Origin of the sequence: Pseudomonas sp. HMSC063H08 (assembly GCF_001813645.1) — a bacterium.
Classification (GTDB): domain Bacteria; phylum Pseudomonadota; class Gammaproteobacteria; order Pseudomonadales; family Pseudomonadaceae; genus Pseudomonas; species Pseudomonas aeruginosa.
In genome coordinates, this window is sequence record NZ_KV813339.1 from 1 (window position 1) to 55,832 (window position 55,832).

52 protein-coding genes and 1 tRNA gene (1 of these 53 running past the window's edge) are annotated in these 55,832 nt (G+C 65.3%); 35 read left to right on the forward strand and 18 right to left on the reverse strand.

Translation table 11 applies throughout. From position 1 onward, the window contains the following. Positions 1-136 precede the first annotated feature (136 nt). The gene (locus HMPREF2924_RS02510; protein ID WP_003111143.1) at positions 137-1,492 is read right to left on the reverse strand and encodes a TAXI family TRAP transporter solute-binding subunit; all 1,356 of its coding nucleotides are present in this window, start codon (positions 1,490-1,492) and stop codon (positions 137-139) included. Positions 1,493-1,565: 73 nt separating this feature from the next. Beyond that, positions 1,566-2,036, reverse strand: a complete 471-nt coding sequence (locus tag HMPREF2924_RS02515; RefSeq protein ID WP_003129584.1) for an SRPBCC family protein — start codon at positions 2,034-2,036, stop codon at positions 1,566-1,568. A 103-nt stretch (positions 2,037-2,139) separates the two neighbouring features. Between HMPREF2924_RS02515 and HMPREF2924_RS02520 the strand changes: the two genes are divergently transcribed. Further along, entirely contained in the window at positions 2,140-2,682 is a 543-nt protein-coding gene (locus HMPREF2924_RS02520; protein WP_003100571.1) for a hydrolase, read from the forward strand. Here the strand turns inward: HMPREF2924_RS02520 and HMPREF2924_RS02525 are convergent. Further along, positions 2,672-3,568 carry a LysR substrate-binding domain-containing protein gene (locus tag HMPREF2924_RS02525; protein ID WP_003100573.1) on the reverse strand — a complete coding sequence of 299 codons (897 nt, stop codon included), beginning with the start codon at positions 3,566-3,568 and terminating at the stop codon, positions 2,672-2,674. The two genes, HMPREF2924_RS02520 and HMPREF2924_RS02525, sit on opposite strands and share 11 nt — an antisense overlap. 123 nt (positions 3,569-3,691) lie before the next feature. Here HMPREF2924_RS02525 and HMPREF2924_RS02530 point away from each other — a divergent pair, with 123 nt between their 5' ends. Then, positions 3,692-4,303 (forward strand): glutathione S-transferase, encoded by a 612-nt coding sequence (locus HMPREF2924_RS02530; protein WP_003118301.1) that lies wholly within the window; start codon positions 3,692-3,694, stop codon positions 4,301-4,303. Positions 4,304-4,459: 156 nt separating this feature from the next. On the opposite strand, the gene HMPREF2924_RS02535 is transcribed toward HMPREF2924_RS02530, so the two are convergent. Both HMPREF2924_RS02535 and HMPREF2924_RS02540 read right to left on the reverse strand, forming a co-directional pair. Beyond that, positions 4,460-5,452: a zinc-dependent alcohol dehydrogenase family protein gene (locus HMPREF2924_RS02535; protein ID WP_015502417.1), complete on the reverse strand. Its 993-nt coding sequence runs from the start codon at positions 5,450-5,452 to the stop codon at positions 4,460-4,462. A gap of 65 nt (positions 5,453-5,517) precedes the next feature. Continuing rightward, positions 5,518-5,820, reverse strand: coding sequence for an ArsR/SmtB family transcription factor (locus tag HMPREF2924_RS02540; protein WP_003092893.1), 303 nt, complete (start codon positions 5,818-5,820; stop codon positions 5,518-5,520). Positions 5,821-6,021: 201 nt separating this feature from the next. Here HMPREF2924_RS02540 and HMPREF2924_RS02545 point away from each other — a divergent pair, with 201 nt between their 5' ends. Then, positions 6,022-6,507: a DUF2165 family protein gene (locus tag HMPREF2924_RS02545; RefSeq protein WP_023094528.1), complete on the forward strand. Its 486-nt coding sequence runs from the start codon at positions 6,022-6,024 to the stop codon at positions 6,505-6,507. Positions 6,508-6,798: 291 nt separating this feature from the next. On the opposite strand, the gene HMPREF2924_RS02555 is transcribed toward HMPREF2924_RS02545, so the two are convergent. The 6 genes from HMPREF2924_RS02555 to HMPREF2924_RS02580 all read right to left on the reverse strand — a co-directional run bounded on the left by HMPREF2924_RS02555 (position 6,799) and on the right by HMPREF2924_RS02580 (position 13,138). Then, on the reverse strand, positions 6,799-7,149 hold the full coding sequence (locus HMPREF2924_RS02555; protein WP_003092889.1) for a CesT family type III secretion system chaperone: 351 nt from the start codon (positions 7,147-7,149) through the stop codon (positions 6,799-6,801). A gap of 187 nt (positions 7,150-7,336) precedes the next feature. Beyond that, positions 7,337-8,347, reverse strand: a complete 1,011-nt coding sequence (gene rlmF / locus HMPREF2924_RS02560) for a 23S rRNA (adenine(1618)-N(6))-methyltransferase RlmF (RefSeq protein WP_003092887.1) — start codon at positions 8,345-8,347, stop codon at positions 7,337-7,339. A 91-nt stretch (positions 8,348-8,438) separates the two neighbouring features. Continuing rightward, positions 8,439-10,271: an SLC13 family permease gene (locus tag HMPREF2924_RS02565; RefSeq protein WP_003092885.1), complete on the reverse strand. Its 1,833-nt coding sequence runs from the start codon at positions 10,269-10,271 to the stop codon at positions 8,439-8,441. A 118-nt stretch (positions 10,272-10,389) separates the two neighbouring features. After that, positions 10,390-11,184: an ABC transporter ATP-binding protein gene (locus HMPREF2924_RS02570; RefSeq protein ID WP_003092883.1), complete on the reverse strand. Its 795-nt coding sequence runs from the start codon at positions 11,182-11,184 to the stop codon at positions 10,390-10,392. 2 nt (positions 11,185-11,186) lie between these two features. Next, positions 11,187-12,077: an ABC transporter permease gene (locus tag HMPREF2924_RS02575; protein WP_003092881.1), complete on the reverse strand. Its 891-nt coding sequence runs from the start codon at positions 12,075-12,077 to the stop codon at positions 11,187-11,189. A gap of 83 nt (positions 12,078-12,160) precedes the next feature. Next, entirely contained in the window at positions 12,161-13,138 is a 978-nt protein-coding gene (locus HMPREF2924_RS02580) for an ABC transporter substrate-binding protein (protein WP_003100588.1), read from the reverse strand. Positions 13,139-14,173: 1,035 nt separating this feature from the next. Between HMPREF2924_RS02580 and HMPREF2924_RS02585 the strand changes: the two genes are divergently transcribed. Genes HMPREF2924_RS02585 through HMPREF2924_RS02590 form a run of 3 tightly spaced genes read left to right on the forward strand, consistent with a single transcriptional unit; the run spans position 14,174 to position 20,853 of the window. Next, entirely contained in the window at positions 14,174-20,161 is a 5,988-nt protein-coding gene (locus HMPREF2924_RS02585; protein ID WP_256567939.1) for an RHS repeat-associated core domain-containing protein, read from the forward strand. Between the two features lie 7 nt (positions 20,162-20,168). Further along, positions 20,169-20,468, forward strand: coding sequence for a hypothetical protein (locus HMPREF2924_RS35365; RefSeq protein WP_123794452.1), 300 nt, complete (start codon positions 20,169-20,171; stop codon positions 20,466-20,468). A 34-nt stretch (positions 20,469-20,502) separates the two neighbouring features. Next, positions 20,503-20,853: a hypothetical protein gene (locus HMPREF2924_RS02590; protein WP_003129589.1), complete on the forward strand. Its 351-nt coding sequence runs from the start codon at positions 20,503-20,505 to the stop codon at positions 20,851-20,853. A gap of 46 nt (positions 20,854-20,899) precedes the next feature. On the opposite strand, the gene HMPREF2924_RS02595 is transcribed toward HMPREF2924_RS02590, so the two are convergent. The 4 genes from HMPREF2924_RS02595 to HMPREF2924_RS02610 form a co-directional block, all read right to left on the reverse strand. Continuing rightward, positions 20,900-23,752 carry a valine--tRNA ligase gene (locus HMPREF2924_RS02595; protein ID WP_003092872.1) on the reverse strand — a complete coding sequence of 951 codons (2,853 nt, stop codon included), beginning with the start codon at positions 23,750-23,752 and terminating at the stop codon, positions 20,900-20,902. 120 nt (positions 23,753-23,872) lie between these two features. Next, positions 23,873-24,241 carry a hypothetical protein gene (locus HMPREF2924_RS02600; RefSeq protein ID WP_003112023.1) on the reverse strand — a complete coding sequence of 123 codons (369 nt, stop codon included), beginning with the start codon at positions 24,239-24,241 and terminating at the stop codon, positions 23,873-23,875. Positions 24,242-24,252: 11 nt separating this feature from the next. Further along, a complete protein-coding gene (holC, locus tag HMPREF2924_RS02605) occupies positions 24,253-24,681 on the reverse strand; it encodes a DNA polymerase III subunit chi (RefSeq protein ID WP_003129595.1) in 429 nt (142 codons plus the stop codon). Then, entirely contained in the window at positions 24,678-26,165 is a 1,488-nt protein-coding gene (locus tag HMPREF2924_RS02610) for a leucyl aminopeptidase (protein WP_003092867.1), read from the reverse strand. Before HMPREF2924_RS02610 ends, holC begins: the two co-directional genes overlap by 4 nt. 336 nt (positions 26,166-26,501) lie before the next feature. Here HMPREF2924_RS02610 and HMPREF2924_RS02615 point away from each other — a divergent pair, with 336 nt between their 5' ends. The 4 genes from HMPREF2924_RS02615 (at position 26,502) to lptG (ending at position 30,691) form a co-directional block, all read left to right on the forward strand. Continuing rightward, positions 26,502-27,314: an AraC family transcriptional regulator gene (locus tag HMPREF2924_RS02615; protein WP_003129596.1), complete on the forward strand. Its 813-nt coding sequence runs from the start codon at positions 26,502-26,504 to the stop codon at positions 27,312-27,314. Positions 27,315-27,397: 83 nt separating this feature from the next. Continuing rightward, on the forward strand, positions 27,398-28,321 hold the full coding sequence (locus HMPREF2924_RS02620; RefSeq protein WP_003129598.1) for an alpha/beta hydrolase: 924 nt from the start codon (positions 27,398-27,400) through the stop codon (positions 28,319-28,321). A gap of 191 nt (positions 28,322-28,512) precedes the next feature. Beyond that, positions 28,513-29,631, forward strand: coding sequence for an LPS export ABC transporter permease LptF (gene lptF / locus HMPREF2924_RS02625; RefSeq protein ID WP_003092864.1), 1,119 nt, complete (start codon positions 28,513-28,515; stop codon positions 29,629-29,631). Further along, positions 29,624-30,691 (forward strand): LPS export ABC transporter permease LptG, encoded by a 1,068-nt coding sequence (lptG, locus tag HMPREF2924_RS02630; protein ID WP_003092863.1) that lies wholly within the window; start codon positions 29,624-29,626, stop codon positions 30,689-30,691. Before lptF ends, lptG begins: the two co-directional genes overlap by 8 nt. 131 nt (positions 30,692-30,822) lie before the next feature. On the opposite strand, the gene HMPREF2924_RS02635 is transcribed toward lptG, so the two are convergent. Then, entirely contained in the window at positions 30,823-31,320 is a 498-nt protein-coding gene (locus tag HMPREF2924_RS02635; protein ID WP_003092862.1) for an RDD family protein, read from the reverse strand. Positions 31,321-31,449: 129 nt separating this feature from the next. Here HMPREF2924_RS02635 and HMPREF2924_RS02640 point away from each other — a divergent pair, with 129 nt between their 5' ends. After that, positions 31,450-33,030 carry an EAL domain-containing protein gene (locus HMPREF2924_RS02640; protein WP_003092861.1) on the forward strand — a complete coding sequence of 527 codons (1,581 nt, stop codon included), beginning with the start codon at positions 31,450-31,452 and terminating at the stop codon, positions 33,028-33,030. 325 nt (positions 33,031-33,355) lie between these two features. Here the strand turns inward: HMPREF2924_RS02640 and HMPREF2924_RS02645 are convergent. Further along, a tRNA-Leu gene (locus HMPREF2924_RS02645) sits at positions 33,356-33,442 on the reverse strand. A gap of 102 nt (positions 33,443-33,544) precedes the next feature. Here HMPREF2924_RS02645 and queA point away from each other — a divergent pair. The 6 genes from queA to HMPREF2924_RS02675 all read left to right on the forward strand — a co-directional run bounded on the left by queA (position 33,545) and on the right by HMPREF2924_RS02675 (position 39,686). After that, a complete protein-coding gene (gene queA / locus HMPREF2924_RS02650; RefSeq protein WP_003129773.1) occupies positions 33,545-34,588 on the forward strand; it encodes a tRNA preQ1(34) S-adenosylmethionine ribosyltransferase-isomerase QueA in 1,044 nt (347 codons plus the stop codon). 12 nt (positions 34,589-34,600) lie between these two features. Beyond that, complete coding sequence (gene tgt / locus HMPREF2924_RS02655; protein ID WP_003100607.1) at positions 34,601-35,719, forward strand: tRNA guanosine(34) transglycosylase Tgt; 1,119 nt, start codon at positions 34,601-34,603, stop codon at positions 35,717-35,719. A gap of 43 nt (positions 35,720-35,762) precedes the next feature. Next, a complete protein-coding gene (gene yajC, locus HMPREF2924_RS02660) occupies positions 35,763-36,101 on the forward strand; it encodes a preprotein translocase subunit YajC (protein ID WP_003092856.1) in 339 nt (112 codons plus the stop codon). A 59-nt stretch (positions 36,102-36,160) separates the two neighbouring features. Beyond that, on the forward strand, positions 36,161-38,023 hold the full coding sequence (gene secD, locus HMPREF2924_RS02665; protein WP_003092854.1) for a protein translocase subunit SecD: 1,863 nt from the start codon (positions 36,161-36,163) through the stop codon (positions 38,021-38,023). Positions 38,024-38,033: 10 nt separating this feature from the next. Continuing rightward, a complete protein-coding gene (gene secF / locus HMPREF2924_RS02670; protein ID WP_003092852.1) occupies positions 38,034-38,954 on the forward strand; it encodes a protein translocase subunit SecF in 921 nt (306 codons plus the stop codon). Between the two features lie 183 nt (positions 38,955-39,137). Then, on the forward strand, positions 39,138-39,686 hold the full coding sequence (locus HMPREF2924_RS02675; RefSeq protein WP_003092848.1) for a glycine zipper 2TM domain-containing protein: 549 nt from the start codon (positions 39,138-39,140) through the stop codon (positions 39,684-39,686). A gap of 104 nt (positions 39,687-39,790) precedes the next feature. On the opposite strand, the gene suhB is transcribed toward HMPREF2924_RS02675, so the two are convergent. Continuing rightward, positions 39,791-40,606, reverse strand: a complete 816-nt coding sequence (suhB, locus tag HMPREF2924_RS02680; protein ID WP_003092845.1) for a type III secretion system regulator SuhB — start codon at positions 40,604-40,606, stop codon at positions 39,791-39,793. 151 nt (positions 40,607-40,757) lie between these two features. Here suhB and trmJ point away from each other — a divergent pair, with 151 nt between their 5' ends. From trmJ to bamB, 18 genes are all read left to right on the forward strand, one after another. After that, positions 40,758-41,531: a tRNA (cytosine(32)/uridine(32)-2'-O)-methyltransferase TrmJ gene (trmJ, locus tag HMPREF2924_RS02685; protein WP_003092842.1), complete on the forward strand. Its 774-nt coding sequence runs from the start codon at positions 40,758-40,760 to the stop codon at positions 41,529-41,531. Next, the gene (gene cysE, locus HMPREF2924_RS02690; RefSeq protein ID WP_003092839.1) at positions 41,531-42,307 is read left to right on the forward strand and encodes a serine O-acetyltransferase; all 777 of its coding nucleotides are present in this window, start codon (positions 41,531-41,533) and stop codon (positions 42,305-42,307) included. The genes trmJ and cysE overlap by 1 nt, the downstream gene beginning before the upstream one ends. Positions 42,308-42,451: 144 nt before the next feature. Next, on the forward strand, positions 42,452-42,943 hold the full coding sequence (gene iscR / locus HMPREF2924_RS02695; protein ID WP_003092836.1) for a Fe-S cluster assembly transcriptional regulator IscR: 492 nt from the start codon (positions 42,452-42,454) through the stop codon (positions 42,941-42,943). A gap of 29 nt (positions 42,944-42,972) precedes the next feature. After that, complete coding sequence (locus tag HMPREF2924_RS02700; RefSeq protein WP_003092832.1) at positions 42,973-44,187, forward strand: IscS subfamily cysteine desulfurase; 1,215 nt, start codon at positions 42,973-42,975, stop codon at positions 44,185-44,187. Positions 44,188-44,222: 35 nt separating this feature from the next. Beyond that, complete coding sequence (gene iscU / locus HMPREF2924_RS02705; RefSeq protein ID WP_003092829.1) at positions 44,223-44,609, forward strand: Fe-S cluster assembly scaffold IscU; 387 nt, start codon at positions 44,223-44,225, stop codon at positions 44,607-44,609. Positions 44,610-44,636: 27 nt separating this feature from the next. Further along, positions 44,637-44,960: an iron-sulfur cluster assembly protein IscA gene (gene iscA / locus HMPREF2924_RS02710; RefSeq protein ID WP_003092826.1), complete on the forward strand. Its 324-nt coding sequence runs from the start codon at positions 44,637-44,639 to the stop codon at positions 44,958-44,960. A gap of 7 nt (positions 44,961-44,967) precedes the next feature. Further along, positions 44,968-45,489 carry a co-chaperone HscB gene (gene hscB / locus HMPREF2924_RS02715; protein ID WP_003092824.1) on the forward strand — a complete coding sequence of 174 codons (522 nt, stop codon included), beginning with the start codon at positions 44,968-44,970 and terminating at the stop codon, positions 45,487-45,489. 42 nt (positions 45,490-45,531) lie between these two features. Beyond that, positions 45,532-47,391 carry a Fe-S protein assembly chaperone HscA gene (gene hscA, locus HMPREF2924_RS02720; protein WP_003092822.1) on the forward strand — a complete coding sequence of 620 codons (1,860 nt, stop codon included), beginning with the start codon at positions 45,532-45,534 and terminating at the stop codon, positions 47,389-47,391. A 6-nt stretch (positions 47,392-47,397) separates the two neighbouring features. After that, positions 47,398-47,736, forward strand: coding sequence for an ISC system 2Fe-2S type ferredoxin (gene fdx / locus HMPREF2924_RS02725; protein ID WP_003092818.1), 339 nt, complete (start codon positions 47,398-47,400; stop codon positions 47,734-47,736). A 25-nt stretch (positions 47,737-47,761) separates the two neighbouring features. Next, a complete protein-coding gene (gene iscX / locus HMPREF2924_RS02730; RefSeq protein WP_003092814.1) occupies positions 47,762-47,962 on the forward strand; it encodes a Fe-S cluster assembly protein IscX in 201 nt (66 codons plus the stop codon). Between the two features lie 243 nt (positions 47,963-48,205). Beyond that, on the forward strand, positions 48,206-48,637 hold the full coding sequence (gene ndk / locus HMPREF2924_RS02735; RefSeq protein ID WP_003092811.1) for a nucleoside-diphosphate kinase: 432 nt from the start codon (positions 48,206-48,208) through the stop codon (positions 48,635-48,637). A gap of 24 nt (positions 48,638-48,661) precedes the next feature. Then, entirely contained in the window at positions 48,662-49,801 is a 1,140-nt protein-coding gene (gene rlmN, locus HMPREF2924_RS02740; RefSeq protein WP_003092809.1) for a dual-specificity RNA methyltransferase RlmN, read from the forward strand. Positions 49,802-49,818: 17 nt separating this feature from the next. Further along, positions 49,819-50,577 (forward strand): type 4a pilus biogenesis protein PilF, encoded by a 759-nt coding sequence (gene pilF, locus HMPREF2924_RS02745; protein WP_003092804.1) that lies wholly within the window; start codon positions 49,819-49,821, stop codon positions 50,575-50,577. Beyond that, positions 50,574-51,617, forward strand: coding sequence for a RodZ domain-containing protein (locus HMPREF2924_RS02750; RefSeq protein WP_003129774.1), 1,044 nt, complete (start codon positions 50,574-50,576; stop codon positions 51,615-51,617). The genes pilF and HMPREF2924_RS02750 overlap by 4 nt, the downstream gene beginning before the upstream one ends. Then, positions 51,614-52,729 (forward strand): flavodoxin-dependent (E)-4-hydroxy-3-methylbut-2-enyl-diphosphate synthase, encoded by a 1,116-nt coding sequence (gene ispG / locus HMPREF2924_RS02755; protein WP_003092800.1) that lies wholly within the window; start codon positions 51,614-51,616, stop codon positions 52,727-52,729. Before HMPREF2924_RS02750 ends, ispG begins: the two co-directional genes overlap by 4 nt. An 18-nt stretch (positions 52,730-52,747) precedes the next feature. Continuing rightward, complete coding sequence (gene hisS / locus HMPREF2924_RS02760; RefSeq protein WP_003092797.1) at positions 52,748-54,037, forward strand: histidine--tRNA ligase; 1,290 nt, start codon at positions 52,748-52,750, stop codon at positions 54,035-54,037. 26 nt (positions 54,038-54,063) lie between these two features. Beyond that, entirely contained in the window at positions 54,064-54,708 is a 645-nt protein-coding gene (locus HMPREF2924_RS02765) for a YfgM family protein (protein ID WP_003137855.1), read from the forward strand. A gap of 1 nt (position 54,709) precedes the next feature. Further along, positions 54,710-55,832, forward strand: the 5' portion of a protein-coding gene (gene bamB, locus HMPREF2924_RS02770) for an outer membrane protein assembly factor BamB (RefSeq protein ID WP_003129775.1). It continues 20 nt past the right edge of the window; only the first 1,123 of its 1,143 coding nucleotides appear in the window; it begins with the start codon at positions 54,710-54,712; its stop codon lies beyond the right edge, outside the window.

The window sequence follows — 55,832 nt, forward strand, 5'->3', positions numbered from 1 at the left end:
GGCTTCTTCTCGATCAGGTGGACGATGGCGTGATGGATCGGCATGTCAGGTTCGACCTTTCAGGTAATCGGCGGCGCCGCGCAGGTTTCCGCGATGCTGCGGGACACGCCGCTGGCGCGCCCGCGGATCGGCCAGTTTACCCGAGGTTGCCGGCTTCTGCCTGCGTCGCCTGGCGTTCCTGCAGACCGTGCAGGCGCTTGATCACGAAGTTCAGGTGCAGGTGCAGCTCGTACAGCTCGTGGTAGTAGGAGAGCGGCACCTCCACGGTGTTCAGCTCGCTCTCCAGTTTCTCCAGCCGCTCGATCTCGCTTCTCAGTTGCTCGGCGTCGGTGCCGCTGTCGAGCTTGCGGTCGATGTCGCGGATGTAGCGGTACCAGCGGTAGATGCGCGCGCGGATGCGCCAGCGATACAGCGGGCCGATGGACTTCATCAGCGGGATGAGGATGGCGATGAACGGGATCAGCAGGATGATGTAGCGGTCCGCCAGGGAGGCGATGCGGAACGGCAGGTAGCGCTGCAGCAGCGGCAGGCCGCTCTTGTAGTAGCGCTCGGCGTCCTCGTGCAGGCGCAGGGTGCGCGGCTCGGCGCTGGGGAAGGCGCCGGGCTTGTCGAGCAGGCTGCCGTCCTTCATCACCTCGCGCGCGGCTTCCAGTACCAGCGGGATCAACGCCGGGTGGAAGCGCTCGTTGATCACCAGGGTGGCCACCGGCGACAGGGTGCTGATGTTTCGTTCCGGCACGTTGCGCGGCAGGTTGAGCAGGCCTTCGCCGACCTCGACCCGCTTGAGGAACGGCAGGCGCGCCTCGTAGGCGGCGCTGCGGCGGAAGTTGACCAGGCGAAGCTGGTCGTTGTCGGCCAATTTCTGGATCGCCGGGTTCTCCGCCGGCCCGACGATGAACGCCGCGTCCAGCTTGCCGGCCAGCAGGTCGTCGACCACCGCGTTGCCGCCGCGGGCTTCCCAGGTGATCGGATAGTGTCCCGGGGCGATGTCGTTGGCCTGCAGGATCGCCTCGGTGGCGGCGCGGGTGCCGCTGCCGTCGCTGCCGATGGCCAGGCGCAGGTGCAGCAGGTCGCTGAGCTGGTCGATGTGCACGTTGCTGCGGTGGAACAGCCAGAGCGGCTCCTGGTAGACCGCGCCGAGGGTCTGCAACTGGCGCGCCTGCCCGGCTTCGAGCTGGCGCTCCTGGCCGCTCTGGACCAGGGCGATGTCGACCTCGCCGGTGCCGAGCAGGCGCTCCAGGTTGTCGCGCGAGCCGGCGCTGGGCACCAGCTTCAGTTCGAAGCCCTGCTCCTTGAGCTTTTCCCGGAGCTTGCCGGCGAACACGGCGTAGCCGCCGCCCTCGGCGCCGGTGGCCATGGTCGCGCTCATCGGCGGCGGCGGGGCGACGAAATAGAACACCGCGGCGACCAGGGCGGCGATCACCGGGATCAGCCAGAGGTTGGCGCGGATCAGGATGGCGAGGTCCTTGAGCAGGTGCTTGATGCGATTCATGAGCGGTCCTTGTGCTGCTCTCCAGAAGGGTATGGCGGATGCGGGCGGGCGTACTCCTCAGCGTAGCCGAGGGTCACCGGCGGTCCGCGCGGAACTGCCGGCAGAGCACCCGATGGCGATGGCGGAAGATGCGGGTGAGGAACCAGCGTACCAGCCCGGCGGCGAATAGCGGGCGCACGGTCAACTGGTCGACCAGCAGGCATTCCCCGGCCTCGCCCGGTGCCGGCAGGATGCGTCGCTCGTGGCGCCAGAGGCGCATGCCGGTCATCGGCGACTGTTCGATGAAGCCGCGGCCGGGCGTCAGCTCCAGCAGGGTCAGTTGCGAAGTGCCCAGCGGCAGCAAGCCGAACAGGCGCATGTGGCTGCGGAACAGCGGGCGCCGGGGCACCACCTCCAGGTCTTCGAGGCTGTGGATACCGGGCGGTACGCTCATGCTCAGCAACGGGCGTATCTCGCGGAGTATCCCGTCCACCGAGGTGATCCACCGCCAGAGCTGTTCGGGGCTGGCCTGCAGGCGCGATTCGAAATGCAGGCTGATATTCATCGCAGGCTCCTGCTAGGGTTGTGGGAGGACGCGCTGTCCATGGCGCCCGTGCCGTGCAAGCCTAAGCCAGACGAACCGAGACGTCGAACCGAAGGAGGACGCCATGCTGATCCGCGCCGCAACCTCGACCCTGCTGGTGGTCGATATCCAGGAACGCCTGCTGCCGGCCATCGACGACGGCCCGGCGCTGGTCGAGTACAGCCAGTGGTTGTTGCGCGTGGCCCGCGCACTGGACGTGCCGGTGCTGGCCAGCGAGCAGTACAGCAAGGGCCTGGGGCCGACGGTGGCGGCCCTGCGCGATGAGCTGGAGCCCACGCAGATCCTCGAGAAGCTGGACTTCTCGGCCGCCGCCGACGGCGCCCTGCTGCGCGCGCCCGGCGGCGACCGCCGGCAGTTCGTGGTTTGCGGCAGCGAGGCGCATGTCTGCGTGCTGCAGACCGTGCTCGACCTGCTTGGCCGTGGTCGCGAAGTGTTCGTCGTGGAGGAGGCGATCGGCTCGCGGCGGCCGAGCGACAAGGCGCTGGCCGTGGAGCGGATGCGCCAGGCCGGGGCGATGATCGTGTCGCGGGAGATGGTCGCCTTCGAATGGATGGAACGCGCCGGCAGCGACCGCTTCCGCGAGATCAGCCGCAACTTCATTCGCTGAGCGGCGGTTGCTCGGCCTGGTAGCGCCGGGCCTCCTCGCGCAGCCAGTCGGCGAAGGCCTGGTGGCGGTCGCTCGGCGGCTCGCGCTGCGGCCAGACCAGCCAGTAGGGATAGGGGTAGGGCACGCGGATGTCGCCCAGTTGCACCAGGCGGCCCTCGGCGAGGGCGCCGGCGACCAGGCTGCGACGCTCCAGGGCGATGCCCTGGCCCAGGCGCACGGCTTCCAGCAGCAGGTTCGAGTCGTTGATCAGCAGTCCGTGCTGCGGTTCCGCCACGCCGGCACGCTGGCACCAGAGCGCCCAGGATTCGGTGGAGCGCAGGGTAGGGCAGGCGACGATCTCGCTCGGCGTGCGCGGCAGGCGGCCGCCGTTGAAGTCGGGCGCGGCGACCATCAGCAACTCGTCGTCGAACAGGCGTTCCCGACCGACCCCTTCCCAGTCGCCCTTGCCGATGCGTACGCCGAGGTCGGCCAGGCCCTGGCGCAGGTTCTGCACGTCGAGACTGGCCACCAGCCGCACGCGACAGTGCGGATGGCGCTCGCGAAAGCGCGGCAGGCGCGGCAGCAGCCAGTTCAGGCCGAAGGACGGCATCACCGTGACCACCAGCTCGCCCTCCCGCGGACGCGCCCGCACCACCCGCGTGGCGTCGGCGATCTCGCCCAGAGAGGCGCGTACCTGCAGGGCGTAGAACCGGCCGTTCTCGCTCAGGCGCAGGCCGCGCCCCTCGCGGACGAACAGGGCCAGGCCGAGGAGGTTTTCCAGCAGCTTGATCTGCTGGCTGATCGCCGAGTGGGTGACGTGCAGCTCGCTGGCGGCCTGGCTGATGCTGCCGAGCCGGGCGACCGCTTCGAAGCTGCGCAGCGCGGTGAGGGGAGGGAGGTCGCTCATGTAAGTTTTTCTAAAGGGTTCGCTGAATTTATCTCGATATTTTTCGCGTTGTGCAACGACTAGAGTGATTTTCCCAGGCGTCGCCCTCTTAGCGGCGCTTAATCATCGACAAAGGATGCCGCGATGCAACTGATCGGTATGCTGGATTCGCCTTTTGTGCGCCGGGTCGCCATCGCCCTGCGCCTGCTGGACCTGCCCTACGAGCACCGGCCGCTGTCGGTGTTCCGCAATTTCGAGGCGTTCAGCCTGTTCAACCCGATGGTCAAGGCGCCCACGCTGGTGCTGGACGATGGCACCGTGCTGATGGACTCCAGCCTGATCCTCGATTACCTGGAGTGCCTGGCCGGCCGCGAACGCAGTCTGCTGCCGCAACGGCCGCAGGCCCGTGCACGGGCGCTGAGTCTGATCGGCGCGGCGCTGGTGGCCTGCGAGAAATCCGTGCAGATCTACTACGAACTGAACCTGCGTCCCGAGGAACGCCGCCATGGCCCCTGGCTGGAGCGGGTGGAGGGGCAGTTGCTGGCGGCCTACGACTGGCTGGAGGCAGCGCTGCGCCAGGAGCCGCTGGCACGCGACGGCGGCATCGAGCTGGTCGGGGTGACTGTTGCAGTGGCCTGGCGCTTCAGCCAACTGGTGGTCGCGGAGCGGGTCGCCGCCAGCGAATACCCGGAACTGGCAAGCTATTCGGATTATGCGGAAGGGTTGCCGGTGTTCCTCGAGACGCCGCCGGTCTGAGCCCGCGAGGGGCCAGGCTGGCGCCCCTCGAACGGCTCGATTCCGCCTGCGCCCGGCCTCGGTTCGTCGGCTGGCCGCCCCGACCTGGGTGCTGCGGGTCGGTACCGGGCACATGCCGGGGCGGGCCGCGATCGGGGCCCGTTCCGCGCCGTGGCGTCAGCGGGCGAACGCCTGTGCGGGATCGACCGACGGCTCGACCGCGATCGCGATTTTTCCCCGGATGCCATTGTCGCGACTCTCCAGGCGGGCGTGGGCGAGGGGGATGTCGGCAAGCGAATAGACGGCGCCGACATGCGGGCGCAACCGGCCGCGCTCGACCAGGGCGCTCAACTCGTCGAGCTTGCCGCGGTTCTGCCGGGTGAAGACGAAGTGATAGCTCGCGTTCCGGCCCCAGGCCTGGAGGAGGTTCTGCGGCTGGGCGAGGTCGACGATGCTGACCACGCGGCCGAGCTGCGCGAGTACCTCGGGGCTGCGCGACAGGGTGTCGCCGCCGATGCTGTCGAACACCACGTCGACGCCGTGGCCTCCGGTTTCCCGCAGGATGGCCTCGACGTAGTCCTGCTTCTGGTAGTCGATGAGCACATCGGCGCCCATCTGGCGGGTGAACTCGAAGTTGACCTCGCGCACTGTGGTGAAGACCCGGGCTCCCATGGCCTTCGCCAACTGGATCGCGACATGCCCGACGCCGCCGGCGCCGCCATGCACCAGGATGCTTTCGCCGACCCTCAGCGCCGCGCGTGTGACCAGCGCTTCCCAGGCCGTGCCGCCGACCAGGCTGAGGCTCGCCGCCTCCAGGTGGCTCAGCGCGGCGGGCTTCCTGCCGATGATGCTTTCCGCTGCCAGGTGGTACTCGGCATAGCTGCCCTGGCCTTCGAAGATCTGCGGGGTGTACCAGACCTCGTCTCCCGGTGCGACGGCGGTCACTCCCGGCCCTACCGCTTCGACGACGCCGGACACGTCATGCCCGGTGATGGCCGGAAGCGCTACCAGGTCGGGGTAGTCGCCGCGACGGACCTGGTAGTCCAGCGGATTGATCGAGGTCGCATGGACCCGCACCAATACCTGTCCCGCCTGCGGCACCGGTTTGGGCACCTCGCGCAGCTCGAAGGATTCCGGACCGCCAAACGCCTTGAGTATCAACGCTTTCATTGCATATCCTCGTTTCGTTAAAAAGGGATATCGGGAATTTTCGATATATTGTGGCGTAGAAAGAACTACAGTTCCGCGCCGATCAGCTCGACGAGGGCACGGATATTCGCTTCGTTGCGCTTGTAGTAGGTCCATTGACCGATCCGCCTGACTTCGACCAGGCCCGCCCGTTGCAGAATCGCCAGGTAATCGGACACGGTCGACTGCGACAGGCCGACGCCCTCCTGGATACTGCTGACGCAGACGCCCACGGTGTCGACGTCGCCCTCGTCCTGCGGAGGAAAGTTCTTCGCCGGGTCCTTCAGGCCTTTCAGGATTTCCAGGCGTGTCCGGTTCGACAGGGCTTTGAATGTTTCGAGCAGGTCCATGGCGGCGAGGATATCGGGAATTTCCGATTTGTCAATCCGGGACGACGGAGACCTGCCGTCGCTGTTGACCTCAAGTTGGGTTCAGGTCCTAGAGTGCCATCCGGCGTTCCCGCCGTTCCTCCCGATCAGCGCAGGCCCTGCGCTCGTTGGCGCCGGAAGGGCGCCGAGCGACGACCGCCCGTACTCTGCAAAGGACCCGGAATGGACACCCAGACTTCATTGATGATCTTCCAGCTCACCTGCTGCCTCGGCTTCGCCCTGTGGCTGAGCCTCGCCCTGATCAACAACCTGCAGGCCTTCGCCAGCTCGGTGGGGGCGATCGGCGTGACCATGTCGATGGCTCCCCTGGCCCAGCCGCCCGCGATCGACATGCCCTTGCTGGCGCGGGCGGTGCGCTCGCCGCTCATGCACCGCCTGGCCTTGTCGATCATCGTCGCGCTGCAGGTCGCTGCCGTCGTCACGGCCTGGACCGGCTGTTACGAACTGCTGTTCGGCGCCGGCCTGGAGACGGCCCGGCCCTGGCTCAACCTGGCCCTGAGCGCGGCCCTCGGCTTCCTCTTCGGCATGCTGCTGGGCGGGCTCTGGTTCGGCTACTGGATCCGCCAGGATGGATTGCAACTGACCCACCTGCTGCTGGTGGTCTGGGTGCTGGCGAACTTCTTCGTGCTCAACGTCCGCTGGAGCTGACGGGGACTGCCGGTACGAGGGAGCAGGGCGCGAGGACGGCGACGGTGGAGCGAGCCGGACGCCCGTCGATGGCGCGAAGTCGCATCTCGCTCCTGCCACCCGCTCCCTCGGCTCCCCTCTGTTCGCACGCGCTGCATGGGCTGACGCAGCTGGAACTGCCCCCAGGCAGTGGCAGCCGGCTGCCTCGAGGGCAGGTGCTCCGGCTGGCTCGGCATGGTCACTGGAGTTCAGCCCCGAGGTTCTTCGAGGAAAGCAGAACCTGCGGCATCGGCTCCTTTCGCCCGACTGGGCTCAGCGCAGCTCTTCGGCGGCGGCGACCAGTTGTTCGAGTTGATGGTGGATCTGGGCCCTGTCCAGCAACTGCAAGGGCTGGCGGTTCCAGAGCAGCCGTTCGCCGCTTTCGGGGTCGCGGCCCAGGATCGGCTTGCAAGGGTCCTGGCTGAACAGGTTCTGCTCGCTGGCCGTAGCGTCTCCTTGTCCTTCCAGGCGGGTGAACATCAACAGGTGATCGGTCGGATGTTCTGCCAGATGGCAGAGATGCGGGCCCACCTGCAGGCTGAGTACGCTCTCCTCGTCATTGGGCGTCGGGAGATCGAGAGCGAGAAAAAGCTGGTGGATGGTGGCGCGGTAGAGTGGATTCATGGCGTGTTCCGAGTCACTGGAGGCAGCCATTAGAGCAGTGCCAGCACGGAGAGACTGTTAATCGTGGTTCTCTTTTTTTAGGTTTTGCCGCTGCCGATTCCAGTGGAAAAACGGTGGCCGATCCTGATAGGCGATGGAGTGTCCGTTTTTGGGCTCGGCAGCGGAGCCGGGTGGCGAGGCGTGCTGGCTATTCGCCCAGTGGTTCCAGGAGGGCTGCTGTCCAGCGCTCCTTGCGCCAGGCCCGGCGCTGCTTCTTGTCGAGGTAGGTCCAGGCGACGAAGCGGCTCTGCTTCTGTCCCTGGGCCATGTCCACCACGCGGATATCGCTGGCGCCCAACGTCTTCAGGCGCTCCTGGAGGTTCGGCAGGTTGCTCGCCTTGGATACCAGGGTGGTGAACCAGAACACCTGCGTGGCGAACGCCCGGCTTTCCTCGGCCATGCCGGCCAGGAAGGCCGCTTCGCCGCCCTCGCAGTACAGCTCGGCGCCCTGGCCGCCAAAGTTCAGTAGCGGCAGGGTACGGGTCGGGTCGAGCTTGCCGAGGTTCTTCCACTTGCGCCGGCTGCCGCGCGTGGCTTCGTCCAGCGAGGCGTGGAAGGGCGGGTTGCAGAGGGTCATGTCGAAGCGCTCATCGACGCCGATCAGGCCCTGGAATATCTGCCTGCGATCAGGCTGCCGGCGCAACTCGATGGCAGCGGCGAAGCGTGGGTTGGCGGCGAGGATCGCAGCGGCCGAGGCCAGCGATTGCGGGTCGATGTCGGCGCCGACGAAGCGCCAGCCGTATTCGTGGTGGCCGAGCAGCGGGTAGATGCAGTTGGCTCCGGTTCCGACGTCCAGCGCACGCAGGCCGGGACCGCGTGGAATCAGGCCATCGTGGCTGGCGCCGAGCAGGTCGGCCAGGTAGTGCAGGTAGTCGGCGCGACCGGGAATGGGCGGGCACAGGTAACCATCGGGTATATCCCACTCGCGTACGTCGTAGAACTGTTGCAGCAGCGCGCGGTTGAAGGCTTTCACCGCCGCCGGATCAGCGAAGTCGATGCTCTGCCTGCCGTACGGATTGAGGATGACGAAGCGCTCCAGTTCCGGGCTGCCGGCGATCAGGCGCGGAAAGTCGTAGCGTCCCAGGTGGCGATTGCGCGGGTGCAGCGGGCTGGCGCTCTTGCGCTCGGCGTCGGGATGCGGGCTGGTCGGGCGGGGCATGTTCTCGGTTTCCGTGACGGCGAGGCGGGCATTATTCACATCCGCCGGAGGCTGGCCAGTGTTTCTGCCGAGCGGCGCGCTCCTGGCCCGGTCACAATGGAAACAGCCACGGAATCACCAGCACGCAGACGAACATCACCAGCAGGGTAAATGGCACGCCGATCCGGACGAAGTCGCCGAAGCGGTATTGGCCAGGGCCCAGCACCAGGGTGTTCACCGGCGAGGAAATCGGCGTCATGAAGGCTGCCGAGGCCGCCACCGCCACCACCATGGCGAAGGGGTAGGGCGAGGCGCCGATCTGGTTGGCGGTGGCGATGGCGATCGGCGCCATCAGCACCGCGGTAGCGGTGTTGGAGATGAACAGGCCGATGGCCGCGGTGAGCAGGAACAGGCTGGCCAGCAGCACGCGCGGGCCGGCGTCGCCGAGGGCGTCGACCAGCAGCGAGACCACCAGGTCGATACCGCCGGTCTTCTGCAGGGCCAGGGCGAAGGGCAGCATGCCGACGATCAGGACCAGGCTTTGCCAATGGATGGCGCGGTAGGCGCCGTCCATGTCGATGCAACGGAACAGGCCCATCAACAGGCAGCCGACCAGTGCCGCGACCACGTTGGGCACCACCCCGCTGACCATCAGCGCCACCATCACGGCCAGGCTGAGCAGGGCGTGCGGCGCCTTGCTCAGGGCCGGCGCCACCTCGTCGATCTCCGCCGGCAGGCTGAGCACCAGGAAATCGCGGTTGCGTCCCTGCAACTGGCGGATCGCCTTCCAGGCGCCGATCACCAGCAGGGTATCGCCCAGGCGCAGCTTCTCTTCCAGCATGCCGTCGGTGAGCGCTTCGTGGTCGCGACGCAGGCCGACCACGTTGAGCCCGTACTGCGAACGGAAGCCCAGCTCCAGGACGCTCTTGCCGAGCAGGGTGGAGTCCGGCGGCAGAGTCACCTCGGCCATGCCGACCTCCCGCGACTGGTCGATGAAGTAGCTGGCGCGGAACGGCAGGCGCACCAGGTTCAGCTCGGCGCAGCGCCGGTCCATGTCCTCCGGAGGGGCGAAGACGTCCAGCAGCAACACGTCGCCCGCCTTCAGCTCGGTGCTGCCGCCGACCTTGACCACCTCGCTGTGGAACTTGCGCACCCGCTCCAGGCCGACCACGTTGGCGCCCAGGCGGGTGCGCAGTTGCAGTTCTTCCAGGGTGCTGCCGATCAACGGCGAGCCGAGCTGGACCTGCAGGCGCCGCTCGCGGCCGGCCAGGCGATAGTCGCGGATCAGGTCGCGCAGGGTCCGCCGTGCCTTCGGCGCGCCGACTTCCGCCGGGCTGGCGGCGTTCAGCCAGTTGCGCGTGAGCAGCATGTAGGCCACGCCGATGGCGAGCACCATCAGGCCTATCGGGGTGAAGGCGAAGAAGCCGAAGCCGGCATGACCCTCGCGCGCCAGCTCGCTATTGACCACCATGTTCGGCGGTGTGGCGACCAGGGTCATCATGCCGCTGATCAGTCCGGCGAAGGCCAGCGGCATCATCAGCCGGCCCGGAGGGATCTTCAGCTTGGCGGCGATGCTCAGGACCACCGGGATGAAGATCGCCACCACCCCGGTGGAACTCATCACCGAGCCCAGCCCGGCCACCGCCAGCATCAGCAGTACCAGCAGGCGCGCTTCGCTGCTGCCGGCGCGGGCGATCAGCCAGTCGCCGACCTGGTAGGCCACCCCGGTACGCACCAGGCCTTCGCCGATCACGAACAGCGCGGCGATCAGTATCACGCTGGGATCGCTGAAGCCGGCCAGGGCTTCGTTGAGGGTAAGGGTTCCGCTGACGCTGAAGGCCATGATCACCAGCAGGGCGATCACGTCCAGGCGCAGGCGGTTGTGGATGAAGAGGGCGACGGTGGTGGCGAGCAGGCCGACCACCCAGAGCAGTTCGAGGTTCATGCGGGCATCTGAGCGGGAGGATGCCTGCGAGTGTGGCAGACGGACGCGGATCGCGCCTTGATCTGCTGCAGGTCGACGGCGCCTCCCCGCTTCGCAGCGGAGAGGCGCCGTGGCTCTGTCAGCCGAGGAGGAGGGCGTCGTCGGCGAGCTTCTCGCCGCGCACCTTCTCGAACATTGCCAGCAGGTCCGGTACGTCGAGGCCCTTGCGTTGCTCGCCGGAGACGTCCAGCACCACCTGGCCCTGGTGCAGCATCACCGTGCGCTCGCCCACGTCCAGCGCCTGGCGCATGCTGTGGGTGACCATCATGGTGGTGAGTTTCTTCTCGGCGACGATCCGTGCGGTGAGATGCAGGACGAAGTCGGCGGTGCGCGGGTCGAGCGCCGCGGTGTGTTCGTCGAGCAACAGGATGCGCGACGGCTGCAGCGCCGCCATCAGCAGGCTGACGGCCTGGCGCTGGCCGCCGGAGAGCAGGCCGATGCGGTCGCCGAGGCGGTTCTCCAGGCCGAGGCCGAGGGTCGCCAGGCTTTCCCGGAAACCGTCGCGCATCGATGCCTGCACCGCCCTGCCGAGACCGCGACCGGCACCGCGACGCTGCGCCAGGGCCATGTTCTCCTCGATGGTGAGGTCCTCGCAGGTACCCGCCATGGGGTCCTGGAACACTCGCGCGACGCGGTTGGCGCGGGCCCAGACCGGCTTGCGGGTGACGTCTTCGTCGTCGATCAGGATCTGCCCGCTGTCGATCGGCAGGTCGCCGGATACCGCGTTGAGGAAGGTCGACTTGCCGGCGCCGTTGGAGCCGATCACGGTGACGAACTGGCCGGCCGGGATGTCCAGCGACAGGCCGCGCAGGGCGCGGGTCTCGATGGGGGTGCCGGGGTTGAAGGTGATCTTCAGGTTCTTCGCGCTGAGCATGGTCAGGCTCCCTTCTTGCCGAGCAGGCGTTTCTTCATCATCGGAATCACCAGGGCGACGGTGACCAGCACCGCGGTGACCAGGTTCAGGTCCTGGGCCTGCAAGCCGATGAAATCGCTGTTCAGCGCTAGGGCGATGAAGAAGCGGTAGACGATGGCGCCGAGGATCACCGCGAGGGTCGCCAGGATCAGCCGGCGCGAGGGCAGGATGCTCTCGCCGACGATCACCGCGGCCAGGCCGATGACGATGGTGCCGATACCCATGGAGATATCGGCGCCGCCCTGGGTCTGCGCGAACAGCGCGCCGGCCAACGCCACCAGCGCGTTGGAGATGGCCATGCCGAGCAGGATCATGCCGCCGGTGTTGACCCCCTGGGCACGGGCCATCCGCGGGTTGGAGCCGGTGGCGCGGATCGCCAGGCCTTTCTGGGTGGTGAAGAACCAGTCCAGCAGCAGCTTCGCGGCGATCACGATGAACACCAGCAGCAGCGGGCGGAACACGTAGTCGCTGAGCCATTCCGGCTGCAGCAGGGTGAACAATGTCGGCTCGGCGATCAGCGGTACGTTGGGCTTGCCCATGATGCGCAGGTTGATCGAGTAGAGCGCGATCATCATCAGGATGCTGGCGAGCAGGTCCATGATCTTCAGCTTGACGTTGAGCAGGCCGGTGGCCAGCCCGGCCAGTGCGCCGGCTGCGGTGGCCGCCAGGGTCGCGCTGTACGGGTCCCAGCCGAGGGCGATGAGGGTCGCGCAGACCGCGCCGCCGAGCGGGAAGCTGCCGTCCACCGTGAGGTCGGGGAAGCGCAGCAGGCGGAAGGAGATGAATACGCCGAGTGCCACGAGGCTGAAGATCAGGCCGATCTCCAGGGCACCGAACAGGGAAAACAGAGACATGACTTCGTAACCGAGTGCGTGAAGGCAGGATTATCGTGCCGTCCGGCCACGGGCGGGACGCCCGCGGCCGGCGGCCGCTTTTTTTACTTGATGACTTCCGCGGCCGACTTGAGCAGTTCGTCGGACAGGGTCACGCCTTGCTTCTGCGCGGCCCCGGGATTGACGAACAGCTGCAGGTTGTCGCTGGTCTCCGGCTTGATCTCGCCCGGCTTCTCGCCCTTGAGGATGCGCACCACCATGCGGCCGGTCTGCTTGCCCATCTCCTTGTAGTTGATGCCGAGGGCGGCGATGGCGCCGCGCTTGACGCTGTCGGTGTCGGAGGCGATCAGCGGGATCTTCGCGTCGTTGCCGACCTTGACCAGCGCCTCGTAGGCGGACACCACGTTGTTGTCGGTGTTGGTGTAGATCGCGTCGACCTTGCCGACCAGGCTGCGCGCCGCCGAGCTGACGTCCACCGAACGCGGGGCCGAGGCTTCGACCAGGCTCAGGCCCATCTTCGGCAGCAGCTCCTTCAGCTCCTTGACCACCACCACGGAGTTGGCTTCGCCCGGGTTGTAGACCATGCCGATGCGCTTGGCGCCCGGCACCACTTTCTTGATCAGCTCGATCTGCTTGTCCAGCGCGAGCATGTCGGAAACCCCGGTGACGTTGGTGCCGGAGGCTTCCCAGCTCGGCGTCAGGTGCGCGCCGACCGGGTCGGTGACGGTGCTGAAGACGATCGGGATGCTCTTGGTCGCGGCCACCAGCGCCTGGGCCGACGGAGTGGCGATGCCGACGATCACGTCGGGCTTGTCGCCGATGAACTTGCGGGCGATCTGCGCGGCGGTGCCGGTGTTGCCCTGGGCGCTCTGGTACTGCCACTTGAGGTTCTTGCCGTCTTCGTAGCCGGCCTCCTGGAGGGCCTCCTTGACCCCGTCGCGAGCGGCGTCCAGCGCCGGGTGCTCGACGATGGCGGTCACGGCCACCGACTTCTGCTCGTCGGCGTTGGCGCCGAAGGACAGGGCCATGCCAAGGGCCAGGGCACTGAGGGGCAACCATTTATTCTTATAGGCCTGCATCATGCGGCGATCTCCTGATTGTATTGGCGCGCTGTAGCGAATTGTTCTGATTGGGCGGTGCGGGTACAGCGTGGCCGAAACATCGCATTTTTCGCGCAAGTCGTCAGCAGGTTTGATGTTTTTTCTTGCGGTGGGATTACCGCTGGGGGGCGGGCAAGGGGGAGTGCCTGCCCTTTGCGAAAATTCGATGAGGCCCCGCGTGGCCTCCGATCAGAAGGTCATCGGTTTCGAGCCCAACCAAAGATATGTGGCCAATTGATGGCCTTGTGGTAAACGTCTCCCGAGTTGCAAGGACGCGTACCGCACCGCCTGCCTGGGAGCGGTGCTTTGCGCCCGGTCTGCGTGCCTGCCATGGGGGTGGGCTCTGGGGGATGCATGGTGGGACGTTGGAGTGCGTGGATCGTCGCCGTGGCGATCTGTCTCATGGTCGGGGACGCGACCGCCGCTGGCTGGCGTTCGGCAAACTTCCGTGTCTATAGCGGCGACTACAACGGCGACGGTCAGCCGGACCTCTACCTGAAGGCGGTCACTTCGGTGGTCGTGGTGGGGGGCGAAGTGGCTACGCCGATTCCGCTCCTGCCACCGTTGAAGAATGTCGTCCTGCTGCGCAATGGTGCCAGCTACAGCGCCCTCTACGATCCACCGGCGGCGGATCTGAACGCCGTGGCCTGGACGGCGGCGCCCTACCAGAGCTTCATCGGCGACCTGAATCGCGATGGCATCCTCGACCTGGTCCTGCAGCCGAACGATTCCAGCGACTCGCTGCTGATCGTCAGCGGCAACCCTTCCGCGCAGGGCGTACTGCAGGTAGCCAGCGGTACCGGGCTGGGCACCGAGATCGGCTACGACGCCGGCGCTCGTTTCGCCCTTGGCGATTGGCTGGGCAACGGCGGTACCAGCATTCGAGTCAGCCATCCGACCCAGGGGCAGAGCACGTTGTTCATCGATGCCGGTGGACAACTGGTGGCTCGCTACCTGAGCGTACCCACTCCGCTTCCCGGCGTGGTACTGGGCAAGGCAGCGGAAGCCTTCACCGCGTTGAACCTGCTGGCTCCCCAGGCAGGTGTGAGAGGCGACGGTGGGTTGGACTACCGTTATCCCCTCGAGCTGCCGCCAGGCATTGCTGGGCTGCAACCCGAGCTGGCACTGGTCCAGGGCGGTGGGGGCGGCGTGCTGGGCGAAGGTTGGAGCCTGGCTGGGCTGTCGTCGATCGAGCGTTGTCCGGCGAGCATCGCCCAGGATGGGCAGAACCGCCAGGTCGGCCTGTTGGAGTCGGATCGCCTATGCCTGGATGGCATGCGCCTGCAGTTGCTGTCCGGCGAGTACTTCAAGCCGGGCAGCGTCTATCGTACCGAGATCGACAGCTTCTCCCGAGTCCAGGCCACCGGCAGCGCCGCCTCGCTCGGTTTCGAAGTACGCACTCGGGACGGTCGGATTCTGACCTATGGCGGCGCGGCTGCGATTAAGGCGCAAGGAGCGGCGGTTCCCTATCAATGGGGCATCAGTTCGGCGACGGACCGCTTCGGTAATGCCATCGAATACCGCTACCTGGCCGCCAACAGTCTGGTCCCCAGCGAAATACTCTATGCCGGTAACCGGGTTTCCTTCGAGTACGCAGGCGCCTTGCGCAGCGTGCCGCGCTATTTCGCCGGTGGCTATACCAGTTCCACCCATGTACTGACCGCGATCGCCGTGCGGGGACCTGCCGCGCAGCAGTTGTTTCGCACCGAACTTGCCTACGAGCGCACCCAGGGCGACGCCAGCAAGGTGCGTTTGAAGCAGGTGCAACGGTGCGCCTGGGGGAGCGCCGGCAAGGAGTGTCTGAGTCCGGTTGCCTTCGACTACCTGGCGGGCGTCTATGGTTATACCGGGACGGCTGAGTCCGCTGGCTTGGACAAGTTCGACTATGTGCTGATCAGCCAGGCCAGCTTCGTCACCGCCGATCTGAATGGCGACGGCCGCCACGCCCTGGTCAACGCCACCATGGGCAAGCTGAAGGCGGTGACCTACGACGGCGGCAGCCTGGTCGAGCGGCTATTGTACGACGCCGATAATACGCCGTTGTTTTCCCTGACGCGGATGGATTTCAACGGCGACGGCAAGGACGAGATCCTCTTCCTGCGCATGAGGAAGGACCCGAATTCCGCGAACGCCGACATGCAGTGGATGCTGTATACGGCCAATGGCGTGGTTGCCCTGGGCGATACCTGGACCGCCCCGCCGGCCGGCCCCAACGGCATCGTCTATTCCCTGGCCGGCGGTTCCACCGGCTTCGCCACCTACGCGCCGCTGGTGGCTGATCTGGACCAGAACGGCTCGCTTGACCTGTTCCTGCCCATCAATGGCAGTTGGGTGGCTTACCTCAATCGTTCCGGAGCCATCCCCTCCTTCGCTCGTAGTGCCCTGCTCAGCGGCTTCAAGACCATCGACTATGGCTGGTTCTCCTACTGGGGCAGTGATCCCGGCGGCGGCGTGCGTCTGGCCAGCGGCAAGGCCGGCAAGCTGTCTGCAGGTATCTGGCGCAGTGGCAGCGGCATGGCGCCGGCGGCGATGGTCGACCTTGGCATCGAGCTGGCGCGGGCGCTGACTGCCGATGTCAATGGCGATGGGCAGATGGACTACCTGGTACCCAACGCCTCCGGCAAGGTCGATCTGTTGCTGAATACCGGCGGCCCCCTGTCGGCGGGTTTGTTCCAGCGCCTGGGGACTTCGTTGTCGGCTGCCCAGTTGCTGCCAGAGTACAGGTTTCGCGCCTCGCTCCAGGACTACGCGGCCAAGGCCGTCGACTACGATGGAGACGGCCGCGAGGAAATCCTCTATCCCCGCGCTTCCGGCACTTTCGGTCTGCTCCGCTTTACCGGCAACGGCTTCGAGGAACTGGACTCCGGGGTTCCGCTGAGCCGCCGTTTGGCAACCTCGACGACGCAACTGGACAAGAGTTGCCAGGATGCCCTGGCGGTCTGGAAGCGGATCATGGACACCGCGCCGGATGCCGCCGGGCGCGAGTCGGCGAGTTGGCTGTACTACCAGACCGCCGCCAACTGCGGCTTCAGCCCGGAAGGCCTGCTGGTAGACCCCTACGAGATGTTCGTCGCGGACGTCAACGGCGACGGTTTCCAGGATGTGCTGGTCGGCGGCAGCCTGGTCGTCGAGCCGCTCAGGCGCAGCATCCGTTGGCGGGCGTTCCTGCACAACCGACGCTCGCCGGAACTGCTCAGTCGGATCGACGCCGGCAGCGGCAACAGCCTCGGCATCGAATACGCCCGGCTCAACGATCCCGCCGTGCATACGCCGCAGGTCAGCGCCTTCCCCCAGGTTTCGCTGAATATTCCCAGACCGGTGGTCAGCCGCCTGCGGGTCGCCGACGGTATCGGCGGCACGCGCGACTACCAGTATCTCTATCAGGGGGCGCGGCTGGACCTGCTCGGCCGCGGCTTCCTCGGTTTCCGCCAGATGGAGGTTCGCGACCTGGCACGCGGGCGCACCCAGGTGAGGATGTTGCGCCAGGACTTCCCCTTCGTTGGGCGCCTGGACAAAGAGGAAACCAGCCTCGCCGGAAAACTCCTGGCGCGTCAGCAGAACCAGTGGAGGTCCGCCGCGACCATCGCCGGCAAGTCTTTCTTCGTCTACCCGGCCCAGTTCAACGAGGAACGCTTCGACCAGGGCGCGCCGGTCAGCGCCACGCGGCGCAAGGTGGTGATGGACGAGAGTTACGGCAATCCCACCCAGGTGACCGAGGAAATTGCCGCCAGCCTGACCGGCGGAACCTTGCACAGCCGGGTGGTGGAGCGCCAGTACAGCAACGACGGCGCCTCCTGGCTGGTTGGTTTCGTCACCCGCGAAACCGAAAGTACCAGTGGCGACAGCGACAGCAAGTCGCGGGTGCAATTGCGCAGCGCGCAGCCGGGGACTCTAGCGCCGGCCAGCGAAACATCTTTCAGTGGCTCGCCCGGTGCGGAGATCACCCGTCAATACAGCTACGATGGCAACGGCCGGATCGTCCGGATTACCACCAGCGGCGCCGGACTGGCGGCGCGCAGCGAACAGTTCGGCGCCTATCAGGGGCCCTGGCCGGGCACTCGGTCCAATGCCCTCGGCCATGTCGAGCGCTTCGCCTACGAGGCGGCCCGCGGCCAACCGACCAGCAAGGTCGACGCCAACGGCCTGGCCGAGAGTTATCTCTACGACGCTTTCGGCCGGGAAACCCTGCGCCGCTTCGCCGACGGTAGCCTGCTCGCCACCGACTATCTGGTTTGCGGCAGCCGGGCGATCTGTGCCAGCGGCGCCAAGGTAGCCGTGCGCACGCGTACCGTCAGGGGCAGCCAGCAGGGCGCGGCGGAACGCTGGCAGTACCTGGATGGCTTCGGTCGGGTCCTGCGCGACCGTCGCCAGGCCTTCGACGGTCGTTGGATCAATGTCGACAACAGTTACGACGCGCTGGGCCGGCAGCGTTCGACTACCGAGCCTTACATCGAGGCGGCGACCGTCCTGCAGACCACCTGGGACGCCCAGGACCGGCCGTTGGCCCGGCAGTTGCCCAGTGGGGCGCAACTGAGCTACAGCTACGGCGCGCGCGCTGCTGGTGGCAGTTGGAAGCAATATAGCCTCGGCTACGACGGAAGGAGCCTGACCGAGCGCCGCGAATACGATGCGCGTGGCAAGCTGGTGCTCAGTACCAATGCCCTGGGCAGTGCCGGCGAGGTGTCCGTTCGCTACCGCTACGACGCCGACGGCAACCTGGCCTGGACCCAGGTCGCTGGCGACAGCCGCAGCGAGATCCGCATGAGCTACGACGCGGCGGGCCGTCGCACCGGCCTTTTCGACCCGAACAGCGGCCAGGAAAGCGTGCAGTACGATGCCCTGGGCCAGGCCCTGGTGCGTACCGCCAGCGACGGCAGTCGCACCGAGCGCAAGTACGACCTGCTCGGCCGGGTGCTCGAGCAGACCGACCGCCTGGGCGGCCAGGCCAGCATTTCGCGCTGGCAGTACGACACGGGAACGAAAAGCCTGGGCAAGCTGGTCGGCGTGGCCGGGCCGGGCTATCGCCAGGCGCTGCTCTACGACGATCTCGCGCGGTTGAAGGCGAGAGGCTGGGATATCGAAGTCGATGGTGTCACCCGCAGCTACCAGGAGTCGTATGGCTACGACGGCTTCAGCCGCCTGGCGAGCACCACCCTGGCCAACGGCCAGGTGCTTCGCCATCTCTATAATGGATACGGCTTCGCCGCTGGGGAGCAGGACGGCGCCGGGACGACGCTGCGGCAGATCCAGGCTCGCGACGCCCGCGACCAGATCGTTCGCGAAAGCTACGGCAACGGTGTGCTAAGCCAGCGCGACTACCAGCCCGCCACCGGCTGGTTGACGCGCATCCAGGCGAGCAAGGGCGGCAGTGTCCTGCAGAGCCTGAGCTACCGCTACGATGGCCTCGGCAACCTGCTGGAGCGCAGCGACGCCCGCGGCTACAGCGAAGTGCTGAGCTACGATGACCTCAATCGACTGTTGCGCAGCGCGCGGACCCTGGATGGCACACAGGTGGTCCAGGACTTTACCTACGACGCCCTGGGCAACCTGACCGGCAAGAGCGGTGTCGGCGCCTATCGCTACGGAAGCTATTCGAGCGCCGAGCAGCAGCTCTGTGCTGGTCGCGGCGGGGTGGCCCAGCCCGGACCGCACGCCGTGCGCGGCACCAGCGCCGGGACGTATTGCTATGACGCTCGCGGCAACCAGCTCAGCGGGCCGGGGCGACAAGTCAAGTACGCATCGTTCGATAAACCCGTGGAAATTTCCGCAGGTTCCAGCCTCAGCCGCTTCTCCTACGATCCCGAGCGCAAGCGCTACCTGCAGACGGTGGAGGGCCGAACCTCCGTCTACCTGGACGAGGGGCGTTTCGAGGAGGTCAACGACGGCGGGCGCAGTTGGCAGGACGCCTACGTCGGCGACTACCTGATCCTGCGCAAGGAAGGGGGCGCCGTCAAAAAGCTCTACCTGCTGCGCGATGCGCTCGGCTCGGTGGAAATCCTGCTCGACGCCAACGGTGCCGTCAGCGAACGCCAGTCTTTCGCCGCGTTCGGCGAACACCGTGGCGCTGACTGGAAGGACAACGGCAACCAACCCACCGCCACCTCCACCCGGCGTGGCTTCACCGGCCACGAGCACCTGGAGGAGTCCGGGCTCGTCCATATGAACGGGCGGGTCTATGACCCGGTGATCGGGCGGTTCCTCAGCGCCGATATCGTCTATCAGGATACGGCCAATGCGCAGGCCTACAACCGGTATTCTTATGGTTGGAACAATCCATTCGCCAGTGTAGACCCGACGGGGTATGCGTTGGAGGACATTTCAACGGGAGGATATTGGTACTCGCCAATTATAGATGATAGTTGGTTGTTGCTGGGTAATGCTTGGAAGCTAAATCTTCCTGAAAGTGGCTTTGATTTTGGCTTGGGAACTTTCAAGGGATTCATGTCAGCTGCCCAAGCGACATCATGGTTGAACCCTTTGGTTGGTGGTTTTCAGCACTATGCAAATAATACCCTGTCTCGGAAAATTTCTGGGGTTGGGTATGATGACCTTCTTGCATATAAAAGTCTGGATCAGCGAGCCGGTGCGGGGCTGTTTGATATAGGAAGTTTGATATTTTCCTCAGGTTTTTCTGCAGTCAAGAGCTTTAATCTTGCAGGTAGGGTGACGAAGGTTGTAGAGGTTGAGAGTGTATATTTATATAGAGCGGTTGGGCCTGAGGAGTTTTATAGCATAATGGACTCTGGAAAGTTCTTTCTTAGATATGAGGGGAACGAGATGAAGCAGTTTGGTATGAACCTAAATGAGGTTTTAACTTATGCGAATACTAACTTTGACTATTCGGCAGTGGTTAAGGCTGTTGTGGATAAGTCTGCTCTTAAAGGGTTTGAGGTAACTCATGGGCAGATTGATTCATTTATTTTCAAGAGCGGGGTAGTAACCGTTAAAGAGGGGGGTATGGAGTTGCTCAATAGAAGTGTAAGATCAATTCATCATGAGTTTTAGGTGCTTTATGAAGCGATACGATGTTTTGGCGTTGATCGAACTGTCTGTTGAAGTTCCTATGCCTAAGGTTAAAGGGGTTGTGAGTGGGTATTCTCCTCATCATAAATTTCATCAGGTGGAGTGTCTTGTTAGCGGGGTTCACACCTACCCTGATGATAAGGTTCTCTATCCTGGGATGACTGTTATGGCGAAAATAAAGTTTGCTAGTTGGGAGTTCTTCGGTAGCGAAATAAGGATTGGGGATGTTTTTGAGGTTAGGGAGTTGGACCGTGTTGTAGGAAAGGGGGTGGTTAAAGAAATATTTTGACTGTCTCTCGGGTGAGAATTTCTGGGGAGGTTATATGAGGCAGAAGGTAGCTATATTTCTGTTGCTGGTGCTCGTATCAGCTTCAGCCCACGCCATCGACAAGAAAGTCAACAACGTCACCATCATGCGCGTGGGCTTCATGGTAGACGCGAATTCTCCGGGTGGAGGCTGGGGCTTCATCGTCAGCAAGCCGGGAGCGGCGGATTGCGGCTTTGGCCTGATGCGCCTGCCGCCGATGAATACCGATGCCGGCAAGGCCATGCTGTCGCTGATGCTGAGCGCCCAGGCCACACAGAACAAACTGCCGGAGATCGCCTATTCGGCCAGCGCCACGGTGAACGCGGTATGCCAGATCACTTCGGCGCAGATAGACAGCGGCGCCTGAGGGGAGAAAGGTACGAGGCCGCAGCCCCGTACCTTGGCGAGAGTGCTTAGAGCGCGGCGATCTTCTGCCGTTGCTCGGCCAGCTTGGCCAGGGCCTGTTCGGCCTCGGCGAGCTTGGCGCGTTCCTTCTCGATCACGTCGGCCGGGGCCTTGGCGACGAAGCCTTCGTTGGACAGCTTGCCGCCGACGCGCTTGACCTCGCCTTCCAGGCGCTGGATCTCCTTGTCCAGGCGCCCCAGTTCGGCGCTCTTGTCGATCAGGCCGGCCATCGGCACCAATACTTCCATGTCGCCGACCAGGGCGGTGGCGGACATCGGCGCTTCCTCGCCGGCTTCCAGCACGCGGATGCTTTCCAGCTTGGCCAGTTTCATCAGCAGCGGCTCGTTGTCGGCCAGGCGGCGGTGGTCGCTGGGCGAGGCGTTCCTGAGGATGATGTCGATGCGCTTGGCCATGGAGATGTTCATCTCGCCGCGGATCTGCCGCACGCCGAGCATCAGCGCCTTGACCCATTCGATGTCGCCTTCGGCGGCGGCGTCGATCCTGCCTTCGTCGGCCACCGGCCAGGGTTGCAGCATCAGGGTCGGGCCTTCCTTGCCGGCCTGGCCCTTGATGCGCTGCCAGATTTCCTCGGTGATGAACGGCATGAACGGGTGCGCCAGGCGCAGGGCCGTCTCCAGCACGCGGATCAGGGTGCGACGAGTGCCGCGCTGGCGCTCGATAGGGGCGTTCTCGTCCCACAGCACCGGCTTGACCAGCTCCAGGTACCAGGCGCAGTACTCGTCCCAGATGAACTCATAGAGGGCCTGGGCGGCCAGGTCGAAGCGGAAGGCGTCGAGCTGGCGGGTGACTTCCTGCTCGGTGCGCTGCAACTGGGAGATGATCCAGCGGTCGACCGAGGACAGCTCGACCGGCTCGCCGTTGACCCCGGTGTCCTGGCCATCGGTGTTCTCGATGACGAAGTTGGCGGCGTTCCAGATCTTGTTGCAGAAGTTGCGGAAGCCTTCGACGCGGCCCATGTCGAACTTGATGTCGCGGCCGGTGGAGGCCAGCGAGCAGAAGGTGAAGCGCAGGGCGTCGGTGCCGTAGCTGGCGATGCCTTCGGGGAATTCGGCGCGGGTCTGCTTGGCGATCTTCTCCGCCAGCTTCGGCTGCATCATGCCGCTGGTGCGCTTTTGCAGCAGGGTATCGAGGTCGATGCCGTCGACGATGTCCAGCGGGTCGAGCACGTTGCCCTTGGACTTGGACATCTTCTGGCCCTGGCCGTCGCGCACCAGGCCGTGGACATAGACGGTCTTGAACGGGATCTGCGGGGTGCCGTCGGGGTTCTTCACCAGGTGCATGGTGAGCATGATCATCCGCGCGACCCAGAAGAAGATGATGTCGAAGCCGGTGACCAGCACGTCGGTGGGGTGGAAGGTCTTGAGGAACTCGGTCTGCTGCGGCCAGCCGAGGGTGGAGAAGGTCCACAGGCCGGAGCTGAACCAGGTGTCGAGAACGTCTTCGTCCTGGCGCAACTCGACCTCGTTGCCGAGCTTGTGCTTGGTGCGCACCTCGACCTCGTCGCGGCCGACGTAGACGTTGCCGGCCTCGTCGTACCAGGCCGGGATGCGGTGGCCCCACCAGAGCTGGCGGCTGATGCACCAGTCCTGGATGTCGCGCATCCAGGAGAAGTACATGTTCTCGTACTGCTTGGGCACGAACTGGATACGGCCGTCTTCCACGGCGGCGATGGCGTCTTCGGCCAGCGGCTTGGTGCTGACGTACCACTGGTCGGTCAGCCAGGGCTCGATGACGGTGCCGGAGCGGTCGCCCTTCGGTACTTTCAGCGCGTGATCGTCGACCTTCTCGAGCAGGCCCATGGCCTCGAACTCAGCGACGATGGCCTTACGCGCGGCGAAGCGGTCCATGCCGGCGTAGCTCTGCGGCAGGCTGGGGTCGAGGTTCGGGTTGACGCTGCCGTCGAGGTGGAACACCTGGGCCTGGGCCAGCACCGCGGCGTTCTTGTCGAAGATGTTGATCAGCGGCAGGTCGTGGCGCTTGCCCACTTCGTAGTCGTTGAAGTCGTGGGCCGGGGTGATCTTCACGCAGCCGGTGCCGAATTCGCGGTCGACGTACTCGTCGGCGATGATCGGGATGTGCCGGCCGACGATCGGCAGTTCGGCGAACTGGCCGATCAGCTTGGCGTAGCGCTCGTCTTCCGGGTGCACCGCGACCGCGGCGTCGCCCAGCAGGGTTTCCGGACGGGTGGTGGCGACCACCAGGTAATCCAGGCCTTCGCTGGTCTTCGCGCCGTTCACCAGCGGGTAGCGCAGGTGCCAGAGGTGGCCCTTCTCGTCGTGGTTTTCCACTTCCAGGTCGGAAATCGCGGTGTGCAGCTTGGTGTCCCAGTTCACCAGGCGTTTGCCGCGGTAGATCAGGCCGTCTTCATGCAGGCGCACGAAGGCTTCCTTGACCGCTTCGGAGAGGCCGTCGTCCATGGTGAAGCGCTCGCGCGACCAGTCCACCGAGGAGCCCAGGCGACGAATCTGCCGGGTGATGTTGCCGCCGGACTGTTCCTTCCATTCCCAGACCTTCTCCAGGAACTTCTCCCGGCCGAGGTCGTGGCGGCTCACGCCCTGGGCGCCGAGCTGGCGCTCGACCACCATCTGGGTGGCGATGCCGGCGTGATCGGTGCCCGGCTGCCACAGGGTGTTGCGGCCCTGCATGCGGCGGTAGCGGATCAGCGCGTCCATGATCGCGTTGTTGAAGCCATGGCCCATGTGCAGGCTGCCGGTCACGTTCGGCGGCGGGATCATGATGGTGTAGGGCTGGCCTTCGCCGCTCGGAGCGAAGTAGTCGTTGGACTCCCAGGTCTCGTACCAGGAAGTCTCGATGGCGTGCGGCTGGTAAGTCTTGTCCATGCGAAAGGGGACCAAAGCTGAATATGGCTGGGGAAAATGCGAAGAAAGTCCGGGAGTATAGCGGGGATGGCGGCCCAGGGGTAAGGCCGCGGGCCGCGGCGGGCGCCCGCCGCGTCCGGATCAGCCGTTGCGTTGGCCGAGCAGGCGACCCAGGCGGGCTTGCAGGCGGCGGCGCAGTTCGGCTTCGATCTGCGGGGCGAAGTCGTCGATGACTTCCTGCAGGATCAGTTCGGCGGACGCTCGCAACTCGTCGTCCAGGCGCTCCTGTTCGGCGGGCGCCAGCCCTGCCGTGGTGGCTGCCGCGGCCTGCGGCTCTGGCGCGCGCGGGGCGGTACCGGGGGAGACGACGTCGGAGAGCAGGGGAATGTTGTCCGGCTCGAAGGATTCGGTCAGCAAGGGCGGCTCGTTCCGTTCGTAGAGCAGGTCGTGGATCGACTCCAGATCATCGAGCAACTGCTCCGGGGGTTGTGTCGGTTTGTGGCTGTCCATGGTCGTGCACTTCAGATACGCGGCAGGCGATGGTCCTGTAGAGGATAGCCCTGCTCCCGGTAGAAGCGGAATTTATCCCGTGCCGCCTGGCGGATCGCCGGCTCCTCGACCACCAGTTCGGCCACCCGCGAAAAGTTCGCGACGAAGCCGGGGGCCTCGAGGGTCAGGTTGATCAGCAGGTCGCGATGGTTCCCCGGGGGCTCGCCCAGGCCCAGGGCGACGGGCGCCTCGGCGTCTTCCTCGGCCAGGCTGTGAGGAATGAAGGCCTCGCCGCGGAAGCTCCACAGGCGGCCGTCCAACTCGCTGCGCTGCGCCTCGTCGGCGCAATGCAGGTAGACCCGCATGCCCTGCCGCCAGGCCTTCTCGGCCAGGCGGCAGGCGACCTGCAGGCGCGCCGACGGATCGGCGCTGGGGATCACGTAGAAATCGACCCGGGTCACTTGGCCCGTTCCAGCAGGTACTGGGTCAACAACGGAACCGGGCGGCCGGTGGCGCCTTTGTCCTTGCCGCCGCTGATCCAGGCGGTGCCGGCGATGTCCAGGTGCGCCCAGTGGTATTTCTTGGCGAAGCGCGAGAGGAAGCAGCCGGCGGTGATGGTGCCGGCCTTCGGCCCGCCGATGTTGGCGATGTCGGCGAACGGGCTGTCCAGCTGTTCCTGGTATTCGTCGAACAGCGGCAATTGCCAGGCGCGGTCGTCGGCGAACTCGCCGGCCTTGAGCAGTTGCCTGACCAGCGCTTCGTTGTTGCCCATAAGGCCCGAGGTGTTGCTGCCCAGGGCGACGATGCAGGCGCCGGTGAGGGTGGCGATGTCGATCACCGACTGCGGCTTGAAGCGCTCGGCGTAGGTCAGTGCGTCGCACAGCACCAGGCGCCCTTCGGCGTCGGTGTTGAGGATCTCGACGGTCTGCCCGCTCATGGTGGTGACGATGTCGCCCGGACGGGTGGCTCCGCCGCTGGGCATGTTCTCGGCGCAGGCGAGCAGGCCGACCAGGTTGATCGGCAACTGCAGTTCGAGCACCGCGCGGAAGGTGCCGAAGACGCTGGCGGCGCCGCACATGTCGAACTTCATCTCGTCCATGCCCAGGCCCGGCTTGAGGCTGATGCCGCCGGTGTCGAAGGTGATGCCCTTGCCGACCAGCACGTGCGGGGCCTGGTCCTTCTTCGCGCCGTTGTATTGCAGGACGATCAGCCGCGGCGGCTGGTCGCTGCCCTGGGCGACGGCGAGGAACGAGCCCATGCCCAGCTCGCGCAGTTTCTTCTCGTCGAGGACCTCGACCTTCAGGCCCTTGAACTCCTTGGCCAGGCCCTTGGCCTGCTCGCCGAGGAACGTCGGATGGCAGACGTTCGGCGGCAGGTTGCCGAGATCACGGGTCAGGGCCATGCCATTGGCGATGGCCTGGGCTTCCTTGCTGCCTTGCTCGACGGCGGCGCTGTCGGCCTTGTCGGCGAGCAGGGTCAGCTTCTTCAGTTTCAGCGGCTCGGCTTTCTGGCTCTTGTAGCGATCGAACACGTACAGGCCATCGGCCAGGGTTTCCACCAGCAGACGCGCCTTCGCGTGGGCATCGCGGCCTTTCACCGCGAGATCGCCGAGGGCCAGCGCGGCATCGGCGCCGGCCAGGCCCTTGAGGGTCGACAGCACGGCGGAGGCCAGCTTGCGGTACTGGCGGTCGCCCAGTTCGCGCTCCTTGCCGGCGCCGACCAGCAGCACGCGCTCGGCCTTGAGATTGGGCAGGCTCTGCAGGAGCAGGGTCTGGCCGACCTTGCCGGCCAGGTCGCCACGCTTGAGCACTGCGCTGATGGCGCCGCCGGTGGCGTCGTCGACCGCCTTGGCGCTGGCGCCGAGCTTGCGGCCTTCGCCTACGGCGAGCACCAGGGTGGCGGTTTTCAGGGTTTCCGGGCGTACGCTTTTAACAAGGAATTCCATGGAAGAGGTCCCCAATACAGACAGTCGGGATGGCGCAAGGGGCGGCATCCGTTAGCGGTAAGCGATTGTTCCGAGCACGATTCGTCCCGAGGACTGACGGTCGCCGCCGGGGCGGTGACGCAGGCAGCGACAGCTTAGTCGTTGCGGCGGGGGTCGTTCCATGCCGAGGATGGCAACCGAGGTTCTACAGCGCCGGAGCCGGGTTGGCGGTGCTTCCCGGCCGTTGCCGCACATGGTCGCACAACTGCGGCGTGTCTGGCACGACTGTGTACGCATGGGAACCCGCGGCCATGCCGCGTCCCTATAATGAACGTTTCGTTCCGCAGGAGTCGCACCGTGCCCGCCAGCAAACCTGTCGCGGATCCCGCCCGGAGTACCGACCCACGCGATTACCAGCGAGTCGGCCGGCCGCTCGGGGTCATGGCCAAGACCTTCCCGGCGGGTTTCGTGGTCGCCGAGCATCGGCACGAGCGGGCGCAGTTGATCCATGCCCTGTCGGGCGTGATCGAACTGCATGTCGGTCGCACACTATGGCTGGTCCCGCCGCAGCGCGCGGTATGGATGCCGGCGGGGATGGCGCACGCGATGCTGGCGCGCGGCGAGGTCCGCTTGCACACCGTCTATGTCCGGCCGCAGTCCTGCCCGCCGGAATTCCCCCGGGTGCCGCGCGGAGTGATGGTCAGCCCATTGTTGCGCGAGTTGATCGTGCGCGCCGCCGGCCTGCCGTTGTTGTACGACGAGCGCGGCCGGGAGGGGCGGTTGATGGCGGTGCTGCTGGACGAACTGGAGTGGTCGCGGGAACAGCCCCTGGCCTTGCCCGACCCCGCGGACCGACGCCTGGGAAGAATCTGCCAGGCGCTGCTGGAGAACCCGGCCGACCCTCGCGGGCTGGAGGAGTGGGCGCGCTACGTGGGGGCGTCCTCGCGGACCCTGGCACGGCTGTTTCTCTCCGAACTGGGAGTGACCTTCGTCCATTGGCGCCACCAGGTGCGCCTGGCCGCCGCCCTGCCACGCCTGGCGGCTGGCGAAGCGGTGGCGCGGATCGCCGTGGATCTCGGCTACCAGACGCCCAGCGCATTCAGTGCCATGTTCCGACGCCTGACCGGGAGCACGCCGAGCCGCTACTTCGCCTTGTCCGATTCGGCGTAGCCTTCGTCCGTTGGCGGACGGCGCCGACGCGGCAGGATTCCTATGCTGGGCCCGTTTCCAGACGACCGCCCCGGGAGGCAAGCATGCAACGACTGAACGTGGAATTCCGCTCCGAGGGTGTCGCCCTGCGCGGCTGGCTGTATTTGCCGGAGGCGCGTGCCGAGCGGCCGGCGATCGTCATGACGCACGGTTTTTCCGGGGTGAAGGAGCAGTACCTGGACCGTTACGCCGAGGTATTCGCCGCCGCCGGCTTCGTCGTGCTCCTCTACGATCATCCGAACTTCGGCGACAGCGACGGCGAGCCGCGCCAGGAAATCGATCCGGTGATGCAGCGTCGCGGCTATCGCGACGCGATCACCTGGTTGGGCGCCCAGGCACGGGTCGACGCGAGGCGCATCGGCATCTGGGGAACCAGCTACAGCGGCGGACATGTGCTGGAAGTGGCCGCACTGGATCGGCGGGTGAAATGCGTGGTGGCGCAGGTGCCGACCGTCAGCGGCCATGCCTCGGCGTTGCGCCGGACCCGCGCCGAGCAGTTGCCGGCATTGCTGGCAAGCTTCGACGCGGACCGCCAGCGGCGCTTCGAGGACTTGCCGCCGGCGCTGTTGCCGGCGGTCGCCGCGGGCCCCGACGAGCCTTGCGCGATGGCCGGCGCGGACGCCCACCGGTTCTTCACCGACAGCGCGGCGCTGGCGCCGAACTGGTGCAACCGGGTGACCCTGCGTAGCGCCGAGCTGGCGCGGGAGAACGAGCCAGGCATTCACATGGCGCGGATCAGCCCCACGCCGCTGCTGATGATCGTCGCCGACCGGGACCTGCTCACGCCCACGGACCTTTGCCTGGAGGCCTACCAGCGGGCATTGCCGCCCAAGCGGCTGCTGATGCTCGCCGGCGGCCATTTCACGCCGTACATCGAGCATTTCGACGCCACCAGCCAGGCCGCGGCAGACTGGTTCGTCCGTCATCTCGGAGAGGGCGGCGAGCAATCAGCGACGGTCGTCGAATAAATCGGCAAGCGCTGAACGAGCGTTCGCCTCGACGGTCTATCGGGCTCTTGGTTCGGCCTGCGCAGTGACAGGCCCGCCGAATCGCAGGATAATGCCGGCTATTTTCTCCGCGCCATGCCGCCATGGCCGGAAACGCGTGATGACGGGGCCGACGGGCCCCGTCAGAGCCTGGCAACCCAGGAGTGTCCGGATTGATCGTTTTCCGTTATTTGTCCCGTGAAGTGCTGGTCACCATGAGCGCCGTCAGCGCCGTGCTGCTGGTGATCATCATGAGTGGCCGTTTCATCAAGTACCTGGCGCAAGCGGCGCAGGGGTTGCTCGACCCCGGTTCGCTGTTCCTGATCATGGCGTTCCGGATTCCCGGCTTCCTGCAGTTGATCCTGCCGCTTGGCCTGTTCCTCGGCATCCTGCTGGCCTACGGGCGGCTCTACCTGGAAAGCGAGATGACCGTGCTCTCGGCGACCGGCATGAGCCAGAAGCGCCTGCTCGGCTACACCATGGCGCCGGCGCTGCTGGTGGCGATCCTGGTGGCCTGGCTGAGCCTGTTCCTGGCGCCCCAGGGCATCAACCAGTTCGCCCTGCTGTTGAACAAGCAGGATACCCTGACCGAGTTCGACACCCTGGTCCCGGGCCGTTTCCAGGCAATGCGCGACGGTACCCGGGTGACCTATACCGAGGAACTGTCGAAGGATCGCGGCGAACTGGCCGGCATCTTCATCTCGCAGAAGGACCTCAACAGCAGCAACCAGGAACGCGGCATCTCCATCCTGGTGGCGGAGAAGGGCACCCAGAACATCCAGGCGGATGGCAGCCGTTACCTGATCCTGCACAATGGCTACCGCTACGACGGTAATCCCGGGCAGGCCAACTACCGGGCGATCCAGTACGACACCTATGGCGTGATGCTGCCCAAGCCCGAGGCCAGCAGCGAGGTGAGCGAGCGCGACGCGGTGCCCACCGCCGACCTGTTCGGCAGCGACAACCCACGCTACCAGGCCGAATTGCAGTGGCGTCTGTCGACCCCGCTGCTGGTGTTCGTGGTGACCCTGCTGGCGGTGCCGCTGTCGCGGGTCAACCCACGCCAGGGGCGCTTCCTCAAGCTGCTGCCGGCGATCCTCCTTTATATGGGCTACCTGGCTCTGCTGATCGCTGTCCGTGGCCAGTTGGACAAAGGCAAGATCCCCATGGCCATCGGCCTGTGGTGGGTCCACGGACTATTCCTGGCGATCGGTCTTCTTCTGTTCTATTGGGAACCCTTGCGCCTGAAGCTGGCGTCCTCCCGTGCCGGTCGCGAGGTGGCGCATGGTTAAGCTCGATCGTTACATCGGTGTCACCGTCTTCGTCGCGATCCTCGCGGTGCTCGGGGTGATCCTCGGCCTGGCGCTGCTGTTCGCCTTCATCGACGAACTCAACGACATCAGCGCCAGCTACGGCATCGGCGACGCCCTGCGCTTCATCTTCCTCACCGCGCCACGGCGCGCCTACGACATGTTGCCGATGGCGGCGCTGATCGGCTGCCTGGTCGGCCTCGGCACCCTGGCCAGCAACAGCGAACTGACCATCATGCGCGCGGCCGGGGTATCCCTGTCACGGATCGTCTGGGCGGTGATGAAACCGATGCTAGTGCTGATGCTGGCCGGCATCCTGGTTGGCGAGTACGTCGCGCCCTGGACCGAGAACATCGCCCAGAGCGGCCGCGCCCTGGCCCAGGGCGGCGGCGATTCGCAAAGTTCCAAGCGCGGTCTGTGGCATCGCCAGGGGCGCGAGTACATCCACATCAACGCGGTGCAGCCCAATGGCGTGCTGTACGGCGTGACCCGCTACCGCTTCGACGAGCAGCGTGGCCTGGAATCGGCCAGTTTCGCCAAGCGCGCGCGCTTCGAGACCGATCACTGGCAACTGGAAGAGGTCACCACCACCTTGCTGCATCCGAGGGAAAAGCGTTCCGAGGTGGTCAAGCTACCGACCGAACGCTGGGATGCCCAGCTCAGCCCGCAACTGCTGAACACTGTGGTGATGGAGCCCGAGGCGCTGTCTATCAGCGGTCTCTGGCAGTACATCCACTATCTCGCCGACCAGGGCCTGAACAACAACCGCTACTGGCTGGCGTTCTGGACCAAGGTCCTGCAACCGCTGGTGACCGCCGCGCTGGTGCTGATGGCGATTTCCTTCATCTTCGGTCCGTTGCGCTCGGTGACCCTGGGCCAGCGGATCTTCACCGGCGTGCTGGTGGGCTTCGTCTTCCGCATCGCCCAGGACCTGCTCGGTCCCTCCAGCCTGGTGTTCGACTTCCCGCCGCTGCTGGCGGTGGTGATCCCCGCCTCGATCTGCGCACTGGCGGGTGTCTGGCTGCTACGCCGGGCGGGCTGACAGGCCCGGCAGGCCGGGTATGAAAAAAGGCCACCCACGGGTGGCCTTTGTGCTTCCTTGTCGCGTCGGGCTGGAGCCTGGCCGCCGGCGCGACAAAGGCCAAAACAGCGCGTTCTGCGGACCTGTTTCGCTCACTTCTTGTGAGTGTTCTTCGGCAGCCTGACCACCTGGCTCTCCGAATAGCGGTCGTGCCAGGTACGCTTGTCCTTGTCCCAGAGCATCCAGAGGAAGCCGAGGCCGAGGCACAGCCAGGAGGCGATGGCGATCATGAAGCGCAGCAGCGCCTGGAGCAGGCTGATGGCGCTGCCGTCGCGGTTCTGCACGCGCAGTCCCCAGACCTGCATGCCCAGGGTCTGGCCGTTGTGGGTCCAGAATTTGGCGAAGAAGCCGAACAGGGCGAACACCAGCAGGGTCGAGAGCAGCGGGTCGCCGATCAGCGCGCCGCGGTCGGCCAGTTCGCGCAGATGCTCGCTGCCGTAGATCAGTCGAAGGATGCCTTGCTGGTAGACCAGGGTGACCACCATCATCAGCGCCACGCAGAGCAGGAAGTCATAGAACATCGCCGCCAGGCGGCGGACCAGACCGGCAGGGGCATAGTCGCCCTGGGGAGAAAGCATGTGTTTCGGCATCGGCGTGTTCCGTGCGGGGCAAAGCCGGGGATTATACGTCCATCCGCAGCTTGCGCCGCCCATCCGGGCAACGCTTTTCCCCGGCTGTTCTAGTCTTTGCGCAGACCCCAATCATTACGAGTCTTTTCTATGCCGATTCCGGTGAAGCGAGCCAGGAGAAAGGCGCTCCGGCTGTCGTTGTCCGTGCTGGTCGGGGTGATGCCGATCGTCCTGGGGCTGCTCATCCTCTACTGGCAGGCCGAGCGAAGCCTCCAGGAGACGTCCGAGCAGGCAGCCGGGAATGCGGTGCGGCAGTTCGAACGGATGCTCGACAACGCTGCGCTGGCGGCGCGCAAGGTCATGCCGGTGGCGGGGCGCCCCTGTCCCGAGGCCGAACTGGCGCTGCGCGAGCAAGTGGCGATCATGCCGTTCGTACGCTCGGTCAATTTGACGCGCGACAATACGATCTATTGCACGTCGTTGTTCGGCGGCTTCGACGAGCCGGTGCGGATCGAGAACTATGTCGACGGACGCCTCTTGCTGATGCCCGGTAACCAGGTCACGCCGGACGCCGCGCTGCTGGTCCTGCGGGACTCCGACGGCAAGCGCGGGGTATTGGCGGCGATCGACGGGCGCTACTTGAGCTACGTGCTGGACCTCGTCGACCGACGTAGCCGACAGGTGCTGGTGGTCGGTCCCAATTGGCTGGATGCCGAGGGCCGCACCCACCGCGACGCGCCGCCCACCTATGAGGTCGCCGCCGTATCGCTCGCTTCGCAGCGTTATCCGTTGCGGGTGCTGTCGGGCTTCCCCGAGGGCGAGGAATGGCGATCGATCCGCTCGCAGAACCCGGCGATGTTCGGCCTGCTACTGTTCTTCGGACTGCTGGCCGGCACTCTGTGCTACTGGCTATCCAGGCGGGTCGCCTCGCCCAGCAGCGAACTGCGCCGGGCCCTGGAGGCCAACGAGTTCATTCCCTACTACCAGCCGCTGAGTCCCGGCCAGGGCGGACGCTGGATAGGCGTCGAGGTGCTCATGCGCTGGCGTCATCCGCGCGAGGGACTGATCCGGCCCGACCTGTTCATACCTTTCGCCGAGCGCTCGGGATTGATCGTACCGATGACGCGCGCGCTGATGCGCCAGGTCGCGGAAGACCTGGGCGGGCATGCCGGGAAGCTGGAGCCAGGCTTCCACATCGGTTTCAACATCAGTGCCACCCATTGCCACGAACTGGCCTTGGTGGACGACTGTCGCGAGCTGTTGGCGGCGTTTCCGCCCGGGCACATCACCCTGGTCCTGGAACTGACCGAGCGCGAGCTGATCGAGTCGAGCGAAGTCACCGACCGCCTGTTCGACGAATTGCATGCCCTGGGAGTGAAGATCGCCATCGACGATTTCGGCACTGGACATTCCAGCCTGGCCTACCTGCGCAAGTTCCAGGTGGACTGCCTGAAGATCGACCAGAGCTTCGTCGCCCGCATCGGCATCGATACTCTTTCCGGGCATATTCTCGACAGCATCGTCGAGCTGTCCGCCAAGCTCGACCTGGATATCGTCGCCGAAGGCGTGGAGACTCCCGAGCAGCGTGACTACCTGGCCGCCCGCGGGGTGGATTACCTGCAGGGCTACCTGATCGGCCGGCCGATGCCGCTGGAGAGTCTGCTTTCCAGTCTGACTGTGCAGGAAGGGCAGGGGGCTTCCGTCGTCGCACTGCCGGCGGACCGAGGCTAGCGGCTGAAAGTCCCGCGCCAGGGGCGAGCTGCCAGCTTATTCGTCACGGATGAGCAAAAGACCCGCAGACCGAACAGGTACAAACCGCCCCTGGCGCGACAAGAAGCCCGCATCCGCGGGGCTTCTTTTTGGCGTCGGCTGTGGTAGATTTTTTTTGCCGAGCTGGGAAGACAGCAGCTCGGGTAAAAGGCAGCGTCTCGACTCCAGCGCTGCCTTTTTTTATTTGCAGGCCGGATCAGCCAGATCGCGGACAACAAAAAACCGGCGCGAAGGCCGGTTTCTCTGCTGTCCTGTGCTCCCCCTGGAAACGCTTGGGAAGTCAGGATGGTGCCTCGGGAGAGACTCGAACTCTCACTCTGTCGCCAGAAACGGATTTTGAATCCGCCGCGTCTACCGATTCCGCCACCGAGGCAATGGCGGCGCAGTATAGGGAGGCGCCTACCGTTGGTCAATCGGGTTCGTGGCGGGGAAAACACATTTCCGGTAAGCTACGCGGCCTTTCGAGAGTCTCCCCATGCGTGTCGCCGATTTTCATTTCGACTTGCCCGAGGCCCTGATCGCCCGTCATCCCCTGCCTGAACGCCGCGCAAGCCGCCTGTTGGCGCTGGATGGCCCGACGGGAACCCTCGCCCACAGACAATTCGCCGATCTCCTGGACTACCTGCGTCCGGGCGACCTGATGGTGTTCAACAATACCCGGGTGATCCCGGCGCGCCTGTTCGGCCAGAAGGAGTCCGGTGGCAAGCTGGAAGTCCTGGTCGAGCGCGTGCTCGACCAGGACCGGGTGCTTGCCCACATACGCGCCAGCAAGGCGCCCAAGCCCGGTATGCGGATCCTCGTCGAAGGCGGTGGCAGCGCGGAGATGCTGCAACGCCACGACGCCCTGTTCGAACTCGCTTTCGCCGAGCCTGTGCTGCCTTTGCTGGAGCGGGTCGGGCACATGCCGTTGCCTCCCTATATCGACCGACCGGACGATGCGGCCGACCGCGAGCGCTACCAGACCGTCTACGCCCAGCGCGCCGGTGCGGTGGCGGCCCCGACCGCCGGCCTGCACTTCGACGAGGCGCTGCTCGAGGCGATCCGCGCGAAGGGGGTGGATACCGCCTTCGTTACCCTGCATGTCGGCGCCGGTACCTTCCAGCCGGTGCGTGTCGAGCGCATCGAGGACCATGTGATGCACCGCGAATGGCTGGAGGTCGGCCAGGACGTGGTGGACGCGGTTTCCGCCTGCCGGGCTCGCGGGGGCCGGGTAGTCGCCGTCGGCACCACCAGCGTGCGCTCGCTGGAAAGCGCGGCACGCGACGGTGAGCTGAAGCCCTTCAGCGGCGACACCGACATCTTCATCTACCCGGGCCGGCCGTTCCATGTGGTCGATGCCCTGGTCACCAACTTCCACCTGCCCGAATCCACCCTGCTGATGCTGGTCTCGGCCTTCGCCGGCTACCCGGAGACCATGGCCGCCTACGCCGCGGCGGTGGCGCAGGGCTATCGCTTCTTCAGTTACGGTGATGCCATGTTCATCACCCGCAATCCCGCGCCCCGCGGACCCGAGGACTGATCCATGAGCTTCATGAACTTCGAGCTGCTGGCGACCGACGGCAAGGCCCGTCGCGGCCGCCTGACCTTCCCCCGCGGCGTGGTCGAGACCCCGGCCTTCATGCCGGTGGGCACCTACGGCACGGTGAAGGGCATGTTGCCGCGCGACATCGAGGACATCGGCGCGCAGATCATCCTCGGCAACACCTTCCATCTCTGGTTGCGCCCGGGCACCGAGGTGATCCAGCGCCACGGCGACCTGCACGACTTCATGCAGTGGAAAGGCCCGATCCTCACCGATTCCGGCGGTTTCCAGGTGTTCAGTCTGGGAGCCATGCGCAAGATCAAGGAGGAGGGCGTGACCTTCGCCTCGCCGGTGGACGGCGCCAAGGTCTTCATGGGGCCGGAGGAGTCCATGGCGGTGCAACGCGCCCTGGGCTCGGACATCGTGATGATCTTCGACGAGTGCACGCCGTACCCGGCCGACCATGACGTCGCCAAGCGCTCCATGGAGCTGTCGCTGCGCTGGGCCAAGCGCTCGAAGATCGCCCATGGCGATAGCCCGTCGGCGCTGTTCGGCATCGTCCAGGGCGGTATGCACGAGGACCTGCGCCTGCGCTCGCTGGATGGCCTGCAGGAGATCGGCTTCGACGGCCTGGCCATCGGCGGCCTGTCGGTGGGCGAGCCGAAGGAAGAGATGATCCGCGTGCTCGATTTCCTGCCGCCGCAGATGCCGGCCGACAAGCCGCGCTACCTGATGGGCGTGGGCAAGCCGGAAGACCTGGTGGAAGGCGTGCGCCGCGGCGTGGACATGTTCGACTGCGTGATGCCGACGCGCAATGCGCGCAACGGCCACCTGTTCGTCGACAGCGGGGTGATCAAGATCCGCAACTCGGTACACAAGCACGACGACTCCACGCTCGACCCGACCTGCGACTGTTACACCTGCAAACATTTTTCCCGCGCCTATCTGCACCACTTGGACAAGTGCGGGGAAATGCTCGGTAGCATGCTCAATACCATCCACAACTTGCGGCATTATCAGCGGGTTATGGCTGGTTTGCGCGAGGCAATCCAACAGGGTACATTGGCCGCCTTTGTCGATGCCTTCTATGCCAAGCGCGGCCTTCCCACGCCGCCGCTGGATGCCTGACTTTCCTTTATCCAACTCTATTGCTTTGTGACAGGAGTGCTACATGAGCTTTCTAATTCCCGCTGCCTACGCCGACGCAGCCGCTCCGGCAGCCGCTGGCCCGGCCGGCACCGGTTTCGAGTGGGTCTTCCTGGTCGGCTTCCTGGTCATCTTCTACCTGATGATCTGGCGTCCCCAGGCCAAGCGCGCCAAGGAACACAAGAACCTGCTGGGCAACCTGCAGAAAGGTGACGAAGTCGTCACTTCCGGCGGTATCGCCGGCAAGGTGACCAAGGTCGCCGACGATTTCGTCGTGGTCGAGGTTTCCGACAACGTCGAGCTGAAGTTCCAGAAGGCCGCGATTGCCGCGACCCTGCCGAAAGGCACCCTGAAAGCGATCTGATTTTCACCTAAACACATGACGGGGCGCGCAAGGCGCCCCGCGTCATAACGGGCGGTGTCATGCTCAACAAGTATCCTCTGTGGAAATATCTGCTGATCCTGGCGGTCCTCGCCGTCGGGTTCATCTATTCCGCACCCAACCTCTACCCGGACGACCCGGCGGTGCAGATCAGCGGCGCCAGCACGGCGCTGCAGGTCACCCAGGCCGATGTCGACCGCGCTGCCAAGGCGCTGACCGACGCCGGTATCGCGGTGAAGGCCGACAGCCTGTCGAAGAAGGGCGGCCTGATCCGCCTGGTCAAGCAGGACGACCAGCTTCCCGCCAAGGAAGTGGTGCGCCGGACCCTGGGCGACGACTACGTGGTGGCGCTGAACCTGGCCCAGACCACTCCCGAGTGGCTGCGCAAGCTGGGCGGCAGCCCGATGAAGCTCGGCCTGGACCTGTCCGGCGGCGTGCACTTCCTGCTGGAAGTGGACATGGACAAGGCGGTCGATGCCCGCCTGAAGGTCTATGAAAGCGAAGTGAAGAGCCTGCTGCGCAAGGAGCGCGTGCGCTACCGCAGCCTGCCGATCCAGGATCGCGCGATCCAGCTCGGCTTCACCGACAGCGAATCCCTGGACAAGGCGCGCAGCCTGATCGCCAAGGACTTCCGCGATTTCGAGGTCGTGCCCGAAGAGCGCAACGGCCTGCAGGTCCTGCGTGTCGCCCTGACCCAGGCCAAACTGGCGGAAATCCGCGAGTACTCCATCAAGCAGAACCTCACCACCGTCCGCAACCGGGTCAACGAGCTGGGCGTATCCGAGCCGCTGGTGCAGCGCCAGGGCGCCAATCGCATCGTGGTCGAGCTGCCGGGCGTGCAGGACACCGCGGAAGCCAAGCGGATCCTCGGCAAGACCGCCAACCTCGAATTCCGCCTGGCCGCCGAGCCGGACGCCCTGAAGTCCGCCACCGAGACCTTCGAGTTCCGCGAGCCGCGCCGTCCGCCGGTGCCGCTGGAGCGCGGGGTGATCATCACCGGCGACCAGGTCACCGACGCCAGCGCCAGTTTCGACGAGAACGGCCGCCCGCAGGTGAACATCCGCCTGGATGGCCATGGCGGCGAGCTGATGAACCGCGCCACCCGCAACAACGTCGGCCGCAGCATGGCGGTGGTGTTCATCGAGCAGAAGCCGGTGACCCGCTACACCAAGCAGATGGTCGATGGCGTCGAGAAGGAGGTCGCGGTTCCGGCGTTCAAGGAAGAGAAGCAGATCATCAGTCTGGCGACCATCCAGTCGCCGCTGGGCAACCAGTTCCGCATCACCGGCCTCGATGGCCCGGGCGAGTCCTCCGAACTGGCCCTGCTGCTGCGTGCCGGCGGCCTGGCTGCACCGATGTACTTCGCCGAAGAACGCACCATCGGCCCGAGCCTGGGGGCGGACAACATCGCCAAGGGTGTCGATGCGTCGCTCTGGGGCATGCTCTTCGTATCGCTGTTCATCATCGTCATCTACCGTTTCTTCGGCGTGATCGCCACCGTTGCGCTGGCCTTCAACATGGTCATGCTGGTAGCGCTGATGTCGATCCTCGGCGCGACCCTGACCCTGCCGGGCATCGCCGGTATCGTGCTGACCATGGGCATGGCGGTGGACGCCAACGTGCTGATCTTCTCGCGGATACGCGAGGAGCTGGCCAATGGCATGTCGGTCCAGAGGGCGATCCACGAAGGCTTCAACCGTGCCTTCACCGCGATCCTCGACGCCAACCTGACCTCGCTGCTGGTCGGCGGCATCCTCTACGCCATGGGCACCGGCCCGGTGAAAGGATTTGCCGTGACCATGTCGCTCGGCATCATCACCTCGATGTTCACGGCCATCATGGTCACCCGCGCAATGGTCAACCTGATCTTCGGCGGGCGTGACTTCAAGAAGCTGTGGATCTAAGGGGGCTGAGATGAATATCAAGATCGGTACCATCAACTTCATGGGCATCCGCAACATCGCGTTTGCCGTCACCCTGATCCTGACCGTCATCGCCCTGGGCAGCTGGTTCACCAAGGGCATCAACTTCGGCCTCGACTTCACCGGCGGTACGCTGATCGAGCTGACCTACGAACAACCGGCCGATCTCGGCAAGGTGCGTGGTCAACTGGTCGGCGCCGGCTACGAGGACGCCGTGGTGCAGAGCTTCGGCGACGCCCGCGACGTGCTGGTGCGGATGCCCAGCGAGGACCCGGAACTGGGCAAGAAGGTCGCTACCGCCTTGCAGCAGGCCGATACCGGCAACCCGGCGAACCTGAAGCGGGTCGAGTACGTCGGCCCGCAGGTGGGTGAAGAGCTGCGCGACCAGGGCGGCCTCGGCATGCTCCTGGCGCTGGGCGGCATCCTGCTGTACGTCGGCTTCCGCTTCCAGTGGAAGTTCGCCCTCGGGGCGATCCTCTCGCTGGTGCACGATGCGATCATCGTGATGGGCGTGCTGTCGTTCTTCCAGGTGACCTTCGACCTGACCGTCCTCGCCGCGGTGCTGGCGGTAGTCGGTTACTCGCTGAACGACACCATCGTGATCTTCGACCGGGTGCGCGAGAACTTCCGCGTGCTGCGCAAGGCCAGTCTGATCGAGAACCTGAACATCTCCACCAGCCAGACCCTGTTGCGCACCATCGCCACCTCGGTCTCCACGCTGCTGGCCATCGCCGCGTTGCTGTTCTTCGGCGGCGACAACCTGTTCGGTTTCTCCATCGCCTTGTTCGTCGGTGTAATGGCGGGTACCTACTCGTCGATCTACATCGCCAACGTGGTCTTGATCTGGCTGAACCTGACCAGCGAGGACCTGATCCCGCCGCAGGCCAAGGACACCGTCGACGATCGCCCCTGAGGCGCTCTGGTTCGGCACTTCGGCGCCTGCCGGTCACTCGAGGACTCCCGCTTTTGGCGGGAGTTTTCGTATCTGCGCCAACGAAACGTTTGTCGGGAGCCTGGAACTTGGTGGTTTTTGCCCAGTCCTAGGCAAGGCAAAGGGCGAACATAGCCCGCATTGGATGAAAGCCAGGAGGTACATGTGAACAAGTCGATGCTCGTCGGGGCCGTTCTGGGTGCCGTAGGCGTGACCGCAGGTGGCGCGGTAGCCACCTATAGCCTGGTGGATCGCGGTCCCGACTACGCCGAGGTCGTCGCTGTCCAGCCGGTCAAGGAAACCATCAAGACGCCGCGCCAGGTCTGCAAGGACGTGGCCGTGACCCGTCAGCGTCCGGTCAAGGACCAGCACCAGATCGCCGGTACCGCCATCGGTGCGGTGGTCGGCGGCTTGCTGGGCAACCAGATCGGCGGCGGTACCGGCAAGAAGATCGCCACCGTGGCCGGCGCCGTCGGCGGCGGCTACGCCGGCAACAAGGTGCAGGAAGGCATGCAGGAGCGTGACACCTACACCACCACCGAAACCCGCTGCAGCACCGTGCACGACAGCAGCGAGAAGGTCGTCGGCTATGACGTGAAGTACATGCTCGACGGCAAGGCCGGGCAGATCCGCATGGAGCGCGATCCGGGCAGCCAGATCCCGGTCGACAAGAATGGCCGGCTGATCCTCAGCCAGGGCGAAACGCTGCGCTGAGCCTGACTGTCGCAATGATGCACAAGGGCGCCCGCGGGCGCCCTTGTGCATTTTCATGGAGATGAAAAACCCGGCGCCAGGCCGGGTTCTTCGTCAGCGGCGGATCAGCGCTTCAGCGACGGCGGCAGGTGCGGCTGGATGGTGGTCAGCAGTGCCTTGAAGCATTTGGTGTTGCCGGCGACGATGTGACCCTTCTCGAGGAATTCGTGGCTGCCGGTGAAGTCGCTCACCAGGCCGCCGGCTTCCTGTACCAGCAGGGCGCCTGCCGCCATGTCCCATTCGGACAGGCCGAATTCCCAGAAGGCGTCGTAGCGTCCGGCGGCGACGTAGGCCAGGTCCAGGCTGGCGGCGCCGGCGCGGCGGATGCCGGCGGTCTGGCCGACCAGGCTGCGGAACATGTTCAGGTAGTTGTCGAGATTGTCGATCTGGTTGTCGCGGAACGGGAACCCGGTGCCGAGCAGGGCGCCTTCCAGGCTCTTGCGGCCGCTGACGCGCAGGCGGCGACCGTTGAGGGCGGCGCCGCGACCGCGGCTGGCGGTGAATTCTTCCTGGCGTACCGGGTCGAGGACCACGGCGTGCTCCAGGCGGCCCTTGTACTTGCAGGCGATGCTCACGGCGAAGTGCGGTACGCCATGGATGAAGTTGGTGGTGCCGTCCAGCGGATCGATCACCCAGAGGTAATCGGCGCCCTCGCCGCTGCCTTCGATGAAGCCGCCTTCCTCGCCCATGATCGCGTGAGTCGGATAGGCCTTGCGCAGCGCGGCGACGATGGTCTGCTCGGCGGCGCGATCGACTTCGGTCACGTAGTCCTTGGCATCCTTCTCGTTGACCGAGATGACATCCAGGCGTTCGATGGAGCGGAAAATCAGTTCGCCGGCGCTGCGAGCGGCGCGCAGGGCGATATTCAGCATAGGCTGCATGGAGAGGTCACCTGGGTCGTTAAAGAAAGCCGGCCATTCTAGCAGAAACCGATGGCGTTTGAAGGGCGACCTGTCGGCCGCATGGTATAAAGCTGACCTCTGCTGTAGGATTTCACACCCTTCAGTAACTTGGCGTTGGAGAGCATCGGCGTTGCTCGACCGTATTCGTGTGGTGTTGGTCAACACCAGTCATCCCGGCAACATCGGCGGGGCGGCCCGTGCCATGAAGAACATGGGCCTGTCGCAACTGGTGCTGGTGCAGCCGGAAAGCTTTCCCCACGGCGACGCGGTGGCGCGGGCTTCCGGCGCCACCGACATCCTCGACGCCGCAAGGGTGGTGGACACCCTGGAAGAGGCCCTGAGCGGCTGCAGCGTGGTGCTCGGCACCAGCGCCCGCGACCGGCGGATTCCCTGGCCGCTGCTGGATCCGCGCGAGTGCGCGACGACCTGCCTGGAGCACCTGGAGGCGAATGGCGAGGTGGCCCTGGTATTCGGGCGTGAATATGCGGGTTTGACCAACGAAGAATTGCAGCGCTGCCAGTTCCATGTGCATATCCCCTCCGATCCCGAGTTCGGCTCGCTGAACCTGGCGGCCGCGGTCCAGGTGCTCACCTACGAGGTGCGCATGGCGTGGCTGGCGGCCCAGGGCAAGCCGACCAAGATGGAAAAGTTCGAGTCCACCTCGATGCTCAACACCGAGCTGGTGACGGCCGACGAGCTGGAACTCTATTACGCGCATCTGGAGAGGACGCTGATCGATATCGGCTTCCTCGATCCGGAGAAGCCGCGCCACCTGATGTCGCGGTTGCGGCGCCTGTATGGGCGCAGCGCGATCAGCAAGCTGGAAATGAATATCCTGCGCGGGATCCTGACCGAAACCCAGAAGGTGGCCCGAGGCCTGTCCTACAAGCGGAGTGACGACTGATGTTCGAACGTGTGCGTGAAGATATCCAAAGCGTATTCCACCGTGATCCGGCGGCTCGCAACGCACTCGAGGTCCTCACCTGTTATCCGGGCCTGCACGCCGTCTGGCTGCATCGGCTGGCCCACGGCTTGTGGACGTCCGGCTGGAAGTGGCTGGCGCGCCTGGTGTCCAATTTCGGCCGCTGGATGACCGGCATCGAGATCCACCCGGGGGCCAGGATCGGCCGGCGCTTCTTCATCGACCACGGCATGGGCATCGTCATCGGCGAAACCGCCGAGATCGGCGACGACGTCACCCTCTACCAGGGCGTCACCCTGGGCGGTACCACCTGGAACAAGGGCAAGCGCCACCCCACCCTCGGCAACAACGTGGTGGTCGGTGCCGGTGCCAAGGTGCTCGGCCCGTTCACCGTCGGCGAGGGCGCCAAGGTCGGCTCCAATGCCGTGGTGACCAAGGAAGTCCCGCCGGGTGCCACCGTGGTCGGCATTCCCGGGCGGATCATCATGCGCGAGGATACCGAGCAGCAGGCCAAGCGCCAGGCGATGGCGGAGAAACTCGGCTTCGATGCCTACGGAGTCAGCCAGGACATGCCGGACCCGGTGGCGCGTGCCATTGGTCAGTTGCTCGATCACCTGCAGGCCGTCGACGGCCGGCTCGAGGGCATGTGCCAGGCGCTCACCGCCCTGGGGAGCGACTACTGCGCGAAGGATCTGCCGGTATTGCGCGAGGAGGATTTCGCCGGGGTCAAGGACGAGGATGGCAATCCGGCCGCGTAATGCGCGGCCGGCGGCTTTCTGCTAGCATGTAGCGCCCTGAATTTGCCTAATCCTGAGTAATTTGATCGGTCTTATAGTTGACCTAATTACTCGGATAAGAGCATAATCCGCGTCAACCCCGAATGATCCCGATGGGAAAAGCCCATGCGTCTGACCACCAAAGGCCGCTACGCCGTAACCGCCATGCTCGACCTGGCGCTGCATGCTCAGCAAGGTCCGGTCTCGCTGGCCGATATCTCCGAACGCCAAGGCATTTCCCTGTCCTATCTCGAACAGCTGTTCGCCAAGTTGCGCCGTGGCAACCTGGTGACCAGCGTGCGCGGCCCGGGCGGCGGCTACCAGCTGTCCCGCCATATGTCGGGCATCCATGTGGCGCAGGTGATCGACGCGGTCAACGAATCCGTCGACGCGACCCGCTGCCAGGGGCAGGGCGATTGCCACTCCGGCGATACCTGTCTGACCCACCACCTGTGGTGCGACCTCAGTTTGCAGATCCATGAGTTCCTCAGCGGCATCAGCCTGGCCGATCTGGTCAGCCGCCAGGAGGTCCAGGAGGTCGCGCTGCGCCAGGACGAACGCCGTTGCTCAGGCAAGACGCCTCGTCTCGACAAGATTGAAGCGTCCGCCATCGACTGAGCAGGGCGCCAGCCTGTAGGAGTTACCTGATGAAATTGCCGATCTACCTCGATTACTCCGCGACCACTCCCGTCGATCCCCGCGTCGCCCAGAAAATGAGCGAATGCCTGCTGATGGACGGCAACTTCGGCAACCCGGCTTCGCGTTCCCACGTGTTCGGCTGGAAAGCCGAGGAGGCCGTGGAGAACGCCCGTCGCCAGGTGGCCGAACTGGTCAACGCCGATCCCCGCGAGATCGTCTGGACCTCCGGCGCCACCGAGTCCGACAACCTGGCGATCAAGGGCGTCGCGCACTTCTACTCGGGCAAGGGCAAGCACATCATCACCTCGAAGATCGAGCACAAGGCGGTCCTCGACACCTGCCGCCAGCTGGAGCGCGAAGGTTTCGAAGTGACCTACCTGGAGCCAGGCGAAGATGGCCTGATCACTCCGGCACTGGTCGAGGCGGCGCTGCGTGACGACACCATCCTGGTCTCGGTCATGCACGTGAACAACGAGATCGGCACCGTCAACGACATCGCCGCCATCGGCGAGCTGACCCGCTCCCGCGGCGTGCTGTTCCACGTCGACGCCGCACAGTCGACCGGCAAGGTCGAGATCGACCTGGACAAGCTCAAGGTCGACCTGATGTCCTTCTCCGCGCACAAGACCTACGGCCCGAAAGGCATTGGCGCGCTTTATGTCCGGCGCAAGCCGCGCGTCCGCATCGAGGGCCAGATGCACGGCGGCGGCCACGAGCGCGGCATGCGCTCCGGCACCCTGGCCACCCACCAGATCGTCGGCATGGGCGAGGCGTTCCGCATCGCCAAGGAAGAAATGGCCCAGGAGAACGCCCGCGTGCTGGCGCTCCGCGACCGCTTCTTCGCGCAGATCGACGGCCTGGAAGAGCTCTACATCAACGGCAGCATGACCTCCCGCGTCCCGCACAACCTCAACGTCAGCTTCAACTACGTCGAGGGCGAGTCGCTGATCATGGCGCTCAAGGACCTCGCGGTCTCCTCCGGTTCGGCCTGTACCTCGGCGTCCCTGGAACCGTCCTACGTATTGCGCGCCCTGGGCCGCAACGACGAACTGGCGCATAGCTCCATCCGCTTCACCTTCGGTCGCTTCACCACCGAGGAAGAGATCGACTATGCCGCGAAGAAGGTGGTCGAGGCCGTTTCCAAGCTGCGCGAACTGTCGCCGCTGTGGGATATGTACAAAGAGGGCGTCGACCTGTCCCAGGTCGAATGGCAGGCGCACTGAGCGCCTCGTGCCCCGGAAAAACGTGAGGATTAGCCATGGCATATAGCGAAAAGGTCATCGACCACTACGAAAACCCGCGCAACGTCGGCAAGCTCGACGCTGCCGATCCCAACGTCGGCACCGGCATGGTCGGCGCGCCGGCCTGCGGCGACGTGATGCGCCTGCAGATCAAGGTCAACGAGCAGGGCGTGATCGAAGACGCCAAGTTCAAGACCTACGGTTGCGGTTCCGCGATCGCCTCCAGCTCCCTCGCCACCGAGTGGATGAAGGGCAAGACCCTGGACGAGGCGGAAACCATCAAGAACACCACCATCGCCGAAGAGCTGGCCCTGCCGCCGGTGAAGATCCACTGCTCCGTTCTCGCCGAAGACGCCATCAAGGCCGCCGTTCGCGACTACAAGCAGAAGAAGGGTTTGCTCTAAGCCGCTCGTGACGAGTAAGGAGTTGCAATGGCCATCAGCATGACCGAAGCCGCCGCCAAACACGTGCAGCGCTCCCTCGAGGGGCGCGGCAAGGGCGAGGGTATCCGTCTTGGCGTGCGCACCACTGGCTGTTCCGGGCTTGCCTATGTCCTCGAATTCGTCGATGAACTGGCGGCCGAGGACCTGGTCTTCGAGAACCATGGCGTGAAGGTCATCATCGACCCGAAAAGCCTGGTCTATCTCGATGGCACCGAGCTGGACTTCACTCGCGAAGGGCTCAACGAAGGCTTCAAGTTCAACAATCCCAACGTTCGTGGCGAATGCGGCTGCGGCGAAAGCTTCAACGTCTGAGGCCGGCGTGGGTAAACCCTGTCATTTCGCCCAGTTCGACCTGCAACCGGCTTTCCTGGTCGATCTCGACGAGCTCGGCCAGCGCTATCGCGAGTTGGTGCGCAGCGTCCATCCCGACCGTTTCGCCGACGCTCCCGAGCGCGAGCAGCGTCTCGCCCTGGAGCGCGCGGCGCAACTGAACGAGGCCTACCAGACCCTGAAGAGCGCTCCGCGCCGGGCCCTGTACCTGTTGACCCTGAGTGGTCACGAGTTGCCCTTGGAGGCTACGGTGCAGGATCCGGAGTTTCTCCTGCAGCAGATGCAGCTGCGCGAGGAACTGGAGGAGTTGCAGGACAGCGCCGACCTGGCCGGCGTGGCGACCTTCAAGCGTCGGCTCAAGGCCGCCCAGGCCGAGCTGGAGCGCGAGTTCGCCGCGTGCTGGGACGATGCGCAGCGCCGCGAAGAGGCCGAACGCCTGGTCCGTCGCATGCAGTTCCTCGACAAGCTCGCGCAGGAAGTGCGCCAGCTGGAAGAGCGACTCGACGATTAATCCCTGCGGCCCCCGGGTCGCACCCCATAGTTAAGACAGAGCATGGCCCTACTGCAGATCGCCGAGCCCGGTCAGAGTCCCAAGCCCCATGAGCGTCGCCTGGCGGTTGGGATCGACCTGGGTACCACCAATTCGCTGGTCGCCGCGGTGCGTAGCGGCGTCGCCGAGCCCTTGCCGGATGCGCAGGGGCGCCTGATCCTGCCTTCCGCGGTGCGTTATCACGCCGAGCGGGCGGAAGTGGGTGAGAGCGCCCGCGCGGCCGCCGCGAAGGATCCCTTCAATACCATCATTTCGGTCAAGCGTCTGATGGGGCGCGGCCTGGAGGACGTCAAGCAACTGGGCGAGCAATTGCCCTACCGCTTCCGCCAGGGCGAGTCGCACATGCCCTTCATCGAGACCGTACAGGGGCTGAAGAGTCCTGTGGAAGTCTCGGCGGACATCCTGCGTGAGCTGCGCCAGCGCGCCGAAACCACCCTCGGTGGCGAGCTGGTGGGTGCGGTGATCACCGTGCCGGCCTATTTCGACGACGCCCAGCGCCAGGCTACCAAGGATGCCGCGCGCCTGGCCGGACTGAACGTCCTGCGCCTGCTCAACGAGCCGACCGCCGCCGCCGTGGCCTACGGCCTGGACAAGGGCGCGGAAGGCCTGGTGGCCATCTATGACCTGGGTGGTGGAACCTTCGACATTTCTATCCTGCGCCTGACCCGCGGTGTCTTCGAAGTCCTGGCCACCGGCGGCGATACGGCCCTGGGCGGCGACGACTTCGACCATGCCATCGCTGGCTGGGTGATCGAGCAGGCTGGCCTTTCTGCCGATCTGGACCCGGGCAGCCAGCGGCAGTTGCTGCAAATCGCCTGTGCGGCCAAGGAGCGTCTTACCGACGAGGCGTCGGTCCGGGTCGCCTACGGCGACTGGAGCGGCGAGCTGAGCCGGGCGACGCTCGACGAGTTGATCGAGCCGTTCGTCGCTCGCAGCCTGAAGTCCTGCCGCCGAGCGGTGCGCGACTCCGGTGTCGATCTGGAAGAAATCCGCTCTGTGGTGATGGTCGGTGGCTCGACCCGCGTGCCCCGTGTGCGCACGGCGGTTGGCGAGTTGTTCGGCTGCGAGCCGCTGACCGATATCGATCCGGACCAGGTGGTCGCCATCGGCGCGGCCATCCAGGCCGATGCCCTGGCCGGCAACAAGCGCGGCGAGGAATTGCTGCTGCTGGACGTCATTCCGCTGTCGCTCGGCCTGGAAACCATGGGCGGGCTGATGGAGAAGGTGATTCCGCGCAATACCACCATCCCGGTGGCGCGCGCCCAGGAGTTCACCACCTACAAGGACGGCCAGACGGCCATGATGATCCACGTGCTGCAGGGCGAGCGCGAGCTGGTGAAGGATTGTCGTTCGCTGGCGCGCTTCGAGCTGCGCGGCATTCCGCCGATGGTGGCGGGCGCGGCGAAAATCCGGGTGACCTTCCAGGTCGACGCCGACGGCTTGCTCGGCGTGTCCGCACGCGAACTGAGTTCCGGCGTCGAGGCCAGCATCCAGGTCAAGCCGTCCTATGGGCTGACCGACGGCGAGATCGCGCGGATGCTCAAGGACTCCTTCGACTACGCCGGCGACGACAAGGCTGCCCGCGCCCTGCGCGAACAGCAGGTCGAGGCGCAGCGGCTGCTGGAGGCCGTGCAGTCGGCGCTGGACGTCGACGGCGAGCGGCTCCTGGACGAAGAGGAGCGCCTGGCCATCGCGGCGCAGATGGACACCTTGCGTGAACTGGCCGGTGGTAGCGACACCGCGGCCATCGAGAACCAGATCAAGCGCCTGTCCCAGGTGACCGACGCTTTCGCCGCACGGCGGATGGACGCGACCGTCAAGGCCGCGCTCTCCGGCCGCCGGCTCAACGAAATCGAGGAATAAGCGAAGATGCCGCAGATCGTGATTCTGCCCCATGCCGACCACTGCCCCGAGGGGGCGGTATTCGAGGCGAAGCCCGGCGAAACCATCCTGGATGCCGCGTTGCGCAATGGCATCGAGATCGAGCATGCCTGTGAGAAATCCTGCGCCTGCACGACCTGCCACGTAATCGTCCGCGAAGGCCTCGATTCCATGGAGCCGTCCGACGAACTCGAAGACGACATGCTGGACAAGGCCTGGGGTCTGGAGCCCGATTCGCGGCTATCCTGCCAGGCAGTGGTGGCCGACGAAGACCTGGTGGTCGAGATTCCCAAGTACACCATCAACCAGGTGTCGGAAGGCCACTGAGCCCGGCGGTAGAGAGGAGCGTGCAATGAGCCTGAAATGGACCGATGTGCTGGAAATCGCCATCCAGCTCGACGAAAGCAAGCCGGAGGTCGATCCGCGATACGTCAACTTCGTCGATCTGCGGCGCTGGGTGGTGGAACTTCCAGAGTTCTCCGACGATCCTCAGCGTAGCGGGGAGAAAGTCCTGGAGGCCATCCAGGCCGCCTGGATCGAGGAGCGGGACTAGCCATAGGCCCGCCCTACGCATTTGCCGGGAACCCGCGTATAATTCGCGGGTTTTATTTTAGGTAAGGCCTGAAATCGCCCGCGGGCGCATTCCAGGCTAGGCGCGCCGGGCCCGATGCCAGGCGCAGCCACGCTGATTCCGGCCCTTTCGGGCCGTTTTCGTCAGCGTCCTGAACGAATCACGGCGTCCCGCCCCGCTGGCGGGGCCGCCCATGCTAGACAACCTTGTTTCGGAGTTTTACCAATGGCACTGCAACGCACCCTGTCCATCATCAAGCCGGACGCCGTTTCCAAGAACGTGATCGGCGAAATCCTGACCCGCTTCGAGAAAGCCGGCCTGCGCGTCGTCGCCGCTAAAATGGTTCAGCTGTCCGAGCGTGAAGCCGGCGGCTTCTATGCCGAGCACAAAGAGCGTCCGTTCTTCAAGGACCTGGTTTCCTTCATGACTTCCGGTCCGGTTGTAGTCCAGGTTCTGGAAGGCGAGGACGCCATCGCCAAGAACCGCGAGCTGATGGGCGCCACCGATCCGAAGAAAGCCGACGCCGGTACCATCCGCGCCGACTTCGCCGTCTCCATCGACGAGAACGCCGTCCACGGTTCCGATTCCGAAGCTTCCGCCGCTCGCGAGATCGCCTATTTCTTCGCGGCTACCGAAGTCTGCGAGCGCATTCGCTGATCGAGCGTGGGTGAGGGTGAAACCATGACAACGACCACCGCCGGCAAGGTGAACCTGCTGGGCCTGACCCAGCCGCAGCTGGAACAGTTCTTCGAGTCCATCGGCGAGAAGCGTTTCCGGGCCGGCCAGGTCATGAAGTGGATTCACCACTTTGGCGTCGACGATTTCGACGCCATGACCAACGTCGGCAAGGCCTTGCGCGAAAAGCTCAAGGCCTCAGCCGAGATACGCGGTCCCGAGATCGTCAGCCAGGATATTTCCGCCGACGGCACCCGCAAGTGGGTGGTCCGGGTGGCGTCCGGCAGTTGCGTCGAGACCGTGTACATCCCCCAGGGCGGACGCGGCACCCTGTGCGTGTCCTCCCAGGCGGGCTGCGCCCTGGATTGCAGTTTCTGCTCCACCGGCAAGCAGGGTTTCAACAGCGACCTCACCGCCGCCGAGGTGATCGGCCAGGTGTGGATCGCCAACAAGTCGTTCGGTACCGTTCCGGCCAAGATCGACCGCGCCATCACCAATGTCGTGATGATGGGCATGGGCGAGCCGCTGCTGAACTTCGACAACGTGGTCGCCGCCATGAACATCATGATGGACGACCTCGGCTACGGTATTTCCAAGCGCAAGGTGACCCTGTCCACCTCCGGCGTGGTGCCGATGATCGACAAGCTCGGCGAGGTGATCGACGTGTCCCTGGCCCTGTCGCTGCACGCACCGAACGACGAGTTGCGCAACAAGCTGGTGCCGATCAACAAGAAGTATCCGCTGGGCATGCTGCTGGATGCCTGCCGCCGGTATATTTCCCGGCTCGGCGAGAAGCGCGTGCTGACCGTCGAGTACACCCTGCTCAAGGATGTCAACGATCAGCCCGAGCATGCTGAGCAGATGATCGCATTGCTGAAAGACACGCCTTGCAAGATCAACCTGATTCCGTTTAATCCATTCCCGCACTCCGGCTACGAGCGCCCGAGCAACAATGCCATCCGGCGTTTCCAGGACATGTTGCACAAGGGCGGCTTCAACGTGACCGTGCGTACCACCCGCGGCGACGACATCGACGCAGCCTGTGGCCAGCTGGTCGGCCAGGTCATGGATCGTACCCGCCGGAGCGAACGTTATATTGCCGTGCGCCAACTGGCCGAGTCCGAGTCGGCGGCGAATCGAAATTGAGTGAGAGGAGGGTTCCGATGACTGTACGCGCCGCGCTGGTGTTCCTGTTGGCAGTTGGGCTGACAGGCTGCGTGACGAGCGGAGATCAGAATCCCCTGAAAACCGACAAGGGCCGTGACGAGGCGCGCGATGCCTATATCCAGCTCGGCCTCGGCTATCTCCAGCGGGGGAACACCGAGCAGGCCAAGGTGCCGCTGCGCAAGGCCCTCGAGATCGACCCTTCCAGCGCCGACGCGCATGCCGCGCTGGCGGTGGTGTTCCAGACCGAGATGGAGCCCAAGCTGGCCGACGAGGAGTACCGCAAGGCGCTCGCCAGCGATAGCCGCAATGCCCGGGTACTGAACAACTACGGCGGTTTCCTCTACGAGCAGAAGCGCTACGAGGAGGCCTATCAGCGTCTCCTGGAGGCCAGCCAGGACACCCTCTATCCCGAGCGCTCGCGGGTCTTCGAGAACCTCGGCCTGGTTTCGCTGCAAATGAAGAAACCGGCCCAGGCCAAGGAGTACTTCGAGAAATCCCTGCGTCTGAACCGTAACCAGCCCAGCGTCGCGCTGGAGATGGCCGACCTGCTCTACAAGGAGCGCGAGTACGTGCCGGCTCGCCAGTACTATGATCTCTTTGCCCAGGGCGGCGGGCAGAACGCCCGCAGCCTGTTGCTGGGCATTCGTCTCGCGAAGGTCTTCGAGGACCGCGACACGGCCGCCAGCTATGGCCTGCAGTTGAAACGCCTGTACCCAGGCTCTCCCGAATATCAGGAATTCCAGGCGGAAAAATGATGAAAGCGCCGCAGCCCGAAGTCGTAGCCACCGCTTCCCGTCAGAACCCCGGGGAAACCCTGCGCCAGGCGCGCGAGCAGAAGGGCTTGTCGTTGTCGCAGGTGGCCGGGCAACTGAACCTGACCGAGAATTCGCTGCGTCAGCTGGAAAACGGCGCGTTCGACAAGCTGCCGGGGCACACCTTCTCGCGCGGCTACATCCGCGCCTACGCCAAGCTCATGGGCCTCGACCAGGCCGAGCTGGTCAACAGCTTCGACCATTTCACCGGCACCAATGCCAGCGGCAGCACCGTACAGAGCCTGGGACGGGTCGCCGAGCCGGTGCGCCTGTCGCGCAACGTGCTGCGTATCGTCAGTCTGTTACTGCTCGCCCTGCTGATCGGCTTCGGCTACTTCTGGTGGCAGGAGCATTCCGCGCGCACGCCGGAAACCGCCGGTCTGAGCCTCGAGCATGTCGAAGTGGAAAGCGCCGACGGCACCACCGAGATCCATACCCTGGACGAGCCTGAAGACCAGGCGGTGATCGAAGCGCAGAAGGAAGGCGAGCAAGCGCCCGCCGAGGTTTCTCCGGAAGTCGCCGCCCAGGCCGAGGGTTCGCCGCCGGTGGCGAGCGAGGGCGCGCAGGTTCCCGCCGCTCCGGCCCAGGGCACCCCCTCCGCGCCCCAGCAGCCTGTTACCGCCGCGCCTGCCGGCACGGCTCCCGCTCCCGGTAATGCTCCAGCCGTTCCGGCGACGGCCAGTCCGGCCGCCCCGCCAACGCCGAGCGAACCTGCCGCCGCGCCCGTGGTGGCCGGCGAGGGCCAGGGGGTGGTCAAGGTACAGTTCGTCGCCGATTGCTGGACCCAGGTCACCGACGCCAACGGCAAGGTCCTGGTCAGCGCGCTGAAGCGCAAGGGCGACAGCCTGGAACTGGCCGGCAAGGCCCCGCTGGAGCTGCGCCTCGGTTTCGCTCGCGGCGCCCAGGTCAGCTACAACGGCCAGCCGGTGGACGTGACCCCCTTCGTCCGCGGCGAAACGGCCCGTCTGAAGGTAGGACAATGAGCATTCATAGCGCTTCTCCGATCATTCGCCGCAAGTCTCGGAAAATCTGGGTCGGCAACGTCCCGGTGGGCGGCGATGCGCCGATCGCCGTGCAGAGCATGACCAACACCGAGACCTGCGACGTCGCTGCCACCGTCGCGCAGATCCGCCGGCTGGAAGATGCCGGTGCGGACATCGTGCGGGTTTCCGTCCCCGACATGGACGCCGCCGAGGCGTTCGGCAAGATCAAGCAGCAGGTCAACGTGCCGCTGGTCGCCGACATCCACTTCGACTATCGCATCGCCCTGCGCGTCGCCGAGCTGGGAGTGGACTGCCTGCGCATCAATCCGGGCAACATCGGTCGCGAGGACCGGGTCAAGGCCGTGGTCGACGCCGCGCGCGAGCGCAACATCCCGATCCGTATCGGCGTCAATGCCGGTTCGCTGGAAAAGGACCTGCAGAAGAAATACGGCGAACCGACCCCGGAAGCCCTGCTCGAATCGGCCATGCGCCACGTCGATCATCTCGACAAGCTGGACTTCCAGAACTTCAAGGTCAGCGTCAAGGCCTCCGACGTCTTCATGGCCGTCGCCGCCTATCGCCTGCTGGCCAGGCAGATCGAGCAGCCCCTGCACCTGGGCATCACCGAGGCCGGCGGCCTGCGCTCCGGCACGGTGAAGTCGGCGGTGGGGCTGGGCATGCTCCTGGCCGAGGGAATCGGCGACACCATCCGGATTTCCCTGGCTGCCGATCCGGTCGAGGAGATCAAGGTCGGTTTCGACATCCTCAAGTCCCTGCACCTGCGCTCCCGTGGCATCAACTTCATCGCCTGCCCGAGCTGTTCGCGGCAGAACTTCGACGTGGTGAAGACCATGAACGAGCTGGAAGGGCGCCTGGAGGACCTGCTGGTACCGATGGACGTGGCCGTGATCGGTTGCGTCGTCAACGGTCCGGGCGAAGCCAAGGAGGCCCATGTCGGCCTCACCGGCGGCACTCCGAACCTGGTGTATATCGACGGCAAGCCGTCGCAGAAACTGACCAACGACAACCTGGTGGACGAGCTGGAACGGCTGATCCGCCAGAAGGCGGCCGAGAAGGCCGAAGCCGATGCGAGCCTGATCGCCCGCGGCTGACCCGTTTAAGGACCCTACGTGAGCAAGTCCCTGCAAGCCATTCGTGGCATGAACGACATCCTGCCGGAGCAGACTCCGGCCTGGCGCTATCTGGAACGCACCTTCGCCGGCCTGCTGGACGGCTACGGCTACAGCGAGATCCGCCTGCCCATCCTCGAGTTCACCGAACTCTTCGCCCGCGGCATCGGCGAAGGCACCGACGTGGTCGACAAGGAGATGTACACCTTCCTCGACCGCAACGGCGAATCCCTGACCATGCGTCCGGAAGGTACCGCCGGTTGCGTGCGCGCCGTGCTGGAGCACGGCCTGAGCGGCGGTGGCCAGGTGCAGAAGCTCTGGTACACCGGGCCGATGTTCCGTTACGAGAAACCGCAGAAAGGTCGCTACCGGCAGTTCCACCAGATCGGCGTGGAAGTCTTCAACCTGCCCGGTCCGGACATCGACGCCGAGTTGATCATCCTCACCTGGCGCCTGTGGCAGAAGCTCGGCATGGCCGACGCGGTGACCCTGCAGCTCAACACCCTCGGTTCCAGCGAGGCCCGCGCACGCTATCGCGAGGCCCTGGTGGCCTATCTGCAGGAGCGCTTCGAGCAACTCGACGAAGACAGCCAGCGGCGCATGACCACCAATCCGCTGCGAATCCTCGACAGCAAGGTGGAGAGCACCCAGGCGTTGCTGGTCGGCGCGCCGACCCTGCACGACTATCTCGACGAAGAATCGATCGCCCACTTCGAGGGTCTCAAGGCCCGCCTGGATGCTGTCGGACTGCGCTACGAAATCAACCAGAAGCTGGTGCGCGGCCTGGACTATTACTGCCGCACGGCTTTCGAGTGGGTCACCGACAAGCTTGGCGCCCAGGGCACCGTTTGCGGCGGTGGCCGCTACGACGGGCTGGTCAGCCAGTTCGGCGGCAAGCCGACCCCGGGCGTCGGTTTCGCCATGGGCGTGGAACGCCTGGTGCTGCTGCTGGAAACCTTGGGGGTGATCCCCGCCGAACTGAACCGTCCGGCCGACCTCTACGTCTGCGCCTTCGGCGAACCGGCCGAGCTGGCCGCCCTGACCCTGGCCGAACAATTGCGCAGCGCCATTCCCGGCATACGCCTGCTGGTCAACGCCGGCGCCGGTAGCTTCAAGAGCCAGTTCAAGAAGGCCGACAAGAGCGGCGCGCGCTTTGCCCTGATCCTCGGGGAGGACGAGGTGGCCAATCGCGTGGTAGGTTTCAAGCCCCTGCGTGACGAGGGCGAGCAACAAAGCATTGCCTGGGATGCTCTGCCCGAGCACCTGGCAGCCTGTCTGGCACAGGCTTGAGAACATAAAGAATAGGAGTGATTGGGGTGACATCGCGTACCGAAGACGAAGACCTGGCGCAGATCAAGGACTGGTGGCAGCGCAACGGCAAGCCCCTGGTCACCGGCGGCATCCTCGCGCTGGCAGTGGTATTCGGCTGGCAGGCCTGGCAGAAGTACCAGACCAACCAGGCGCAGGGCGCCTCGATCGTCTACCAGCAACTGATCGAAACCGCGCTGAATCCGGCCGGCCAGCCGGATCCGGCGAAGGTGGCGGAGCTGGCCGGCAAGCTGAAGAGCGAGTTCGGCGGCACCCATTATGCCCAGTACGGCAGCCTGTTCGTGGCCAAGGTCGCGGTCGACAGCGGCAAGCTGGATGACGCCGTTGCCGAGCTGAAGGCGGTCATGGACAAGCCGGCCGACGCCACCCTCGGCGAACTGGCGCGGCAGCGCCTGGCCCGGGTCCTGGCGGCCCAGGGCAAGGTCGAGGAAGGCCTGAAGCTGCTCGATGGCGACGCCGACAAGGCCTACGTCTCTACCCGCGAGGAGCTCAAGGGCGACCTGCTGGTGCAGCTCAAGCGCACCGACGAGGCCCGCGCGGCCTACGAGAAAGCCAAGCAGTCGCTGCCCGAAGACGGTGCCGGCGATGCCCTGCAGATCAAGCTCGACGACCTGTCCAAGGGAGAGGCCTGAGATGGTGCAATGGAAACACGCGGCGCTGCTCGCCCTGGCCCTGGCGGTCGTGGGTTGCAGCAGCAACAGCAAGAAGGAACTCCCGCCCGCCGAACTGACCGACTTCAAAGAGGAAGTCGTGTTGAGCAAGCAGTGGAGCCGCTCGGTCGGTGATGGCCAGGGCGACCTGTACAACCTGCTCGAACCGGCCGTCGATGGTTCCAGCATCTACGCCGCGTCCGCCGAAGGGCGGGTGATGGCGATCCAGCGCGAGACCGGCGACGTGCTCTGGAAGAAGGACCTGGAACGTCCGGTTTCCGGCGGTGTCGGCGTTGGCTACGGCCTGGTGCTGGTGGGTACCCTGCGCGGTGACGTGATCGCCCTCGACGAAGCCACCGGCAAGAAGAAGTGGACCAAGCGAGTCAACAGCGAAGTGCTGTCGGCGCCGGCCACCAACGGCGACGTGGTGGTGGTGCAGACCCAGGACGACAAGCTGATCGGCCTCGATGCGGCCAGCGGCGACCAGCGCTGGATCTACGAAAGCACCGTGCCGGTGCTGACCCTGCGCGGCACCGGCGCGCCGCTGATCGCCGGCAACATGGCCCTGGCTGGCCTGGCCAGCGGCAAGGTGGTGGCGGTCGACGTACAGCGCGGCCTGCCGATCTGGGAGCAGCGGGTAGCGATTCCCCAGGGGCGTTCCGAACTGGATCGCGTGGTGGACATCGACGGCGGCCTCCTGCTGTCCGGCGACACCCTCTACGTGGTCAGCTACCAGGGCCGTGCCGCGGCGCTGGACGTGAACAGCGGCCGCCTGCTCTGGCAGCGCGAAGCGTCGAGCTACGTCGGCGTCGCCGAAGGCTTCGGCAATATCTACGTCAGCCAGGCCAGCGGTTCGGTGGAAGGCCTGGATTCGCGCGGCGCCTCTTCGCTGTGGAACAACGACGCTCTGGCGCGTCGCCAACTGTCGGCTCCGGCGGTGTTCTCCAGCAACGTGGTGGTCGGCGACCTGGAAGGCTACGTGCACCTGCTGAGCCAGGTGGACGGTCGCTTCGTCGGTCGCGAGCGGGTCGACAGCGATGGCGTGCGGGTTCGTCCGCTGGTGGTCGGGAGCTGGATGTACGTGTTCGGCAACGGTGGCAAGCTCG

Excerpts from the sequence above, each read along its gene's own strand:
- HMPREF2924_RS02510 (WP_003111143.1), bottom strand. The coding sequence starts at position 1,492 with ATGAATCGCATCAAGCACCTGCTCAAGGACCTCGCCATCCTGATCCGC.
- HMPREF2924_RS02515 (WP_003129584.1), bottom strand. The coding sequence starts at position 2,036 with ATGAATATCAGCCTGCATTTCGAATCGCGCCTGCAGGCCAGCCCCGAA.
- HMPREF2924_RS02520 (WP_003100571.1), top strand. The coding sequence starts at position 2,140 with ATGCTGATCCGCGCCGCAACCTCGACCCTGCTGGTGGTCGATATCCAG.
- HMPREF2924_RS02525 (WP_003100573.1), bottom strand. The coding sequence starts at position 3,568 with ATGAGCGACCTCCCTCCCCTCACCGCGCTGCGCAGCTTCGAAGCGGTC.
- HMPREF2924_RS02530 (WP_003118301.1), top strand. The coding sequence starts at position 3,692 with ATGCAACTGATCGGTATGCTGGATTCGCCTTTTGTGCGCCGGGTCGCC.
- HMPREF2924_RS02535 (WP_015502417.1), bottom strand. The coding sequence starts at position 5,452 with ATGAAAGCGTTGATACTCAAGGCGTTTGGCGGTCCGGAATCCTTCGAG.
- HMPREF2924_RS02540 (WP_003092893.1), bottom strand. The coding sequence starts at position 5,820 with ATGGACCTGCTCGAAACATTCAAAGCCCTGTCGAACCGGACACGCCTG.
- HMPREF2924_RS02545 (WP_023094528.1), top strand. The coding sequence starts at position 6,022 with ATGGACACCCAGACTTCATTGATGATCTTCCAGCTCACCTGCTGCCTC.
- HMPREF2924_RS02555 (WP_003092889.1), bottom strand. The coding sequence starts at position 7,149 with ATGAATCCACTCTACCGCGCCACCATCCACCAGCTTTTTCTCGCTCTC.
- rlmF (WP_003092887.1), bottom strand. The coding sequence starts at position 8,347 with ATGCCCCGCCCGACCAGCCCGCATCCCGACGCCGAGCGCAAGAGCGCC.
- HMPREF2924_RS02565 (WP_003092885.1), bottom strand. The coding sequence starts at position 10,271 with ATGAACCTCGAACTGCTCTGGGTGGTCGGCCTGCTCGCCACCACCGTC.
- HMPREF2924_RS02570 (WP_003092883.1), bottom strand. The coding sequence starts at position 11,184 with ATGCTCAGCGCGAAGAACCTGAAGATCACCTTCAACCCCGGCACCCCC.
- HMPREF2924_RS02575 (WP_003092881.1), bottom strand. The coding sequence starts at position 12,077 with ATGTCTCTGTTTTCCCTGTTCGGTGCCCTGGAGATCGGCCTGATCTTC.
- HMPREF2924_RS02580 (WP_003100588.1), bottom strand. The coding sequence starts at position 13,138 with ATGATGCAGGCCTATAAGAATAAATGGTTGCCCCTCAGTGCCCTGGCC.
- HMPREF2924_RS35365 (WP_123794452.1), top strand. The coding sequence starts at position 20,169 with ATGAAGCGATACGATGTTTTGGCGTTGATCGAACTGTCTGTTGAAGTT.
- HMPREF2924_RS02590 (WP_003129589.1), top strand. The coding sequence starts at position 20,503 with ATGAGGCAGAAGGTAGCTATATTTCTGTTGCTGGTGCTCGTATCAGCT.
- HMPREF2924_RS02595 (WP_003092872.1), bottom strand. The coding sequence starts at position 23,752 with ATGGACAAGACTTACCAGCCGCACGCCATCGAGACTTCCTGGTACGAG.
- HMPREF2924_RS02600 (WP_003112023.1), bottom strand. The coding sequence starts at position 24,241 with ATGGACAGCCACAAACCGACACAACCCCCGGAGCAGTTGCTCGATGAT.
- HMPREF2924_RS02610 (WP_003092867.1), bottom strand. The coding sequence starts at position 26,165 with ATGGAATTCCTTGTTAAAAGCGTACGCCCGGAAACCCTGAAAACCGCC.
- HMPREF2924_RS02620 (WP_003129598.1), top strand. The coding sequence starts at position 27,398 with ATGCAACGACTGAACGTGGAATTCCGCTCCGAGGGTGTCGCCCTGCGC.
- lptG (WP_003092863.1), top strand. The coding sequence starts at position 29,624 with ATGGTTAAGCTCGATCGTTACATCGGTGTCACCGTCTTCGTCGCGATC.
- HMPREF2924_RS02635 (WP_003092862.1), bottom strand. The coding sequence starts at position 31,320 with ATGCCGAAACACATGCTTTCTCCCCAGGGCGACTATGCCCCTGCCGGT.
- HMPREF2924_RS02640 (WP_003092861.1), top strand. The coding sequence starts at position 31,450 with ATGCCGATTCCGGTGAAGCGAGCCAGGAGAAAGGCGCTCCGGCTGTCG.
- queA (WP_003129773.1), top strand. The coding sequence starts at position 33,545 with ATGCGTGTCGCCGATTTTCATTTCGACTTGCCCGAGGCCCTGATCGCC.
- tgt (WP_003100607.1), top strand. The coding sequence starts at position 34,601 with ATGAACTTCGAGCTGCTGGCGACCGACGGCAAGGCCCGTCGCGGCCGC.
- yajC (WP_003092856.1), top strand. The coding sequence starts at position 35,763 with ATGAGCTTTCTAATTCCCGCTGCCTACGCCGACGCAGCCGCTCCGGCA.
- secD (WP_003092854.1), top strand. The coding sequence starts at position 36,161 with ATGCTCAACAAGTATCCTCTGTGGAAATATCTGCTGATCCTGGCGGTC.
- secF (WP_003092852.1), top strand. The coding sequence starts at position 38,034 with ATGAATATCAAGATCGGTACCATCAACTTCATGGGCATCCGCAACATC.
- suhB (WP_003092845.1), bottom strand. The coding sequence starts at position 40,606 with ATGCAGCCTATGCTGAATATCGCCCTGCGCGCCGCTCGCAGCGCCGGC.
- cysE (WP_003092839.1), top strand. The coding sequence starts at position 41,531 with ATGTTCGAACGTGTGCGTGAAGATATCCAAAGCGTATTCCACCGTGAT.
- iscR (WP_003092836.1), top strand. The coding sequence starts at position 42,452 with ATGCGTCTGACCACCAAAGGCCGCTACGCCGTAACCGCCATGCTCGAC.
- HMPREF2924_RS02700 (WP_003092832.1), top strand. The coding sequence starts at position 42,973 with ATGAAATTGCCGATCTACCTCGATTACTCCGCGACCACTCCCGTCGAT.
- iscU (WP_003092829.1), top strand. The coding sequence starts at position 44,223 with ATGGCATATAGCGAAAAGGTCATCGACCACTACGAAAACCCGCGCAAC.
- iscA (WP_003092826.1), top strand. The coding sequence starts at position 44,637 with ATGGCCATCAGCATGACCGAAGCCGCCGCCAAACACGTGCAGCGCTCC.
- hscA (WP_003092822.1), top strand. The coding sequence starts at position 45,532 with ATGGCCCTACTGCAGATCGCCGAGCCCGGTCAGAGTCCCAAGCCCCAT.
- fdx (WP_003092818.1), top strand. The coding sequence starts at position 47,398 with ATGCCGCAGATCGTGATTCTGCCCCATGCCGACCACTGCCCCGAGGGG.
- iscX (WP_003092814.1), top strand. The coding sequence starts at position 47,762 with ATGAGCCTGAAATGGACCGATGTGCTGGAAATCGCCATCCAGCTCGAC.
- ndk (WP_003092811.1), top strand. The coding sequence starts at position 48,206 with ATGGCACTGCAACGCACCCTGTCCATCATCAAGCCGGACGCCGTTTCC.
- rlmN (WP_003092809.1), top strand. The coding sequence starts at position 48,662 with ATGACAACGACCACCGCCGGCAAGGTGAACCTGCTGGGCCTGACCCAG.
- pilF (WP_003092804.1), top strand. The coding sequence starts at position 49,819 with ATGACTGTACGCGCCGCGCTGGTGTTCCTGTTGGCAGTTGGGCTGACA.
- HMPREF2924_RS02750 (WP_003129774.1), top strand. The coding sequence starts at position 50,574 with ATGATGAAAGCGCCGCAGCCCGAAGTCGTAGCCACCGCTTCCCGTCAG.
- ispG (WP_003092800.1), top strand. The coding sequence starts at position 51,614 with ATGAGCATTCATAGCGCTTCTCCGATCATTCGCCGCAAGTCTCGGAAA.